We start from the raw sequence: 57,671 nt of genomic DNA on the forward strand, positions 1-57,671 counted from the left end.
TGTTCCACTTTAGATATTTGTTTAAGATGAGATGTAACTCATTGAAATGTGTCATCATATTCGTCGTCAGAAAACAAGTATTATGCCATTATTTCAATGAGTTATCTTTTTTTGTCGTGTACAAAGAAATTTGTAGAAATTTTTTCAGGCGCTTTAAGCCAGATCAAAGAGAGCGATCAATCTCTACATGTCGTGGATTTTGGTTCAGGTAAAGGCTATCTGACTTTTGCATTATATGATTATTTAGCAAAACACCAGCAAGTGCCTAAAGTGACAGGGGTTGAGCTAAATCCGAAAATGGTGGAATTTTGCCAAAGCGTTGCGCAGCAGTCGAATTTCAGCCAACTGGATTTTTTCCAAGGCGATGTTCGTACATATGCGCCTGAGCGCTTAGATGTCATGATTGCACTGCACGCCTGTGATGTGGCAACGGACTTTGCGATTCATACCGGTATTCGATTAAATGCGCAAATGATCATGTGTGCGCCGTGTTGTCATAAAGAACTGCGTCCGCAATTGAAAGCGCCGCAAGTACTTGCACCGATGTTGCAATTTGGTATTCATGCAGGCCAGCAAGCAGAGATGCTTACTGACACGATTCGTGCACTTTTATTAAAAGCATATGGTTATGAAACCAAAGTCTTTGAATTTGTGGCACTTGAACATACCAGTAAAAATAAAATGATCTTGGCAACCAAACGTGCAGACTATGTCGAACCTGATCAAGCGGTATTGGCACAGATTCAAGCTTTAAAAGACATGTATGGCATTCAAAAGCATTCGTTAGAATTATTGTTGAATGATCAATGGGACCAGCAAGATATTGGCTGTAAATGCTAAAGGATGAAGGGATGCAGCAGTTAAATATTCAATTCGGACCGTGGGAGCAACTGGCATCTGCAGCTCGACCGATACGTGAACAGGTCTTTATTTTAGAACAGCAGATATCGCCCGCGGATGAGTGGGATGCAGAAGATGCGATTTCACTGCATTTTATTGTTCATGATGGGATAAAAGCTGTTGCAACTGCTCGTTTGTTGAAAAATAACAGTATCGGCCGTGTTGCTGTTTTAAAGGCTCATCGCGGTCAGGGGATTGGTAAAATCTTGATGCAAGCCATCATTCAACAAGCGACATTAGAGCAACGTGAATATTTAAAACTATCTTCACAAGTGCATGCTATCCCTTTTTAGGCAGCGTTGGGTTTTGTTGTTGAAGGTGATGAATATTTAGATTGTGGTATTCCGCATCAAGATATGTATATGGCTTTGGCTTAAATACTTAAAATTGGACAGCTATAAATAAAAAACGCTTAATATTTTAAGCGTTTTTTATTTGCATAGATTGGGTCAAAGCTTAGTGACCATGATCATTCGATGCAGTAGGTTCAGGGCTCATGTCATCCATATGTGCATGTTGTTCTTCGGTCATATGCATGTCTGCTGCAGTCGGTGCAGATGCTTCACGAGCTGCTTGATCAGCTTGCGCCTTTTTCAACGCTTCTTCTGACATCACAGGGGCATTTTTAAATGCATGCTGTTGAGTATTGTCTTTTTTCTGTTGGCTCGGCATATAGTCTGGTTCATTGGTCACAGCAAGCCAGAAAATACCCATGAATAGCGCACCTAAAATACAGAAGATAATCAGTGCTTTCCAGCCCCATGGTGATTTTTCAGGAGAAGTATGATCTGTCATAACAAGCTACTCAATCGGATAAAAAGAAATCAAAAAACTTGTTACTTTATAACATAAAACTGATGAGAGTTCGCGTAAATTCTAGGCTTGTTTGCAAACACGCGACTGAGAAGGAAAATAAAAAGGAGCCGAAGCTCCTTTTGATGTGATTGAACAGCAAAATTTGCATGCTCAAAATGAATAATTAAATCTGCTCAGCTTTCGCCACTTTGTCTTTCAGCAATTGCGGTGCTTTGAAGCGTTCGCCATATTTTGCTTCTAGTGTATTGGCACGAAGTAACGCTTTTTCCAAACCATATTGATTTAAAAATTGAAGTGCACCACCTGTCCAAGGGGCAAAACCAATCCCGAAGATTGAACCGACATTACCATCTACTGTTGATTCAAGTACGCCTTCTTCTAGGCAGCGCAGCGTATCGAGCGACTGTACAAATAGGAAGCGGTCAATCATTTCCTGTTCAGAAATAGCATTATCTTTCTGCCATTTACTCAAGCCTTCCCAGAGGTGCTTTTTACCGCCTTCAGGATATTCATAAAAACCTGCACCCGCAGCTTTACCTTTACGGCCAAACTCATGAATCATCGTTTGAATAACGTCATCCGCACCTGAACGTGGTAGGTCTTTGCCTTCGGCTTGCAAGGCTTTACGTGTCTCGGCCGCAACATGCTCAGACAGCGTTAAAGACACTTCATCTTGAATCGCCAATGGGCCTACAGGCATGCCGGCTTTTAGTGCAGCCATTTCAATGCGGGCAGGGTGTACGCCTTCAGACAGCAGACGTAAACCTTCTTGCACAAAGGTGCCAAAGACACGGCTGGTAAAGAAGCCACGGTTGTCATTCACTACAATTGGCGTTTTGCCAATTTGCTGCACAAAGTCAAAGGCTTTAGCCAAAGTTTCAGCCGAAGTGTTTTTACCTTTAATAATTTCCACTAATTGCATTTTGTCGACAGGACTAAAGAAATGTAGACCGATAAATTTAGCTTGATCTTGAGATGCATTGGCCAAGCCTGAAATCGGCAAGGTTGAGGTGTTGGATGCAAAAATACCGCCATCTGCCAAATAGGCTTCTGCTTCTTGTGTCACTTTGGCTTTGAGTTCGACATTTTCAAATACCGCTTCAATGATCAAGTCGCAGCCTTGTAAGTCGGCAGCATCTGCAGTGGCATGAATCAGTCCTAAAACTTGATCACGTTTTTCTGCACTTAAACGGCCTTGAGATACTTTTTTATCTAGCAGTTTTTGGCTATAGGCTTTGCCTTTTTCAGCAGCTTCAACAGAAACATCTTTGAGTACAACTGCAATGCCTTTTGATGCTGTGGCATAAGCGATGCCTGCACCCATCATGCCTGCACCTAAAATACCAACTTTGGTGGCTTGCCATTTCGCGACGTCTTTTGGACGGCTTGCACCAGACTTAATAGCGTTGAGACCATGCCAGAAGGTGCCGATCATATTTTTAGAAATTTGACCGGTTGCAAGGTAAGTAAAGTAACGTGATTCAATCGTGAGCGCCGTATCAACATCGACCTGAGCGCCTTCAACAGCAGCCGACATAATGGCTTCAGGCGCAGGGTAACAGCCCTTGGTTTTGTCACGCAGCATAGCGGGGGCAATGGCGAGCATTTGCGCCACAGCAGGAGTCGATGGCGTACCGCCCGGAATTTTATAGCCTTTTACATCAAAGGGCTGCTGTGATTTTGGATTGGCTTTGACCCACGCAATGGCTTTGTCCATCAATTCTTCAAGGCTATCTGCAGTGTCTTGAATCAGCCCTAATGATTTGGCTTTTTCGACACCAATTTGTTTGCCTTCCATTAAGAGTGGAAATGCATTTTGCAGACCCAATAAACGTACCATACGGACGATACCGCCACCGCCCGGCAGTAAGCCTAAGGTCACTTCAGGCAAGCCAAATTTAGCCTTAGCATCATTAAGCGCAATACGATAATGACAGCCGAGTGCTAACTCCCAGCCACCGCCAAGCGCTGTGCCATTTAAAGCTGCCACAACTGGAATGCCACGGGTTTCGATATAACGCAGTTTAGCTTTCATCTCTTCAATCATATTGAAGAATTCAGTCGCATGTTCAGGTGTGGCTTGAATCAGTTCGTCTAAATCACCGCCTGCAAAGAAGGTTTTTTTGTTCGAGCGGAAAATAATCCCTGCAATATTTTCATCTGCTTGCAGTTTGTCTACCGTTTCAGCCAGTGCAGCACGGAAGTCTGCATTCATGGTGTTGGCAGATTGGTTTGGAGAATCTAAAGTTAAAATGACGATATTGTCGGCATTTTTTTCAAATTGAATTGCGCTCATTTTAGTCTCCTTATACCAACTCAATAATCGTTGCGATGCCCATACCGCCACCGACACACAAGGTTGCTAAACCGCGTTTTTTACCTTGGCGTTCTAGTTCATCCATCAGGGTGCCTAAAATCATGGCGCCTGTTGCACCCAGCGGATGTCCTAATGCAATTGCACCGCCATTCACATTGACTTTGGTAGGATCAACCTTGAGTTCGGTAATAAAACGCATCACGACTGCTGCAAAAGCTTCGTTCACTTCAAATAGGTCAATATCATCAATGGTTAAGCCAGCTTTGGCTAAGGCTTTACGTGCAGCAGGTGCAGGACCTGTCAGCATAATGGTCGGGTCTGCGCCCACTAATGCAGTTGCGAGCACTTTGGCACGTGGCTTTAGGCCTTGTTCTTTTACGGCTTTTTCAGAGGCAAGCAACACCACTGCAGCGCCATCGACAATGCCCGATGAATTGCCTGCATGGTGTACATGGTTAACAGCACCCACTTCAGGATATTTTTGTAAGGCGATGGCATCAAAGCCCATTTGCCCCATCATGGCAAAACTTGGATTGAGCTTGCCTAAGCCTTCTGCTGTGGTCGTTGGTTTAATAAATTCATCTTTGGCTAAAATAGTCACGCCTGCTTTGTCTTTAACAGGAACGACAGATTGGTCAAAATAACCATTGGCTTGAGCTGCGGCTGCTTTTTGCTGAGAGTTGGCTGCAAAGGCATCCACATCTGCTCGGCTATAACCGTCAATGGTGGCAATTAAATCTGCCCCAATGCCTTGTGGTATAAAATCACAGGCCATATTGGTTTCAGGGTCGAGCGCCCAAGGGCCGCCATCTGAGCCCATTGGCACACGAGACATCGACTCAACACCGCCAGCCACCACAAGGTCTTCCCAGCCAGAGCGGACCTTTTGCGCAGCCATATTGACTGCTTCTAAACCTGAGGCGCAAAAACGGTTGATCTGAACACCTGCCACATCATTGTCCCAACCTGCTGCAATGGCTGCGGTTTTGGCAATGTCCGCACCTTGGTCACCAATGGGGGTCACGCAGCCCAGTACAATGTCGTCTACTGCAGCGGTGTCAAATTGATGGCGGTTTTGCAATTCGTTCAATAAACCGGTCAGTAGGCTGATGGGTTTAACGGCATGCAGTGAACCATCTTTTTTACCTTTTCCGCGCGGTGTGCGAATGGCATCAATGATGTAAGCCTCGCTCATAATCCTGTCCCTATGATCTATAAATTTTTATTGGTTTTTTGAGTGTACGGATTAATCAAGCCAGTGCAATGATGAGAACGGGCGAGTCGTTTGATATTTTTGGTCAACGCTTACAGCTGAATAAGGTCAAAATCAACCTGCATATTGAAAGCGAGGATAGGCTAAGATCAGTTGCTATCGATTCAGTACAAATTGAAGATCTGCTTATGCATAAAAATGTGAAGCGAGTGTTGAAAAGTCTGGCTTGGCTTGTTTTTGCTGGCTGCTTAGGTTTTGTATGCATAATCGTTTTTTATATTTATATGATTTATGGCATTCATCCTTCAGATGAAGGGACGGGCGGTTTAGCCTGTGAGTATGATCGAAATGATCATGTGACCAAGGCAGAAATGTATCGGATACAGGATGGCAAACGAGTGATTACGCCTGTCGATCCATTGCTTTGTCAAAAACAACGCGCAGATTTTCCGAAATAAAAAACCTGATCGAGATCAGGTTTTAGAGAATGGTATTTTTGAATATTGCTTAATGATAACCATGTAATTGGCGATATAGGCCTGGTGTTACACCGGTCCACTTTTTAAATGCACGGTGGAAAGTACTGGTTTCACTAAAACCGACTTGCTGTGCAACATCTTCAAGCGTTAAGTCTGGGTTAAGCAATAAGTGAATTGCAGCATCTCGACGTAAAGCATCTTTTACACCTTGGTAGCTCTTACCTTCAGCGGCTAAACGACGACGTAGTGTTTGCGGCGATAGATACAGCATTGAAGCAACATCGTTCAAGGTTGGCATTTCTTCGCCAATTTGACTCTTCAGCACATCACGGATACGAGATGTTAATGAATTGGTATTTTTAAATTTAACCAATAACTGTGCAGGAGCCGCTTTTAAGAATTCTTCAAGCGTTTCTTCGTTTTGACGAATGGGTAAATCTAAATAATCCGCTGCAAATGTAATTTCAGTTCGTGGTGTATCAAACTGCATGACAGGTGCAAAAAACAAGGCATCATATTCGTCAGCATGTTCAGGACGTTCATAACCGAAGTGAACACGCTCTAAAGGCAGACGACGTTCAATCAACCAAGAAGCGAGACCATGCCAAATCATCAGCATACTTTCTGTAATGAAATGGTCTGGGTCCATAGATTTTGGAATTTGAGGAACTAAACGTGCTTCGTGCTTATCACGTTCTAGTGTCACCGACCATTCATCACCAAACAGTTTGTAGAACTGCGAAGACAATTCGAGTGCATCACCGAGGGTTTTTGCATGAATAATCAATTGGCACATAATGGCAAAAGTACCCAAGCGGCGCGGTTGAATATCAAAACCGACATGTTCGTCTTGAGTCACCATCCACAACATTTTAATAAAACGTGTGTATTGTTCAGGTGAAATACGCGCTTTGGGTTGGCGTAGAAGTTCAGCCTCAATGCCAACATGAGACAATAAAGTTTCGACATCCATGCCGAGACGTCTCACACCAGTTAAGGCTGCGTTGACGAAATGGATACTGATCGTATCACGACTCATGTTTAATCCTTCAGTCTCTTTAATGTTCACAAATGTTTGACCTAAATGACGCTAAAAAAAGAAATCATGGCAATTTACAACAGCGGTTTTGCCATTTTTACATGGTAAATTGCCGAAACTATCAAGGTAAATGGCTGAACATGACATTGTTTTAATCATTTTATATTTCTACCATGGATAAAAAATCTACACAATTAGAGAAAAATATCCATGGAAGCTGCTTTAAAAGGATTGAAAGTACTCGACTTTTCGACATTACTCCCAGGGCCATTTGCGACCTTGTATTTGGCTGACATGGGTGCGGAAGTTGTGCATATTGAGTCACCGACGCGTCCCGATCTAGTTCGTTTGATGCCACCTTATGCCAATGGGCAAGCCACAGCGCATAGTTATTTAAATCGCAATAAACAATCCATCGCATTAGATTTAAAAGATCCGAAAAGCATTGAATTGATCAAAGCTAAAATTTCAGATTTTGATATCGTGGTAGAACAATTTCGTCCAGGTGTCATGCAACGCTTGGGTTTGGATTATGCAGTTTTGGCCGAAATTAATCCGCGACTTATTTATTGCTCGATTACGGGTTATGGTCAAACCGGACATTACAAAGACCGTGCAGGGCATGACATCAATTACTTGGCTTTATCGGGCATTTCAGGTCATAGCGGACGCCAAGACAGTGGCCCGCCACCGATGGGGATTCAAATCGCCGATGTAGCAGGCGGATCAATGCATGCAATTACTGGCATCTTAGCTGCGGTGATTGAGCGTTACCGTAGCGGTTTAGGACAATATATTGATATTTCCATGACCGATTGTGCCGTCGCATTGAACAATATGGCTGCAGCTGGCGTATTGGCTGCCAATGCGGTAACCGCCGCAGAAACTGCATATCTGAATGGCGGAAGTTTCTATGACTATTATCGAACCCAAGATGGTCGTTATCTGTCTATAGGTGGTTTGGAGCCACAGTTTTTACATGGATTGGCGCAAATTCTAGATTTACCCGCTTTAGCAACGCAAGGCATGTCATTTGATCCGCAAGACCAAACTGAAATTAAGCATGCAATTGCCCGAAAAATACTAACCAAAACATGGGCTGAGTGGAAAAAGATTTTTGCCTCTCAAGATGTCTGTGTGGAACCAGTTTTAAGTTTGGACGAAGCTCTAAATTCACAATTGGCCCAAGAGCGGCATTGGTGTGTTGAAGTTCCGCTACAAGAAGGCGACACAATGACACAAACTCAACTGGCATGTCCGATTAAATTTTCTAGATCAGCATTGATTTATACCCATGTGGGTAAAACTTTAGGTGCGGATAATTGGTTATGAATGGTATAAAAAAAGGTGATAAGTTAAACAATAAAACCTTTAAAATCTCTTAATTAGATAAACATCTATGTAAATATTGAGAGTTGTTAACAAAAAAATAAATAAATTATACAAATGTGAGAGTATTGTATGAACTATTAACACAATTGGTATATAGGTCTCCAAATGAAAATAGCTGTGAGTAAACTTGGATCTTTATATCTTAGCTTCGGAATAATGCTTGCGGGTTCAGCAACCCAAGCGGCAACTACTGCAGATGCTTTCAGTTCTGAAAGCCCATGGATGTTCGGTGATTGGAACGGTCAACGAACAGCGCTTCAACAGAAAGGTTACGATTTTAGTTTTAGTTATGGTGGCGAATTAGCCACTTTGTTAGATGCAAAGCATGCTTCTGGTCATGGCACTGAATATGCGGACCAATTCGCGATCGGGGCACATCTCGATTTAGAAAAAATTGCGGGTTGGAAAGATACCGAAGCGCAAATCAATATCACTGAACGTAATGGTCGTTCATTGTCTCAAACTTCAGATGCATTAAATGGTCATTTAAGTGCAACACAAGAAGTGTGGGGTCGTGGTCAAACTTGGCGTTTGACTGATTTTTGGATCAAGAAAAAATTCTTAGACCAAAAATTAGATATTAAAGTCGGTCGTTTTGGTGAAGGTGAAGATTTCAACAGCTTTGACTGTGACTTTCAAAACTTAGCACTTTGTGGCTCACAAGTGGGTAACTGGGTCGGTGACCAATGGTACAACTGGCCAGTCAGCCAATGGGCTGCTCGCGTGAAATATAACATTCAGCCTGAACTCTACGCACAAGTCGGAGTTTATGAATACAACCCTGAAAATCTAAAACGTGGTAAAGGTTGGAACTTGAGTACCGATGGTTCTAAAGGTGCCATCATTCCTGCCGAAGTGGTGTGGACTCCAAAAGTGGGGACACAAAAGCTTCCGGGGGAATACCGTGCAGGTTACTACTACAGTACCGCTGATGCCGATGTCATTGATAGCCCAATAAATGAAAAAGATCACCATCAAGGTGGTTGGATTGTGGCGAAACAACAACTGACAGCACACAAAGACGATGCTTCACGTGGCTTAAGCGGTTTTGTGAATGTCACCGTGCATGACTCAGACACCAATAATGTGAGTGATATGCAAAACATTGGCTTGGTCTACAAAGGTGCATTCGATGCACGTCCTCAGGATGAAATTGCGATTGGTTTAGGTCGTATCAGCATTAATGATGATGTGAATGATGCCAATATTGCCAATAACAGCGTTGATGCACGCGGTCTACAAAGTGAAGAGTATGACGCAGAGATTTACTACGGTATTCATGCAGCAAACTGGCTGACTATTCGTCCAAATATTCAATATATCCGTCACGTCGGTGCTTACAAAAATGGTGAGAATGCGTGGGTCGGCGGTATCAAATTTCAAACAGCATTTTAATTGATGTCAAATTAGAGTTCTTATAAAAGCAATTCGGTAATTCTGAGAAAAATTACGATATTTCCCCTTGAATTGTTTTTGTAACAACTTCTCTTTGCGACATAAAAACGGTGGTGTGTTGAATGTGTTTCACGCACCAAATACAACATTCGACAATAGAGGTGGTCAACATGAGCAACCCATCTACCGGAACTGGGATGCGAACATTTACCGTCGTTGTGATGGCAATTTTCGCCTTAGTTCTATTGATTGGTGGTATCTGGCTGGCAGTCCTTGGCGGTTCTTGGTACTACATTATCGCCGGCCTGTTAATGCTGGCTTCAGCAATATACTTAAGAAAAATTCAAAACAGTTCTTTATACATTTATGCAGCGTTGATGCTGGGTACAGTGATTTGGGGACTATGGGAGGCAGGTTCTGACTTTTGGGCACTTGCACCGCGTTTTGATATTTTAGGCTTATTGGGCCTTTGGTTACTGATTCCTGCCGTGACACGCGGTATGGAAAATGGCAAAACTGCGAAAATTACATTATCAGGCACACTGGTGATTGCGATTATCGTGATGATCTATTCAATTTTTAATGATCCGCAAGAAATTCACGGTGAAATTAAAAATGCACAACCTCAAACAGCCAAAGCGATTGAGGGTATTGCTCCTGAAGATTGGCCTGCCTATGGTCGTACACAAGGTGGTGTACGTTATTCTCCACTCACCCAAATCAATAGCGACAACGTTAAAGATTTAGAAGTAGCATGGACTTTCCGTACAGGTGAGTTACCAACAGAAAATGACTCAGGTGAAACCACAAACCAAGTCACTCCGATTAAAGTCGGCAATGACATGTTTATGTGTACAACTCACCAACGTTTAATTGCACTTGATCCTGCGACAGGTAAACAAAAATGGGCATTCGATCCTAAACTTAAAGCGGACAATACCTATCAACATTTAACATGTCGTGGTGTGTCTTATTTTGACGCTGCAAATACCACTCAGTTTGCAAAAAGCTTAGAGAACAAACGCTCGACTTCTACTGAATGTCCGCGCAAAGTGATCTTGCCTGTAAATGATGGTCGTTTGGTTGCAGTCAATGCTGACACAGGTAAAGCATGTAGTGATTTTGGTCATAACGGCGAAGTCGATCTACAAAAAGATATGCCTTATCCGTATCCGGGTGGTTATATCCCAACTTCACCTCCAGTGGTTACTGGCACAACCATTGTGATTGGCGGTTCAACAACTGATAACTTCTCGACTAAAGAGCCATCTGGTGTCATCCGTGGTTATGATGTCAATACCGGTGAATTATTGTGGATCTTTGATACAGGGGCGGAAGATCCAAATGCCATGCCAGGCGAAGGTCAAAAATACTCTGTAGCCTCACCGAATGCATGGGCACCTTTAGCATATGACGAAAAACTTGACATCGTTTATGTGCCAACAGGTGTAGGCACACCAGACATTTTTGGTGGTCACCGTACGCCATTAGATGAACGCTATGCAAACTCAATGTTGGCATTAAATGCATCAACAGGTAAATTAATTTGGAATTTCCAAACCACGCATCATGATTTGTGGGATATGGATGTACCATCACAACCTTCATTGGCAGATATCAAAGATAAATCAGGTAATACTGTTCCTGCGATCTATGTCTTAACCAAAACAGGTAATGCATTCGTCCTTGACCGTCGTACCGGTAAAGCGATTGTGCCAATCACCGAAAAAGCAGTTCCACAAACTGTAAAACGTGGTCCACAAACTAAAGGTGAGCATTATTCTGCAACTCAACCGTTCTCTGATTTTGATTTAGCACCAAAAGATAAATTGACTGATAAACAAATGTGGGGTGCCACTATGTTTGACCAGTTGATGTGTCGTGTGTATTTCAAATCATTAAACTACGACGGTATTTATACACCACCTTCTGAAAATGGCACATTGGTATTCCCAGGTAACCTTGGGGTATTTGAATGGGGTGGTATGTCGGTGAACCAAGACCGTCAAGTCGCTGTGATGAACCCAATTGGCTTGCCATTTGTGACTAAGTTGATTCCTACAGATCCAAACCGTGAGCAAACTACGAAAGGTGCGGGTACTGAACAAGGTGTTCAACCAATGTATGGCGTGCCTTATGGTGTGGAAATCAAAGCTTTCTTGTCACCACTTGGCTTACCTTGTAAACAACCTTCATGGGGCTTTACTGCAGGTGTAGATTTAAATACACATGAAGTGGTCTGGAAAAAACGTATTGGTACAATTCGTGATAGTTTACCGAAATTGTTCCAATTACCTGCTGTGAAAATTGGTGTACCAGGTCTTGGTGGATCAATCTCGACTGCTGGTAATGTCATGTTTGTAGGCGCAACACAAGATAACTATATCCGTGCAATCAATGTAACGAATGGTGATACTTTGTGGGAAGGTCGTCTACCCGCAGGTGGTCAAGCGACTCCAATGACTTATGAAGCAAATGGTAAACAATATGTTGTGATCATGGCTGGTGGTCATGGTTCATTTGGTACAAAACTTGGTGATTACCTTGTTGCGTATGCATTACCAGATAAAAAATAAGTGATTTTACATCGCTAAATAAAAAGCCCGATTTATCGGGCTTTTTATTGGCTGAAATTCTTTATGTAAATTTATGCTAAGTAATAGAAAAATAATTCAATATAATAATAAATAAAAAGTAAAGGACCGAAATCCGCTATATCAGTGAAATTGCGACAGTCTTATCAATAAAATCGCTATTAAATATGTAAAAAACGCATTTTCTTGATAGATGAAATCTCGTTATGCTGTGCATTGTTATAATAGAAATTACTAGCTGTACGCCATGTATTTATATACTGATTTTGACCAGCAACTGGTTAATGAACGTGTTGCACAGTTCCGTGATCAAACGGAACGTTATTTAGCAGGTAAATTGACGGAAGATGAATACCGTCCACTGCGTCTTCAAAACGGCCTTTATGTACAACGTTATGCACCGATGCTACGTATTGCAGTACCTTATGGCCTGATGAATTCTAAACAATTACGTAAAATTGCGTCATTGGCTCAGGACTATGACCGTGGTTATGCGCACGTATCTACTCGTCAAAACATTCAGTTTAACTGGCCTGCACTAGAAAATGTGCCTGATATGTTACAAGAGCTCGCATCTGTTCAAATGCATGCGATTCAAACTTCGGGTAACTGTATTCGTAACACAACCACTGACCAATATGCAGGTGTGGTTGCAGGTGAAATTGCTGACCCACGCCCAACGTGTGAATTGATTCGTCAATGGTCAACTTTCCACCCAGAATTCGCTTTCTTGCCACGTAAGTTCAAGATTGCAGTTTCAGCACTGGAAGAAACTGATCGTGCGGCAACGTCTTTCCATGATATCGGTGTGTATATCGTGAAAAATGAAGCAGGCGAGATTGGCTATAAAATCAAAGTTGGTGGTGGTTTAGGCCGTACCCCAGTGATTGGTAGCTTTATTCGTGACTTCTTGCCACGTGAAGATTTGATTGCTTATTTAGAAGCGGTACTTCGTGTATACAACTTACACGGTCGTCGTGATAACAAATATAAAGCGCGTATCAAAATTTTGGTGAAAGCATTAACACCAGAAGTATTTGCAGAGAAAGTTGAAGCTGAATTTGCACATACCATCAAAACGTTAAAAATCGATGCTGATACCTTGGCGAAAATGGATGAGAACTTCACACCATTTGATTACCAAGATTATGCAGATGAAGATTTCGCAGAGCAATTTGCCGCAGAGCCGAAATTTAAACAATGGTTCAACATCAACACCAATGCACATAAAGTCAAAGGTTACCGCATCGTTACGATTTCTCTGAAACGTGCGGGTATTGCACCGGGCGATATGACTGTTGAAGAAATGAACCTGATTGCTGACTTGGCTGACAAATATACCTTTGGTGAGTTCCGTACCACACATGAGCAAAACATTGCGCTTGTTGATGTACCGCAAAAAGATTTGTTTGATCTATGGAAAATCCTTGATCAACACAATCTTGCACGTGCGCATATTGGATTCTTAACCGACATCATTTGCTGCCCAGGCGGTGATTTCTGTTCATTGGCAAATGCGAAATCGATTCCAATTTCTGAAGCGATCTCTCGTCGTTTTGATGACTTAGACACCATTTACAATTTGGGTAAATTGGATCTAAACATCTCTGGCTGTATGAATGCGTGTGGTCACCACCATGTGGGTAACATCGGTATTTTGGGGGTAGACAAAAAGGGTGCTGAGTTCTATCAAATCACTTTGGGTGGTAATGCAGACCATGATGCATCAATTGGTGACATCTTAGGCCCATCATTTGCAGCCGAAGTTGTACCAGACATCATTGAAGAAATCTTAAATACTTATCTAGACCTTCGTGCAGAAGGCGAAGAGTTTATTGATACTTACCGCCGTGTTGGCATCCAACCATTTAAGGAGCGTGCATATGCTTAATACAGCACTACAAGTCCTCTCTAAAGATGGCTCGATTGCAGACAATACTTACCAAGTCATTGGTGAAGATGGTGTGTTGCCACAAGGTGACGTGGTTTTAACAGTTGAACAGTTAGATCAACTTGCGAATGTAACTGGTAAAAAAGCACTTTTCGTAACGGTTGATGCTTCACCTGAAACCAATGAATTCCCGCTTGACCAGTTAGATGCCATTTTCATCGAATTTGCCGGTTTTAATGATGGTCGTGGCTATTCATTTGCTGCATTGTTACGTCGCCAAGGTTTCCAAGGCGAACTACGTGCGACAGGTGATGTATTCAAAGACGTGTTGAACTACATGAAGCGTTCAGGTTTTGATACATTTGTGGTGAAAGAAGGTAAAGATATTGCTGAAGCTGCTGCTGGCTTAGGTGATTTTACCAATCCATACCAAGCGTCAACTGCTGTGCCGCAAGCGCATTATCAAACAGGTGCTTAAGTACCTTGATTGATAAAAAAAGCCTCCGTTTGGAGGCTTTTTTTATTGATCGAAATACTTTTAATGAGTGATTATTCGTTTTTAAGCTGGCAAGACCATCCATTTAATACCGAACTGATCGGTAAATGCGCCATACAGCGCACCCCAAAAGGTCTTTTCGAGAGGCATTTCTATAGAGCCTCCTTTGGACAAGCCATCAAACAGTCGTTTGGCTTCAGCTTGTTCACTACTGTCTAAATTAATCGAAATATAGTGATTGCTGCCTACGGTAAAGGGTTGATTGGTTTGTGCACAAAATTGTTCGTTGACATCAGAGGCCATCAGCACGGTAAATTCATTGATTGGCAAGGAAATATGCAGAATCTTTTGCTGATCTGCATCGGACAAAGAAATGCCTTCCTCAGCAGGCATATCACCATAACGCATCACATTGAGGAATTCTCCACCAAATACAGAACGATAAAAATTAAAGGCTGCCTCGGTATTGCCTTGAAAATTCAAGTAGTGATTGAGCTGCATAAAAAGTCATCCATTTTTATTATGTCGACATTTATTTTAAGAGCCTTTACTGAGCTGTATGTGAACAATTTATGTCTAAAATGTAAGCATAAAAAAACCCTCTTACAGAGGGGTTTTCAGTATCCCTCCTGTATTAAAGGAGGGGTTAGGGGAGGATTAAAGAATATTCCTTCTAAATCACTCTTTACGAAGGGAATCTACAGTGCTTTAAAGCAATTCAATCGCCACAGCAGTCGCTTCACCACCACCAATACATAGCGCTGCAATACCACGTTTACCACCAGTACGTTTTAATGCATGGATCAGCGTTAGGATAATACGTGAACCGGTAGAACCAACTGGATGTCCAAGCGCACAAGCACCACCGTTGATATTTACTTTTTCAGCATCTAATTTAAATTCATCAATAGGGCACATCGTGACCATGGCAAAAGCTTCATTGATTTCCCATAAATCTACGTCGGCAACATTCCAACCCGATTTATCTAGAACTTTTTGAATTGCGCCTACAGGTGCAATGGTAAACTCGGATGGATGTTGTGAATTTGAAGCATAAGCCACAATTTTTGCGAGCGGATTTAAACCTTTTGCTGAAGCTTGATCTGCTGAAGTTAAAACTAAAGCAGACGCACCATCAGAAATAGAACTTGCATTGGCAGCGGTAATCGTTCCATCTTTAGCAAAAGCAGGGCGCAGCGTTGGAATTTTTTCGATATTGGCGTTAAAAGGCTGTTCGTCTTTATCGATAATCACATCGCCTTTACGACTCGAAACAGTGACAGGCACGATTTCGTCAGCAAAATACCCCCCAGTAATTGCAGTTTGTGCACGTTTAAGCGAGCGAATGGCGAAGTCATCCATTTGTTCACGTGTATAGCCTTTGGTATTTGCCATATCCTGCGCAAAAGAACCCATGAGTCGGCCCGTTTCTGCATCTTCTAGGCCATCTAAGAACATATGATCTTTAACGTCACCGTGGCCCATACGGTAGCCAGCTCGTGCTTTGGTCAATACATACGGCGCATTGGTCATTGACTCCATACCACCTGCAACCACGACTTGAGCCGAACCTGCCTTAATCATATCTGCCGCTTGCATCACGGCCTTCATACCTGAACCACACAGCTTGTTGATGGTTACGGCACCAGTTGAATCTGGAAGACCAGCCTGACGCATCGCTTGACGGGCAGGACCTTGTTTCAGACCAGCTGGAAGCACACAGCCCATAATGACTTCTTCAACATCTGTTGGTTGTAAACCCGCGCGTTCGATGGCTGCTTTAATTGTGACTGCGCCTAATTCTGGTGCAGTGACAGCGGCTAAACTCCCTTGAAAACCACCCATTGCAGTACGGGCACCATTCACGATGACGATATCAGTCATTACATGTCTCCATTTTCTTATACATTAATTTTTGAATACGTCAGCAGTATAAGTAAAATTGAACAGGAATAAAGCAAATTTAAAAGGCTGCTTTGGACTCACCGGTTCTCAAATTAGCAACTGGTTGGGTTTTCAAATCGGATATGTCCCATTCGACTTAAGACTGCTCGGATCGGTTGAAGCGTTGATTTCGAACAGTAGTAGAAACTACCATTTGAACCATTGGGTAAACCGGAGCTAGCTTGAAAGGTGAGACTTGGAATGTGTAGAGTCCCACGCCAAGACAGATCGCCATATTTTAAGTTGAGTTTGTCTTGCAGTAATATTTTTTCATTTGCATCAACTTGACGGTTTTTATTGCTGTCAATAAATATAATCAGACCACTGTTCCAGTTGTTAGGTTGGCAAAGTTTAAAGTCAAGACTAGGACAAATCACAATATTGGAATGATAAATAGTGGCATGAGCCCGTGCGAATGCATTGTGATTTTGAATAGTCGATTTGATGTTATTCGCTTCTCGCTGCGCCATTAAATTGTTGAAATGTGGTAAAGCTATCGTCACGATAATGACAATAATCGCAATTGAGACTAAAAGTTCAAATAAAGTAAAGCCGGTTTCTTTATTGTAAAGCATTGATTTAATCCAAAATTTAATATTATTTTTATATGTTTAGTGTTATATGTGTTTTTAATGGCGATATTAATTTTGAGTATAGAATTTTATTACTCAATTTTAGATAAAGCTGTTAAAATGAAAATAGCAAGTGACAATAGGCGATTCACTGCTCAAAATTGAGTAAAAATTTACCGAATTACAACGGAAATTGTAAGTAATTTTGTCAATAATTTACTTGATTAGATTAATCAAGCACTTGGAAAAAGAATAAAGTGTTTGTATGATTCAGCGTAAATAGCTTAAAAAAAAACTGGGGTATAAGAAAGCCTATCTCAGGATAGCCAATTTTTCGGCTTGAGCTTGAACAACAATTGTTATCTCTGGAGGATAAATCCATGAAAATGAGTCGTATTGCATTAGCAATGCTCGTAGCTGCTCCTTTAGCAGCTGCAAACGCAGGCGTAACTGTTACTCCATTAATGCTTGGTTACACTTTCCAAGATTCTCAACACAACAACAGCCGTGGCAACTTAACTGAAAGTCCTGAGCTACAAGACGACTTGTTTGTTGGTGCAGCACTTGGTGTTGAATTAACTCCATGGTTAGGTTTCGAAGCTGAATATAACCAAGTTAAAGGTGATGTTGATCCGCTTGACAGCGAATACAAACAAACTCAAATCAACGGTAACTTTTATGCTACTTCTGATTTGATTACTAAAAACTATGACAGCAAAGTTAAGCCATATGTATTGTTAGGTGCTGGTCACTATAAATACAAATTTGACGAAGCTGCTGCTCGTGGTGTATCTCCATCTGCACAAGCTCGTGGTACTACTGAAGAAGGTACTTTGGGTAATGCTGGTCTAGGTGCTTTCTGGCGCTTAAACGATGCTTTATCTCTACGTACAGAAGCTCGTGCTACTTACAACATCGATGAAGATTTCTGGAACTACACAGCTTTAGCTGGTCTTAACGTAGTTCTTGGCGGTCACTTGAAACCTGCTGCTCCTGTAGTTGAAGTTGCTCCTGTAACTCCTGTTGCTCCAGTTGCTCCAGCTCCTCAAGAGTTGACTGAAGATCTTAACATGGAACTTCGTGTGTTCTTTGATACAAACAAATCAAACATCAAAGATCAATACAAACCTGAAATTGCTAAAGTAGCTGAAAAATTAGGCGAATACCCTAATGCTACAGCGAACATCGAAGGTCACACAGATAACACTGGTCCACGTGCTCTAAACGAACGTTTATCACTAGCTCGTGCTAACTCTGTTAAATCTTCGCTTGTTAACGAATACAACGTTGACCCAGCTCGTTTATCTACTCAAGGTTTCGCGTGGGATCAACCAATCGCTGACAACAACACTAAAGAAGGCCGTGCTATGAACCGTCGCGTATTCGCTACGATTTCTGGTAGCCGTACTGTAGTGGCTCAACCTGGTCAAGCTCAATAATTTGAGTTTAACTTCGGTTAGAAAAAAGCGGCTCTTTTGAGTCGCTTTTTTTTTGTTAAAAATTTAAAAAAGGAGATTTAAATTTGGCTAAAAGGCACTAACGCAAAAGCGTTGTTTACTTTTAAATAATCGTTGGATGTAAATGGATATATCTATTCAAATTATTTGTATATTAATTAGCCATTTGTTTGCGTAAGAGCTTTAATTGAACATACAAAGTTTGTGTTTTTATTTTTTATAAAAATAACTAAAAACAAATATTTACATTTGTGTTGTCGATAATTTATAAAAAATGAATATTTATATTTTTCATTAAAAAAATATTATCATCGGGATTCATGATGCAGTTAAGAATTATTCTAAATATAATAATGATTCTTATTAAAATAAATTAAGCGTTCAACAATGATCAATTTTCCAAAAACTCATTTAGTCCGTGCGATTTCAATCGCGATCTTAGGGGTGGGCACATCTGCAGTAGTAAATGCAGCAGAGCGAACCGTGCTTGAAACAATTGAAGTTGAGGTACCTGCAGAAAAGCAACTTGCAAATGGTAAGTTGAAAGCGCAGACAGACCTTGGTGCTTTGGGAAATAAAAAAATTGTTGATACGCCATTTAGCGTGACGGCATATAGTGAAAACTGATTGGAGAACAGCAAGCGTCAACTGTAGCACAAGTTTTAAAAAATGATGCGAGTATTCGTATGACCACGAATCAGGGGCATTTATATGAAAATTTCCAAATTCGTGGATTTGGTGTGCATGGTGATGAAATTGCTTTAGGTGGTTTATACGGAATGGCACCGGTCAGTCGTGTACCCACAGAAACCTTAGAGGCTGTAATGGTCTTGAAGGGGCCAAATGCCTTGGTCGCTGGGATGGCACCTAATGGAGGGGTTGGTGGTGTGATTAATATTACGCCTAAACGTGCACATGAAGATTTAACTAGACTGACTTCTACTCTGGAAGATGAAGGTTATTACCAAAGTCATCTTGATGTTTCACGCCGTTTCGGTGAACAAAAAAAAAATTGGTGTTCGCACGAATTTAGTCTATGGCCAAGGTAAACGTAATATTGATGGAGAAGAAGATACTAAAGCACTGGGTTCAATTGCTGCAGACTATACTACAGATCAATTACAAGTAAATTTTGATGCCTATGCAATACATGAAGATCGTGAAAATGGTTCACCAGCCATGGTTTCGTTTGCAAAGATTAAAAAAGTGATTGCGGCACCGGAAGGTGGGTTAAATTATTTTAATGATTCAGATACTCAAATAGATAGTAAGTTTGTTGGTTTAAAAGCGAAATATGCATTAATACCGAATGAAAATATCTTTGCTGGTGCTGGTTATGCAGATAAAAAATATAAAGGCTTTGTATTTGGCACACGTATGGTTCTGAATAATGAACAAGGTGATGCGACTACACAGACTTATGGTCAATACGCGCACTTTAAAAATACATCCGCAAATATTGGCGGTGATTATAAATTTAATACGGGTATTGTTTCACACAAATTAGGTCTTCGAGCAGATTATCTTAATATTCAGACAGATCAGCATAACCCTGCTACATCCAGTGGATATTCAACTAACTTATATAACCCCGGTCAAAATGGATTCATGGCGGTCGCACCAAGTGTCATGCCATTAAATGACAATACGTTTGCAAGTTATACTTTGAGTGAGCAAATTTCATTACTTCAAGATAAACTTCAATTTATTCTCGGTTTACGTTACCAAGATATGGATTTGAAGAATTTTAGCTCACAACGTAAAAATAGTGCTGATTGGCGTTATGAAGAAAATGCTTGGTCACCTAGTTTAGGTCTTGTAGTTAAACCTTTTGGTGAAAATCTTTCTTTATATGCCAATTATGTAGAGGGTTTGAGTCAAGGTAAAACCGTTACAGATGAAAGTGATCTGAATTTTGGAAAAACTTTTGCACCTTTTAAAACCGAACAATATGAAGTGGGTGCTAAATACCAAAATGGATCATGGTTAAATACACTTGCTTTGTATGAGATTAAAAAGCCTGACACTATGGTAATTGATGGGGCGACTACTGATGGTGCAGAAACACGTGCTCGAGGCATTGAATGGAGTTTCTCAGGACAAGTTCGTGATGGTTTAACGATATTAGGTAACATGGCTTATCTTGATACGGAATATACCAAAGCATTAGGCAATAAAGGCAATGAGCTTCTAGGTATGCCAGATCTTACAGCGACAATTGGTTTGGATTATGCCTTACCTTTACTCGACGGTTTATCTGTGAATGGTCGAGTAAACTATGTAGGTGAACAATATGTTGATTCAGCAAATACCTTACAATTACCTGATTTCACGACAGTGGATTTAGGTGCACGTTATAAAACAAATTTAGGTGGTGTATCTACAACATTTATGGCAAATGTCGACAATGTGACCAATAAAAAATATTGGGAGGGCGTATTTAATGAAAACTTTGCCACGATTGGTGCAGACCGTACCTATAAAGTTGGTGTGACTTTTGATTTCTAAGTTAGATTAGTTTTTTAATATAAAAAGCCACCTATTCAAGGTGGCTTTTTATTGATGAGTGATTCACGGAATATATTGCTTCACAACACCGTCATCGAGAAGTTGTTGGAAATGCTCAACCACACTGTTTTGAATATCACGGTATTCGATCCCTAATTCTTTCTTGCTCTTAGCTGCATTAAAGTAAATTGGGTAGCCCATATTGAGTTCAACAAATTTACGAGGGAAGCCGGCAAGAGGGCCAAATGCCTTAAAAGCAAACTTCGGTAAGGTATTGCGCGGAAATGGAAATTTATTCCCAAAATGTGCGCGCAATAATTTGCCCATATCTAATAGGCTTAATGTGCCACCACTAATTATATAACGTCCGCTCGCTGCGGGATTGAGAGCTGCTTGTATGTGCGCATCGGCAACATCGCGAACATCGACGATACCATTCCACATTGGTGGAACACCCGCCAAAGTCATACCATTGGCAAACTGTTGTAGCACTTCAACGCTTCCTGACTGTGTTGACGCAGTTAAAGATGGCCCCATGACCAATGCTGGATTGACACAGACCAGATCCCAGCGGTTCTGTGCTTTTTGCATTTCCCACGCTTTGCGCTCAGCCATTACTTTTGAATATGGATAAGGCTGATGAGTTTCTGAACTGGAGGTATTCCAGTGAGACTCATCAAATTCATTATGCTCGGTCTGTAGAATATCAATGGCATCACCATAGGTTGATGCGATGCTTGAAGTCACGACAACACGTTTTACTGACTCAGTTTTATTGACACTGTTGAGCACATTTTCAGTGCCTAAAATGGCTGGCTCAATAATATCTTTAATCGCGTCTTTATAGTTGGTCACTACAAAAGGAGATGCCATATGGATCACAATGTCACAACCTTGCATGGCTGAATCAAATGCACCCTCATCTAATAAATTGGCTTGGAATAGTTTTAAAGTGCCAGTTGTACCAGCTGCAATTTTTTCGAGATGTGCAAATCCTGATGTTTTATTCAGATCACGAACTGTGGCATGCACTGTATGACCTAATTCAAGTAAGTTTTTAATTACCCAACTGGCAATATAGCCTGTCGCGCCTGTGACGAGTATCTGTTTTGTTGTCTTGCTATTCATATTCTTCAACTTTAATTGACGCATTTTTTTATCATATTGAGAATATTTAGTTTTGTCTTTGATTAATTTAAAAAATATATGTTGATGATTGGGTTTAATGAGCTCTGAATTCAGCAGAAAATGTATGTGAATGCTGTAAAAGTACTTTTTTTATTGATCTTAAAAAACGCGAATATGGGATGAATGTTGGATAGATGTATATTCTTATGATTATGGACGCAAAATCTCACAAATGAATGGATAAAGAGTCATATCTAACTTGTGCGCTTTAACTTAAAGCCTAGATCTTAGGTCTAGGCTTCTTCTGAATTTCGTATAATCGCCATTATGTTAAATAGGAACCTTAGAGCAATAGAAAATTATAATTTCATTGCCATAAGGAAGAATATACTTACAATCCTACGTTCGTTTGTAAAGCAATTTGCTGTGAAGCTAATTCAAGTGCTTTAGATTTCCCTAATGGTTTAATATCAGTGCCTTCAGCATATATAAAATCTACCTTATCAATACCAATTAATCCTAATACTGCTATTAAATATGCTGTAACAGCATCTGTTGGAAGATCTTGATGAAAACCACCACGTGAACTAAAGATAATTGATTTAACACCTTTAATTAATCCTACGGGTGCGGTTTCTGTATATTGAAAAGTTACTTGTGCTCGTGCAATTAAGTCGAACCAGTTTTTTAATTGGGTTGGTACATTTAAGTTATACATTGGTGCTGCAATCAATAATAGATCACAATCTTTCAGCTCTTGAATAAATTGATCAGAGAGAGCTACTGCTGCTTTTACCTCAGGTTTTTCATTCGCCTCTCCACGTAAGGCATTAAATATCTCTAAGTTTAATACTGGTAAGTTCATAGCTCCTAGATCATGTTCAATTATTTGGTCAACATAACCACTTTGCTTACGTCTATATAAATATTTATTAATGAGCTGATTACTTAGAGATTTTTCCTGCATAAAACTAGACTTGATAACTAAAATTCTGTTCATAGTAAGGTTCCTAATATGAATTTTAATTAGATTATCATTGATAAATTGGATACAAAAGTGATAATAAATCAACTCATTGATTCCCAATTGGAACTAATATGCGTGTTAATGATCTGAAAAGTTTGATGGCATTTATTAGTGTTGTTGAACAAGGAAGTTTTACTAAAGCATCAGAAAAATTACATCTGACTCGTTCCGCTGTCAGTAAGATGATTTCAAAGCTTGAGGTACAGCTCGGAGTAGTACTTTTTAACAGAGATACACGTCATTTAGCTCTCACAGAAGAAGGTAGTATTTTCTATGAACATAGCCAGCGGGCTGTACAAGAATTATTAATAGCTGAGACATTATTTGAAAGTAATAATCAAAATATTCAGGGAATGATACGTATCTCTATGCCTGTATTATTTGGACAAAAGTTCATAGTTCCGATATTAAGAGACTTAGCAGATGAACATCAAAATTTGAATATGGTTCTTTCTTTTAATGATCGTTATATTGATTTAATTGAAGATAATTATGACCTAGTGATAAGAATTGGTAATTTAGAAGATAATAGTCAATTAATGGTTAAAAAGATTTCTGAGCATGCAATGTGGCTCTGTGCCACACCTGAATATTTAAAAAGATACCAGGTTCCTGAGAGCATCAAAGATTTAGATAACCATCAGACTATTGGATATTTGAAAAATGGGCAGCTTGAAAAGTGGATATTTCAAAGTTCTCATCATAAAACTATGAAATATTTGCCAAAAAATAAAGTTCAAATGGATGACATAAAAAGCATATTAGATTATGTACTAATGCATGGAGGAATTGGTTGGTTACCTTCCTGGTTGATTCAAGAATATATACAAAGTGGTCAATTAATACACCTACTTACTAACTATTCAAGTACTAACTATCCTATTCAAATTGTATGGAAAAGATCAAATTTCTTACCAATACGTGTTCGTACTACCATTGATAAAATAGCTTCATCAATACAAAAAGATAGCGTCATTAAATAAGATTTATAAGAGAGGAATTCTAAATTGATAGTAATACAAAATCTTTCTAGTTTAATTTTTAAACACGGATTTATTAAGCTTTCCTAAAATTAACATAATACACGTTATACGAAATTCTTTTGTAAGTTTTTATTTCATATAAATCATTGTCTTATGTTGGTATAAAAAGCCCTATCATCACAGATTGGGCTTTTTTGTTGATTCTTCATCTTCCACGGTTTTTTTAATGAAATCTAATGCTATAGCAACCAAAAATGTACAGATTAAATAAGAATAGATGTCCACGTGGTTATTGATTTGCAGAAAGACAAATAACAGGTTGGGGGAGCAATTGGGGGGTAGATTCACGTACAATATCAACTAATTTGCAGGTAGATATCCTGCCTTATCAGATGATTCTGTTCTCCCGTTGAATATTGGCATACATATGGCGCAAGCAAAGAAATCTTTTCCGCAGCAAAAGTCGGAATTACATGCACGAAATCTGCACCGTAGTCGTTACGATTTTCCTCAGTTAATCAAGAGCTGTAAGGAACTTGCACCTTTTGTCAGCCCAAATAAATATAACGATTTATCGGTAGATTTTTCTGATCCGCACGCTGTGAAAATGTTGAATAAAGCATTGCTCAAGCATTTTTATGGCATTCAATATTGGGATATTCCTCAAGATTATCTTTGTCCGCCTATTCCGGGGCGAGCGGACTATATCCACTATTTGGCTGACTTGTTGAGTGCTAACAATAAAGGTCTGATTCCAGCTGGAAACACCGTTCAAGTCTTAGATGTTGGGGTTGGCGCGAACTGTATTTATCCGATCATTGGTCATCGAAGCTATGGCTGGAAATTTGTCGGCTCAGACATTCATTCTGCAGCGGTTAAAAGTGCCCAATTTATTGTGGAGGCAAATCCGAATCTGCGTAAAGGTATTCAGATTCGATTGCAGAAAAAAGCGAGCAATATTTTCAATGGTGTGATCAAACCTTCAGATCGTTTTGATTTGACCATGTGTAATCCGCCATTTCATGCCTCGCAAGATGAAGCCAACGCGACAGCAACGCAAAAATTAAGAAAACTGGGCAAGCTGGTTGATCGTACCAAGGTGGTGTTAAACTTTGGAGGTCAAAAAAACGAACTCTGGTGTGATGGCGGCGAAGAACGATTTGTCTGCCAAATGGTGCAAGAGAGCATTCAGTTTGCAGAGCAATGCCTTTGGTTTAGTACACTAGTTTCCAAGAAAACAACATTGCCAGTGCTTTTAAAGGCCTTAGCGAAGAGCGGCGCAGTGGATGTGAAAACGATTAAAATGACGCAGGGACAAAAAGAAAGCCGTTTTGTCGCTTGGACTTTTTTAGATTCAAAGCAGCAGCAAGCATGGAAGAATGCACGTTGGACTTCAGCTTAAGTCTGTCTTCTTTGGAGGTTTTCGCCTAGTCTTTGACAGCAATGCATAGAGCATCAATATAAAGTTTCCCATAGCGATAAGTACAGTGTGTTGAATCAATTAGGAGATATTTTTGCTAAACAAGACGCATTGTTGATTGTTACAAAAAACAGCATCCAGCGATTTTTGATTATTTCGTGTTCTAAATGCATTGAATATTCTGCAAGGGCTTCTTTTATATGTGAAAAATGCGCTGAATTGAACTGCAAATGCGTATGTTTATCATTTAAATTTTATATAAATCATAAACTTACAAAAATTATATTTTGCATTCATTTTGAAACTTGTCCATAATATTTGAAAAGGGTATGGAGTGAAGAAAATGCGTGGCAATCCAGAAGTCGTAGACTACTTAAATATGCTGATCGGTGGCGAACTGGCTGCTCGTGATCAATACTTAATTCATTCCCGTATGTATGAAGATTGGGGCCTGAGCAAAATCTTTGAACGTATCGATCATGAAAGCCAAGAAGAAGGCTCACATGCAGATGCATTGATTCGTCGCGTATTGTTCCTTGAAGGAACGCCGAATATGAATCGTGATGATATTGAAGTCGGTACAGACGTTGTGACCTGTTTAAAAGCGGATTTGGCGCTTGAATATCATGTTCGTGAGAAACTAGCACAAGGCGTAAAATTGTGTGAAGAAAAAGGTGACTATGTGACCCGTGACATGCTACGTCAGCAAATGTCAGATACTGAAGAAGATCATACTTACTGGCTTGAAAAGCAAATGCGTTTGATCGAACTGATTGGCTTACCAAACTATATTCAGTCTCAAATGTAAATTGCGAAAGAATCTAAAGACCCAGCACAAGCTGGGTTTTTTATTAAGTCATGAAAACTATTGTTGTAGTTTTTTGATATCTGCCAAAACTTGCGCCGCATGTGTCTGTGTATTCACACTACTGTAGTGATACACAATAATGCCTTTCGGATCAATCAGAAAGGTTTCACGTTTGGCAACTTTCAAAATCCCTAAGTTTCGTACAATACCTAACTGTGTCGCCAGCTTATGCTGGTGGTCGGCAAGAATTGGAAAGGGAAGTCCGAGTGCTTTAGAGAACTTTTGATGTGATGCAACATCATCTAAGCTTGCGCCCAAAACAACCGCATTAGTTTTTAAAAATTGTGGATACAGGGTTTTAAATTGATTGGCTTCTTCTGTACAACCGGGTGAGTTGTCTTTGGGATAAAAGTACAGAACGAGCCATTTCCCTTGATATTGCTTCAGTTCGTGCCATTTTCCATTTTGATCTTGCAATTTAAAGTTGGGTGCGGGTGTGCCAACCCATTGTTTTTGTTTGTTTTGACTGGTGCTGAGTATTGATGTTTCGGCAACTGTGATTTGGGTCGTTGCTATTAAAGCACATGTCATGAAACAGATTTTAAGCAATGAAGAAACTTTCATAGAGCATCAGTTTATATTGTTCTTTATTCGATCTTAACAAATTTTAAAGCGCTGTAGGCTGGCTGATTTTATATTTATTGAAGTCGATTGCGAATGTCTTTTGGCAAATCGGTTGATGTGCTGAAATGCCACTATCAAACTTGCTTTGAACTTTTATACTATGTGGAATCGTTTAATTTTAGAGTTTGTATTGAATCAACATATTTTACTTATTACTGGCTGGGGCGGCGGTCGTAAATTACTTGCTCCTTTACAGCAGGCATTGATCACACAAGGTTATCAGGTCGAATTATGGAATATTTTTGATGCCTTAAATCTAGAAGTGATCGAACAGAAAGTTGAATTGGCGCAGCAATTTGATGTGATTATTGGCTGGTCTCTTGGTGGTCAATTGGCGACGATTTTGGTAGATGAAATTCAAAAAAAATATCAACAACAGAAAGCGCTGATCACATTAGGTTCAAATCCAAGTTTTGTGGCTGATGAACAGTGGCCTGCTGCGATGGATCAAGTCAGTTTTCAAAGCTTCAAACAATCTTTCGAGCAGGATGCAATTTCGACCCTAAAAAAGTTTGGTTATATGGTTTGTCAGGGCACTGATAGCAGCAAGCAAGATTTCATCACCTTGCAAAGTTTGATTCAAGCGCAAAATTTAGATGTGCTTCGAGCAGGATTGAACTGTTTGGAGAAGCTTAATAATGTCAGTATCTTGAAAAATTACACTGGTCATCAATACCATTTGTTTGCTAAGCAAGATTTTTTAGTTAGTTACAAAGTTGAACGCTTACTGCGTAATTTAGCTGTAAAGTTTTTGGAGACTGAATTGGTTTCTGGCTCACATGGCTTTCCATTGTTTCAATCTGAAGTCATAAGTTGCAAAATCTGCCAATATTTAAAGAAAATAGAACAAATCTCTGACTAGCTGGGCTTTATGGCAATTTATTTTTCATTGCCGTGGGTTTAACATCTTGCCACATTGATGTTTTAGCCTGATACATGGAGTGAGGGATGGCCAATTTAACCGATCTACAATTTGATCAGCAGCATATTTGGCATCCCTATACATCGATGACTCAGCCCCTTCCAACGTTTAAAGTGAAACGTGCACAAGGGGTGATGATTGAGCTTGAAGATGGTCATCAATTGATTGATGGTATGTCTTCATGGTGGTGTGCGATTCATGGTTATAACCATCCCGAGCTAAATCAGGCAGTGACCGATCAACTGCAACAGATGTCACATATCATGTTCGGTGGATTGACGCATGATCCCGCGATTCAACTGGCTAAATTACTGTTAAAAATCACCCCGCCCAGTTTAGATAAAATTTTCTTTGCTGACTCAGGTTCGGTTGCTGTCGAAGTGGCCTTAAAAATGGCGGTGCAGTATTGGGCGTCTTTGCATCAACCGAATAAAACCAATTTTGTCACTCCACGTTCTGGCTATCATGGCGACACTTGGAATGCGATGTCTGTGTGTGATCCCGTGACAGGGATGCATCAGATATTTGGTTCCAGTTTGCCCAATCGTATATTCGTTCCAGCACCGCAAATTGGCTTTGACCAAGTGTGGAATCCTATGGATATTGCTGAACTAGAAAAGACACTTGCTGAACAGCATGAAAATATTGCGGGATTGATTCTAGAGCCGATTGTGCAAGGTGCAGGAGGCATGCGTTTCTACCATCCTGAATATTTGCGTCAAGCTAAATTACTCTGCGAAAAATATAATATCTTACTGATCTTTGATGAAATTGCCACAGGCTTTGGGCGAACAGGAAAGCTCTTTGCTTGGGAATGGGCCGCAGTTGAGCCAGATATTATGTGTATTGGTAAAGGACTGACAGGCGGTTATATGACCTTGTCTGCAACCCTGACTACGCAGAAAGTCGCGAATACTATTAGCCAAGGCGAAGCCGGCGTGTTTATGCATGGCCCAACCTTTATGGCGAATCCGCTGGCGTGTGCAGTTGCGCTGAAAAGTACCCAACTTTTAATGCAACAGGACTGGGCGAGTAATATTCAACGTATAGAACAACAGCTAAAGTTGGGCTTGAGTTCGTTAGCTAAACTCAATTATGTGCAAGATGTGCGAATACTTGGTGCTATTGGTGTGGTGGAATTGACCTTTAATGTCGATATGAAAACGCTACAACAGGAGTTCGTCCGTCGTGGCATTTGGATTCGTCCATTCGGTAAGCTGGTTTATGTCATGCCGCCATATATTATTTCTGAACATGAATTAAAAACATTGTTAGAACACATGGTTGAGGTGGTGAAAAACATGGAGCAGCCAGCATGAATCTGCTCAACCATTTTTCAGAGCAGCTTGATCAGCTGAAACAGCATGGCAACTTACGTCAGTTCACGTCAAATCATCAGCACGATCGTTACATTAGTATTCATGATCACAAAATGTTGAATTTGGCGTCAAATGACTATTTGGGCTTGGCGTCCAATGTTCAGCTTCGTGAACAGTTTTTTGATGAGACCCCGAATAATCAACGTTGGATGAGTTCATCATCCTCTCGATTGCTGACAGGAAATTTTCCTGAATATGAACAGCTTGAAGACAATTTAAGCCAAGCCTTTCACGGCCGTGCAGCTCTGTTATTCAACAGTGGTTATCACATGAATATCGGGATTTTACCTGCGCTTGCAGACAGTAAAACCTTGATATTGGCGGATAAGTTGATTCATGCCAGTATGATTGATGGCATCCGCTTATCAACTGCGAAATATGTGCGCTATCGCCATAATGATTTGGCACATTTATCTCAGCTTTTATGCAGATATCATGAAAATGAGGCTTTTGAGCGGATCATTGTAGTGACTGAATCGATTTTCAGCATGGATGGTGATGAAACCGATTTAGCTGAACTGGTACGGATCAAAAAGCAATTTTCCAAAGTAATGCTATATGTCGATGAAGCGCATGCCATTGGTGTGCGCGGTGAGCGAGGTTTAGGTTGTGCTGAACAATATCAAGTGATGGATGATATTGATCTTTTAGTCGGGACATTTGGTAAAGCACTGGCTTCAATAGGGGGGTATCTCATCTGTCATGCGATTATTCGTGACTATTTGATTAACTCGATGCGACCGTTGATTTTTAGTACCGCACAGCCCCCGATCTGTATGGCGTGGACAGATTTTATCTTCAAGAATGTTTTAAATTTAAAAGCAGAGCGTCAATATTTACAGCAAATCAGTCAAAGTTTGCAGCGAGCTGTGCAAGACAAAGGTTTTGATTGTCCATCTACATCACATATTGTGCCCGTCATTATTGGCGAGTCGAATAAAACTGTAGCAAAGGCTCAAGCTTTGCAAGCAGCAGGTTTTTATATCATGCCTGTACGTCCACCCACTGTGCCGCAGCATAGTTCGCGCTTACGCATTTCACTCACTGCTCAAATTACACAAACTGATTTGGATCAGTTGACTCAATTGTTGTGAGTGACTTGTGAATAATTTTGAGATTGATAAATGCCAAGTGGCGTTGCGCTTTGCTCAGGCAGGGCACAGCTATGCTGAACATGCCGTAGCACAAAAAGAGATTGCTCAACATTTATTTGAGTTGATGCAGCAGTATTGTCCAAAGTTGCAAAATCACCCCGTAGAAACCGTTTTTGAAATTGGATGTGGCTCGGGGAATTTAAGCCATTTAATGCTGGAAAATATGCAAATCAATCATTTGGTTTTAAATGATCTGTATGCAGAAATTCAACAGTATTTTCCCTCAAGTCCACAGATTCAGTACTGGCTAGGAGATATCGAACAACTAGAATTTCCACAGCATATCGACTTGATCGCATCCAGTTCGGCTTTGCAATGGGTAGGGAACTTTGCAGGCATTGTAGAAAAAGCCTTTCAAAGTTTAAATCCAGAGTCATATTTTTGTTTTTCGACCTTTGGACAGCAGAATTTACAGGAAATAAAAGCTTTGACTGGGCAGGGTTTGGATTACCTCGATATCGATATGCTTCAAGTCATATTAAGTCAAAATGGTTTTGAAATTCTGCATCTTTCAGAGCAGACAACGGCATTATATTTTGATCATCCAAAGCAGGTTTTGCAGCATTTAAAAGCGACAGGTGTGACTGCGACAGCCTCACATTTTCGTTGGACGAAACAATCACTCTTTGATTTTTATTCAGCATATCAACAGTTTTCTTTGCGTGATGAAACTAGGCAGATGCGTTATGCACTGACCTATCATCCGATTTTTTGTATTGCACGGAGAATGCCATGACAGGGCAAGTTTATTTCATTAGTGGGATCGATACAGGCATCGGTAAAACATATACCACGGGCTATTTGGCTAAAATATGGAATGAACAAGGGGCGCGAACGATCACGCAAAAGTTGATCCAAACAGGCAATGTCGATATTTCTGAGGATATAGAACAACATCGTCAAATTATGGGCACGGGGTTGTTGGTCGAAGATGAAACCAAACTCACGATGCCTGAAATATTTAGTTATCCTGCGTCGCCACATCTCGCCACCAAAATCGATGGACGTGACATTGATTTTGCTAAAATTGAATATGCGACAAAACGTTTAACTGAAAAATATGACAACGTTTTACTCGAAGGTGCGGGAGGGTTGATGGTGCCATTGACTACGAACCTTTTAACCATCGACTATGTTGTAGAGAAGCAATATCCCGTTATTTTGGTGACTTCGGGGCGTTTGGGCAGCATTAGCCATACGATTTTAAGTTTGGAAGCACTAAAAAGTCGTGGCTTGGCACTTTATGCACTGGCTTATAATTTAAATGATGAATCGCAAGATGCATTGATTTCTAAAGATACTGCTGAATATTTAAAAGCATATTTAGCGAAACACTTTCCAGAGGCGTTATGGATTGATGTTCCTGTATTGGCATAATGGGCTAACTCTTTATATTGACAATAGTTGGGCGTATTTATGACGGATCATGCGTTTATAGAACTTGCGATTCAACTTGCGAAAGAAAATATTGAGCAAGGTGGCCGACCATTTGGTGCTGTGATCGTTAAGCATGGCGTTGTGGTGAGTACAGGGGTGAATCAAATATTAATCTCGGGCGATCCGACATCTCATGCCGAGTTAAATGCATTAAGACAAGCCGCACAAAATTTAAATACGACGTCTTTGAAGGACTGTGTCGTTTATGCGAGCGGACAACCGTGTCCAATGTGTTTGGCAGCTCTGCGAATGGTTGGAGTTGAAAAAATTGTGTATGCCTATTCAAATGCTGATGCAGAAGCCTATGGCTTATCTACAGCAGAGATTGCCGAAAAATTAAGACATGAACCTCATGAACAGCAAGGGTTGAGTTTTAGTCAGTTAAAGCCAAACTGTGATCATGAGCTATATGAATTTTGGAAGCAGAAAAATACTTAATAAATAATAAGAGTTTCTTTCTGAGTCACTAACTGTATAGATTTCTGTGAAGAATTAAAAAAGCCAACTGAGGTGATCAGTTGGCTTTTTTTGTTGGAGAGCAATTATTGATTTGCTGAGACACCAATTTTTTTGACATTCAAACGTTGTGCTGCTGCCATCACCATAGCGACATCTTTATATTCTGTCATTTTGTCAGGTTGCACTTTGATCGTATCTTGATCTGCTTGTTGTGCAACACCAGCAAAAAGTGTTTCTAAAGCTTGCTTATTGGCAACGGGTTGACCATTCCAAAATAATTTACCCTGCGCATCAATGCGTAAGGTGACCGGCTCAGGCGGCTTTTCATTGGTTGGCGGTGGCGTACCGTTTGGTAAATCAATATTGATCGAGTTATTTGGAATTGGAATTGTGATAATAAACATAATGAGCAAAACCAACATCACATCGATCAATGGCGTCATGTTGACGTCCAACATAACATCATCGTCTTTATCGGAACCGACATTCATTCCCATACCTTGTCCCTCATCCGATTATGGTGCGGCAACAGGAGTCGTGACAAAAGCAATTTTGCCAATTCCTGCTGCTTGTGTTGCACTAATGACTTCATCAATCGCTTCATATTTTGTCACCTGATCGCCACGGATATGAACTTCAGGTTGCGGACGCTTTTTAGCTTCCGCTTGTAGTCGACTGATCAGCGTGTCTTTATCTGCAATGTATTTTTCATTCCAGAAGATATCGCCATTTTTATTGACAGCAATCTGAATATTGATCGGTTTAGTTTCATAAGGTGTGTTTTTTTCCTCAGGTAACTTCACCGGAACTGTATGGATTGCAACAGGTACTGTAATTAAGAAAATAATGAGCAGCACCAACATAATATCAACCAAAGGTGTTGTATTAATGGCTGAAATTACATCATCTTCGTCACCATCTGAATTGACCATCATTCCCATGGCTGATGCCTCTCTTATTTTGTGTCGTTATTATTGTTTTTGATCTCACCGCTTAAAAGTACGGTGTGTAGATCTGAACCAAAGGTACGAACATTATCTAGAACTGCTTTATTACGACGCGTTAACCAGTTATAGCCAAGAACCGCAGGTACTGCTACAGCCAAACCAATTGCCGTCATAATTAGGGCTTCACCGACTGGGCCTGCAACTTTATCAATAGATGCTTGACCTGAAATACCAATTGCCGTTAAAGCATGGTAAATACCCCAAACTGTACCGAACAAACCCACAAATGGTGCAGTCGAACCGACAGTTGCGAGAAAAGCTAATCCACCACTTAAATGGCTTTGAATTTTATCGATAGCACGCTGGATTGAAATAGTCACCCATGTGTTGAAGTCGATACGTTCCAGCAGATTACCGCCATATTTTTTGGTTGAATTAATGCCTTTTTCTGCAATAAAGCGGTATGCACTCGATTCGTCTAAGGTTTCTGCTGCGCTATCAATTGAAGCAGCATCCCAAAATTTAGCTTCGGCTTCTTTGCCTTGACGTTTAATTTTAGCTTGTTGAATAAATTTAGTGACCATGATGTACCAAGTTCCAATCGACATCAGGACCAAGATAAAGAGTGTCGATTTAGCAACGATGTCACCTTCACGCCATAGTGCTTCTAAGCCATACGGGTTATAGACTTCTTTGGTTGCTGTAGGCATTGGTGGCGGTGCAGGTGTATTTGTTGTATTCGTAGTTTCTACTTGTGTTGTTGCAGTATTTGCAGATTCTTCAGCAAATGCTGCTTGCAGTGGGAGTAATGTACTTGTTACTAAAACTGTAGCAGATGCAAAAATACGCGCAGATTTCATCATTTTATTCATTTATATTCTCCAAATTTTTGTAGATTCATTAATCAAGTTTAAATTCGTATTCAATATCAAACCAATCTTCAACTGGCTCACCATTTTTGAGTGCAGGCTTAAATGTACATAAGCTGAATGCTTTGCTAGCAGCCTTATCTAGAGATTTAGTACCACTCGATTTTTTGACCTTCACTTGTTTCGCACTGCCGTCAGGCCCAACCAATACAGAGATGCGGACAGTTCCTACTTCTTCTGCCATTGCAGCTTCACGAGGGTAATCTGGTTCTTTACATCCAACGCTACCCTCAGATGCACCACGTGTTTCCCCAGCTGGTTTTGGAGCAGGGGCAGGAGCGGGTGCTGCCGCAGCGATTGGTGCAGGTGCTGCAACAGGGCTAGGAGATGGAGAGGCTGTAGGCGTAGGTGTTGAAACGGCTTTCACTGTTTGTGTTGGTGCAGCTTTTTCAACAACCTTTTGTTCAGGTTGAGGGTCTGGTGTTTTGAGCACTTCCTTAACGAGTTTTGGTAATTCAGGTGGTTTTTCAATTGGTTTCGGTTTTTCTGGCTCAGGTTTTTTATCTTGAATAATGATTAATTCAACAGGTTCTTCTACAGTTTTCTCACCTTTTTTGGACAGGCCAGTAATTAATCCGTAGAGTACAATGAGATGCAGAAGAATGACTGCCCCAATTCCGATCAGGCGTTTGCCGGAATTATTTTCTAATTCGGAAAAGCTTTTGCCCATTACTACTCCTGAAATGTGAGACAAACAATCAATAGTGAAATTGGCACTTGAGATATAAGTGTTTTTTGCATTTTTTTATGTTTGACTAATTAATTAAATAAATAGTGCCAGTACAATTCCAGTTGGAATCGTACTGGCAAATTTAGCTTTTAGAACTTGTAAGTACCACGGACATAGAATGTACGACCAGTAGGATCGCTATAACGAGGGTCATAACCATATTGGAAGTTATCTAATACGTTCGATGCAGCAGGCTCTTCAGCAAATAGGTTTTTGATACCACCAGTGATTTCTAAGTTTTTGAAACCACTGTATGTTCCTGCAACGTTATACAGTGTGTAATCAGGCACACGGTGTTTATCAAATTTTTCTTCGCCGATTTGGTTTTGGTCATCGTAGCCACGGAAGAACTGTTGTTCGAAGATGATTTTCCAGTTTTCATAGCTCCAATTTAGGTTCGCTGTGTGCTTCCAACGTAAAACAGCAGGGTCGTCATACACACCTACTAAGCCTTCCCAATCACCGCCTTTTTCTTCTTGGTAGTCATTTTTGATGACATAGGTACCATTAATGCCAAAGCCAAAACGACCTGTCGCGGTTAATGGTGAAAGATAATCTAAGCTAATGTCGATACCTTGAGTTTTAATACCCCCTGTATTCATTAGAATGGTATTGATGTATTCAATACGACCATCGGCACCACGCACGAATAATGAAGCATATTTCTCAGGATCTTCAAAAATTGAAGTTTCACCTACTTGACCAACTAATTCTTCAATTTCAATGTTGTAATAATCAACAGCTAAAACTAAGTTTTTAATTGGTTCGTAAACAAAACCTGCGGTAAATGTTTTAGATTCTTCTGGCTGAAGATCTGGGTTACCACCTTGCATACGGTAGAACTGAGTATTACATTCGGTTTGATATTGAGGTGAAGTTGGATTACCGCCTGGACAAAGGACAGGGTCGTTATATTTTGCGCCAGTGTAGGTTTTACTTTGTTGCGCATTAATTTCCCAAAGGCTTGGAGCACGGAAACCAGTACTGTAGGTACTACGGAACATAAGTTGCTTCATTGGTTCCCAACGAATACCGACTTTTGGATTGAAAGTGTCGCCAAAATCGCTGTAGTCGTCATAACGTGCTGCAAGTTGAGCTTCAATTGTTTTGGTAATTGGAATTTGAAGCTCAGCAAAAGCGGCAGTAATATCTCGGTCACCTTTACTCAGAGGTTTGTCTGGGTCAATACCACTACCCGGTACAAGGCGTACTAACTCAGAGTTTACTTTTGCTTCCCAATCTTGCGTTGTAAAACTTCCACCAAATGCAAAACCAACATCACCAGCTGGTAAGGTGTAAATCGGGCGGCTCACGGTAAAGTCAAATGTTGTGGAATCAAGTGTTGCTTCGTTTGTTGTTCCACTCACATTTAATGAGTTCCAAACGTTAGCATCTGCAGATGGACCAAATGGGTTGATTGTGCCGTCATTTAATCCTTCTTGTAGTTTGTTACGATTTAAGTATCCACTTACAAAGCTATCTGATGCTTCGCCTTTTGCGTAAGTTACGCCACCGTTGATATCCCAACCGTATGCTTCACCTTCAAGTCCGGCAAAAATACGATGTGATTCATTGATAGATTGTGAAACACGGTTGCCCGCTTGAGAGCGTAAGTAAAGTTGTAATGGATCACCACTTAGACCATCTACACCAGGGGTAATACCCTCGCCTGGATAATATTGACTGCTTTTAGGAATCGTGACAGAGCGGCTGTAGACGTCTGGAGCAATAGAAGTCGTCACTTTGCTTTTTGCATAGACATATTCACCAATAGCGTTGAAGTTATCGCTAAGTTTGATGGTTGCACGACCAATTGCAGACAAGTCCTCAGTTTCTGGCTGAATACCAATTAAAGCTTGTGTATTGAGGAAGCAGAGTCCGCCATCTTCAGTGACATTGGTTAAATTATTACAATTCGCTGCACCACCATACGGGTTCGCTAATACACCTTCAGGATTTCCGTCTGCATCTAAAGGCCCGCCGTTTGGATCAAGAAAGTTAGCAGGGAAGCCATTTGCTGAACCAGCATCGATACCTAACTCAGGTAGAAGGCCACCATGACGGCTGACTTTACGGTCTTTTGCCATAATTTCTTTGGCTTTACGGTAGTCAATTGCGCCATAAACGTTAAAACCTTGTTCATCTAAGTCGCCATAGCCACCAAAAATCGAAACATCGTATTCTTCGCCGCCTTTATCTTCTGGTTTGAGTAAACCACCGCTAATACCTAAGCCAGTGTATTGTTTTTTGGTAATAAAGTTAATTACACCTGCGATTGCGTCAGCACCATAAATTGCAGATGCACCATCACGTAAAACCTCAATACGTTCAACCATTGCAAGCGGAATAGTGTTTAAGTTGGTTTCAGATGTACTAAATGGGCTATAAGCCAAACGACGTCCATTGAGTAAGACGAGGGTTTTATCCGGTCCAAGACCACGTAAGTTTGCTGTTGAGCCTGAAGTATTACTTGCACCAACGTTTTGCGCTGTACTGTAACCTGCTTGGTTCGCACTAATTTTAGTCAATGCTTCTTCAGTTGTTGTGACTCCTTGCTTGGTTAATTCTTCAACTTTAATCACGGTAATTGGTGAAGAGCTTTGTGCGGAAACCCCTTTTATTGAAGAGCCCGTTACAGTGACTTTGGCTACTTTCGTTGGCTTAACTGTTTCTTCTTCATTTGTTTCTGCTGCATGCGCTAAAGATAAACACAGCATACTTAAACTAAGAGTACTTAATTTAAGTATTGTTTTGCTAAATGGTGTGCCCCCCCACAGATTTAGCATTTTTTTTCTCTTTCATAGTAAAAGTATTCCTTTTTGTTGTAGTTAGCGATATTGCTTGATTCTTTTTAAGCAATTCAAGTGCCATATTTATATTTAAATTTTATTTTCAAATATAAAATACTGATAAATATCTACATTATTGATTTTAAATTGGAGAAATTTAAGATGAACGGTAAGTATATTTTTTAAAATTATCCTTTTGATTGGGTTTTATTGGGAATTTAACATTTGATCAAAAAAAATAATAAAAACATGATTGGATGCAAATAAATTCTAAAAAAGTGTGATTTAATTCGTATTTATGTATTTGATTTATAAAGCTAATAAGATAAATAAATAAAAAATAAAAACTATAAATTCAGTAGCTTACTTGAATGCCATCTGTCATTTCATCTGAACATGATCCATTATGAATCACGAATGTATTATATTTGTGCAGAATGTGCATGGATGAGTACACATCCAAGAGTTGAATTTTTGATAAAAACGAGCTTTACTCGGAAAGTCACTATTAGTATAAATTTATCTTAAAAAATGAATTTAAAAGGATATTTAATTCAGATAACTTTCAACCAAGGAGTGGTGGCATGAATTTCGCTTTATATTAATTGCTGTATTAAGTTCTACGTTTAAAACTCAATTTAAACTGGATTGTTTTATTTTAGTGAGGGTGGCTTTATTTAAAGTCTGCTTGCGGCTTTGTATTATTAAAAAATCATCAGAAAGGAAAAGGTTTGGAAACTAGAAAATTTAAAATAGCGCTCCTTGCATTATTAATTTCAACAGGGATGATGGCCGAGGTTCAAGCTTCTGCACAATCGAATAAAGTTTTAAATATTGCATTTGAAGCACCTGATGATGGTTTTGATATGGTCAAAACCTATAATTATTATAGTGGCAATATTGCGGAAGCGATTTTTGAACCCTTATTGAAATATGACTATCTAGCACGTCCTGTCGTTCTTGTCCCAAATACCATTGAAGCGATGCCAAAGATTGAACAAGAAGGAAAAGTCTATACCTTCAAAATCAAACGAGGCATCCATTTTTCAGATGATCCAGCCTTTAAGGGGAAAAAACGCGAGCTGGTTGCGCAAGATTACATTTACGCAATTCAGCGAATTTTAGATCCAGCTAACCGTTCTCCGACTTATTCATTTATTGATGGCAAGATCTTAGGGGGGGATGCGGTCGTTGCGGATGCAAAAAAGTCAGGAAAATTTAATTACAATGCAGCAATTGCCGGCCTAAAAGCGATAGATCCTTATACTTTGCAAATTACTTTGACGCGCCCTGACTATAATTTCCAATATATTTTGGCCTATGTTACGTTTGGAGCAGTTTCAAAAGAAGTTGTTGAATTTTATGGCAATAAAATTGCACAACATCCTGTAGGAACGGGGCCGTATCAGCTCAGTAAATATGTGCCACGTAGCAAGATCGAACTGGTTGCAAACCCGAATTATCGTGGTTTTGTTTGGAATTTTAAATCGACAGGCACAGCTTGGGACAATCAGTTAGTTAAAGAAATGAACGGGAAGAAAATGCCGCAAATCGGCAAAGTTTCCGTCAGTATTATTGAAGAAGAACAGTCACGGTGGTTAGCATTTAAAACAGGGCAGCTGAATTTTGATAAATTGACCTCAAATGCAGTACCGCAAGCCTTAGATTCGCAAAATAAACTTAAGCCTGATATGCAAAAGCTCGGCATTAAGCATTATCCAAATAAAGATGCTGAAATCACCTACAGCATGTTCAATATGCAAGACCCGCTTGTCGGTGGTCAAAGCCTTGAAAAGATTGCGTTACGCCGTGCTATCAGCATGTCATACAATCAAGCTGAAGCGATTAAACAGTTATATCAAGGGCAGGCCGTAAAGGCTGAAATGTTTTTGCCAGAAGGTGTGAGTGGCTTTAATCCAAAATATCGCAGCAGTTTGGGATATAACCCATTGCTGGCCAATAAATTACTGGATCGATTTGGGTATAAGAAAGGTGCTGATGGTTATCGAACCTTGCCCGATGGTAAAGCGTTGACCTTAAAAATAAATACTGAAAATAGCTCTAAATCAGTGATTCAATCTGAGTTGTGGAAAAAAAATCTCGATGCCATTGGGATACGGGTACAGTTTAAGGTCAGTAACTTTGCTGATAATTTAAAAGAAGCAATGCAATGTAAATATATGATGTGGTCAGGAGCGTGGATTGCAGATTATCCTGAAGGGGAGAACTTTGCTCAATTACTATATGGGCCAAATTCAGGACAAGGGAATTTAAGTTGTTATCAATCTAAAGCTTATGACGCACTATATAAACAAGCAATTGTGTTGAAACCTAAAGATCGTGAACCTTTTTATGAAAAAATGAACCGTCAAATTGAAGCGGATAACCCTTGGATTATCCATTCTACACGGATTCGTAATTGGTTAATTCACCCTGAAATTCAGGGGTATAAAACACATCCAATGATGAACACCAGTTGGCAATATCTCGATATTCAGCCTAGTAAAAAATAATTGAGTCAGGATTACAATGAAGCGAAATTCGAATTTTACGCTAACCAAATTTGCTACAGCGTGTTTGATGGGGGGAGTGCTATTCAGTGCGATGCCGACATTAGCAATGGCAAAGAATCCAGCAGATCCAAATAAAGTTTTACGTCATATTTTCCCTGTCGCAGAAACAGGTTTTGACCCAGTTGGCGTACATGATCTGTATTCTGCACATGTGAATACCTCAATCTTTGAAACCTTATATACCTATGACTATTTAGCATCACCAGCAAAGTTGGTTCCTAAAACGGCGGCTGCGATGCCAGAAATCAGTGCTGATGGTTTGACTTATACCATTCGCCTGCAAAAAGGCATTTATTTTGCTGATGATCCTGTGTTTAAGGGCAAGAAAAGAGAGTTAACCTCGGCTGATTATGCATATACCTTTAGACGTTTAGTCGATCCACAACTTCGCTCACCAAACAGTTGGCTACTCGATGGCCGCATTTTAGGCATGGAGAAGGTTTTAGATAAGGCGAAAAAAACAGGTAAGTTTGACTATGATGCACCAATTGAAGGCATACAAACTCCTGATCGTTATACCCTTGTCATTCGTTTAAATTCTCCAGATCAAAACTTTCCAATGTTATTGGCTCATCAACCTGCATCGGCTATGGCACGTGAAGTGGTCGAAAAATATCGAGACAAAGCGGGTTTTGTGATGGGTAAACCGGTGGGTACAGGGCCATATATTTTGACACGCTGGACACCTGGCTCACGAATTATTTTAAAGGCCAATCCCAACTATCGTGGTTTTGTCTGGGACTTCAAGGCATCAGATGCCAAAGATGAAAAGATCGTAAAAGCCATGCAAGGCAAAAAAATGCCGCAAATTGGCGTGATTGATATTCAGGTGATGGAAGAATCACAATCACGTTGGTTGACCTTTGCAAAAAATGAAGCGGATTTGTTGGTACTAGATGGAGATTTGTCGGTACAAGCCTTAAAAGATGGAGAGCTAAAGCCTGAGTTGGCTAAAAAAGGTATCCAAATGTCGCGGATTTCTGATCCCTCTATCGACTATCACTATTGGAATATGCAAAACCCTGTGGTTGGAGGTTTTAGTAAAGAAAAAATTGCATTACGTCGTGCAATGGCGATGGCTTATTCAGCAGATAATCAAATCAAAATTTTGATGAATGGTGATGCACAAAAATTACAAAGCCCAATTCCACTCGGTGTTGTCGGCTATGACCCGAATTATAAGTCGAGTATTCCATACTCAGTTAAAGCGGCAAATTTATTGCTCGATCGTTATAACTATAAAGTCGGCGCAGATGGCTGGCGTACTCAACCGAATGGTAAACCGCTTACGATTGAAATGACGATATCGGGCAATAGTAGCCGTAGTCAGCAGTTGGGCGAATTTTGGAAGAAAACTTTAGATAGCATTAAAATTAAAATGACAACAAAGTCGATGCCATTTGCAGAAGCTTTAAAAGCCGAAAAACAGTGTAAAACCATGTTTAAAGCATCTGCATGGATCGCAGACTATCCAGATGCAGACAATTTTATGCAATTGTTCTATGGCAAAAATATCAATGTCACCAACAACGGCTGTTCAAAAATTCCTGAATACGACCGTTTATATGAACAGACGCAGCGTATGAAACCGGGACCGGAGCGTGATGCAATCTATCGGAAAATGTCACGCATATTAGAAGTGTACATGCCTGTCCAAATTAATTATGCACGTTACCGTAGTGTGTTGTCGCAACCACGCGTGATTGGTTATAAAAAGCATCCAATTTTGGCAACAGAATGGATGTACATCGATATTGACCCGAAAAAATAAAATGGAACAAAACTGGAGAAATTATGAAAAATAAAGCTTTGAAACTCACCACCCTCAGTATGTTGATGATCGGCGCTAGCCAATTCGTTCAAGCCGAAGATTCAATACGGAGTACTTTGCCAAAGTTCCAAGCCAAAGAAATACCTGCGCTGTGTGATGCCAAAATTCAGCAAGTGAAAACAGATTTAGCGGCATTTGAGCAAAAAAAGATAAAAAATAATGCAAAAGCAGCACCTGTTTTGGCGGAGTGGGATCAAATTTTTGCCAAATTTGAAGATTTTTATGGACCAATCGGACTATATAGCAACGTCGATCCTGATGAGGTTTTACGTAAGGCTGCGGAAGATTGTGAAATTAAAATTATGGAGTTTCAAACTTCGGTTTATCAAAATCCAAAACTTTATGAGCAAATTAAAAAACTCAAAACCAATGACGAAATTGATAAAAAAATGCGTCAAGACATCTTGGATGGTTTTGAAAATACAGGGGTACAATTTACACCTGAAAAACGTGCTCGTTTGAAAGCTATCTTTGATGAATTAGCAAAAATTGAACAAGAATATGCGCGTAATGTACGAGATAATAAAGAAAAACTGGAGTTTACACCGGCGGAGTTGAAAGGCTTGCCAGACAGCTATATTTCGGGCTTAAAGAAAAATGAAAAGGGCAATTATTTGCTCGGTTTTGAATACCCAGAATACCGTCCATTTATGGAACTAGCAGAAAGCGATGATGCGCGTAAGCGTTACCAAACTGCATTCACGCGTCGTGGTACTGAGAAAAACTTAGTATTGTTAAAGCAAGCAATGGATTTACGTTATGAAATTGCACAGCTCTTTGGTAAAAAAAGCTATGCCGAATGGGTGTTGCAACACCGTATGGCAAAAGACCCTGAAACAGTGAATAAGTTCTTAGCCGATGTTCATCAAACGGTGGCACCTTTAGAGAAAAAAGAAGTTGAGACTTTACGTGAGTTCAAAGCGAAAAGCCTGAAAATTCCACTCGAAAAAGCTGAAATCAATCGCTGGAGTGAGAGTTACTGGAGTGAAAAACTTCGCAAAGAAAAGTACCAAATCGATCAAGAAAAATTGCGTGACTATTTCCCAACCCAAGCATCTCAAGAATGGATTTTTGCCATTTCATCTGACCTTTATGGCATTGAATTTAAGCCTGCGAAAGTTGATGTTTGGCAGTCAGAAGTTGAATATTATGATGTAAAAGATAAAAAGACCGGTGAGCTGCTTGGTGGTTTATATATCGATAAATACCCACGTGAAGGGAAGTACGGTCATGCAGCTGTTTGGGGCGTAAAAGGTGGTAGTACCTTGACTAAGCGTAAACCGATTTCTGCTTTAGTGACCAACTTTAACCGTAAAGGTTTAAATAGTGATGAACTTGAAACCTTTGTTCATGAGTTTGGTCATGCCTTACACGGTATTTTGTCGAATACACGCTATGCATCTCAATCGGGGACTTCAGTAGAGCGCGACTTTGTAGAAGCACCTTCACAAATGTATGAAGAATGGGCGCGTCGTAAAGAAACGTTATCTACACTCGCAAATTACTGTAATCCAACGTGTCCACCTGTAGATGATGCACTGATTAATAAATTAAAAGCAGTTCATAGCTATGGACGTGGTTTACATTATGCACGTCAAGCCTTGTATGCAAAATATGATATGGCACTTCACTCATCAGATGCTTTGAGTGTTAAACCTTTAGATGTTTGGAAGAAAATGGAAGGCGAGACAGCTTTAGGCTATGTCCCAAGTACTGAATTCCCAGGACAATTCAACCATATCATGGGCGGTTACCAAGTTGGCTATTATGGCTATATGTGGTCTGAAGTGATGGCACTCGATATGTTGTCTGCTTTCGGAGATAACCTAAATAACCCTGAAGTGGGACAACGCTACCGTAAAACGATCTTGTCGCAAGGTGGTCAATATGAAGCAGAAAAATTGGTACATGATTTCTTAGGTCGTAAACCTGATAACAAAGCTTTCTTTGATGAAATTACTGGACAACGAGTGAAGTAAGGACAACTTTATGCTGGCATATATCATACGGCGTATATGGCAGATGATCCCAACGATGTTGGGGGTTGTTCTGCTCATATTCTTCTTATTTAACTGGGTAGGTGGGGACCCTGCATATATTTTAGCAGGCAAAATGTCGAACCCAGAGCAAATTGAAAACATCCGTCAACAGTTGGGGGTTGATCAACCCTATTATGTACAATTGTGGATTTTCATTAAGCAGATTTTAACTTTTGATTATGGAATGAGTTGGAGTACAGGTGAGTCGGTGTCAGATATTATTTTGACCCGTCTAGGACCATCGCTGACGATTTTAATTCCTTTAACTATTTTGCAAACGATCATTTCAATTGGTTTGGCACTTGCTGTGGCTTCAGTTCGTGGCACATTAACCGATCGTATGATTATGATGCTTTGTACGATTGGTATGTCGATCAGTATTTTGGTTTACATTATTGTTTTCCAATACGTATTTGCATATCAGTTGAGTTGGTTTCCGGTTCAAGGCTGGAGTGATCACTTTAGCGAAAACTTATTTAAATACGGTTTACTGCCTATATTAATTATGTTGGTGGTGAGTATTGCGCCAACTTTGCGCTTATACCGCAGTTTTGTATTGGATGAAGTCAATCAAGACTATGTTCGAACTGCGCGCGCAAAAGGTGTGGGTGAAAGCCGTATTTTAGGTGTACATGTACTGCGTAACGCCTCAATTCCAATTATTACCGATGTCATGTCGAGTCTACCGGCACTGCTGATAGGCGCTTTCCTGATTGAACGATTCTTTGGTATTCCGGGTATTGGTCGTGAAGTCATTATTGCTGTTGAACGCAGTGACTTCCCTGTCATTAAGGCGATTACAGTCTACGTTGCAGCGGCTACAATGATTTTTAACTTAATCGCGGATTTGATTTATAAACTTGTCGATCCTCGCGTTCAGTTGAAGTAGGTGGCCTATGCTAGGAATATTCAATAAGACCAAAGCAACGGCATCAACACCTGCATCGACTGGCTTGTGGAAGTTGGCGATGCGACGCCTAAAGGCCGATAAATTAGCGATGGTGTCGTTGTTCGTTGTACTGTGCTATTTCGTGGTGTTGCTATTGTCGATGACAGGCGTGGTTGCATCCAATTGGAATAAAGAAGTGGCAGTTAGTTATGCACCTCCAAGTTTTATTGGGGCGGAACTCAATGAAACAGCCAAAACCAAAGCATCAGCAGAAGATATGGCATTGCCTGAAAATCCTGTTGATCCTTTAAAAGATGTAATTGCTGAACTGAATGCAGAGATTGCGACTGAGCAAGGTGGTGCCAATGCAATTGACTACTATGGAGTTGTCGATCCACTAGCAGAAGATATGAAAGCGATTGATCAGCAATTGGGTGGCCATTTGTTAGATCAACAAAGCGAGCTAAAACAAACTTTACCGTTTGGTGCGGATAAATGGGGGCAGGATGTCCTGCAAAAAACCATTAAAGGTGCTGAAACATCTATTATTGTTGGCGTGGTAGCTGCATTACTTGCTGTCGTGATTGGGACAATTTTAGGGGCAATTTCTGGCTATTTCGGTGGTTGGGTCGATGATATTTTAAACTGGTTCTATAACATTTTTACCTCGATTCCGTATTTGCTCTTGGTTCTTGCGATTGCTGCTGTACTACAACAAAAGGGGATCTTGTCAATTGTCCTCATTCTAGGACTTACTGGATGGACGGGGGTGTATCGTTTGATTCGCGCAGAGTATATGAAACATACTTCGCGTGAATATGTACTCGCTGCCAAAGCGATAGGGGTGAGTCATTTCCGACGCATCTTTGTGCATATCTTTCCGAACGTCAGTCATATTGCATTGGTGCAAATCTCGATTTTAGTGGTGGCCTTTATTAAGTCAGAAGTGATTTTGAGCTTCTTGGGATTTGGCGTTCCTGTTGGGGTTGTGTCATGGGGAAGTATGCTTAATGAAGCACAAAGTGAATTGATTTTAGGTAAATGGTGGCAACTTATCGCAGCATCTGTAGCGATGGCGGTATTGGTTACGGCATTTTCGATGTTTACTGATGCACTGCGTGATGCATTAGATCCAAAATTGAAATAACGAGGGGTAAAGGATGACGGAACAAAATCAAACTGTTAAACCAACGCTCCTCAGTGTTCAAAACCTGAAAGTGAGCTTTAAAGCCGAAGATAAAAGCTATATCGAAACGGTCAAAGGAATATCTTTTGACATTCCTGCCAATACAACTGTGGCACTTGTGGGAGAATCTGGTAGTGGCAAGTCGGTGACCTCGTTGGCAACCATGGGGCTGTTACCACGTGACCAAAGCCGTATAGATGCAAGTAGTAAAATTATTTTTGAAGGGCGGGATTTACTGAGTCTGTCACCAAGAGAAATGCGCAATATCTGCGGTAAAGATATTGCGATGATTTTTCAGGAACCGATGTCGTCACTCAATCCTGTCTTTACGGTGGGCGATCAAATTGCCGAAGTATTACGACTTCATCTAGGTATGAGGCGTAAGCAAGCCAGAGCACGGACTTTGGAGTTATTGAAGGAAGTGGGTATTCCTTCTCCTGAAACGAAAATTGATGCCTATCCTAGCCAAATGTCAGGTGGCCAACAGCAACGTGTCATGATTGCTATGGCAATTGCGTGTGAGCCGAAGTTATTGATTGCAGATGAGCCAACCACAGCACTTGATGTGACGATTCAAAAGCAAATTTTAGATTTACTCGAAGCCTTGCAAAAGAAACGTGAGATGTCGATGCTGTTCATTACACATGATTTAGCATTGGTAAGTGAAATTGCCGATCAGGTGATTGTCATGCGTCATGGAGAAATCCGTGAACAAGGCTTGGTCAATGAAGTGCTGGATCATCCTAAAGATATTTACACACGCGCTTTGCTCAAGTGCCGTCCTCAGATGTCTGAGCGTCCTTATAAATTGCCAATGATCAGTGATTTTATGCGTCAAAATGGTGATGAGCTGATTGAGGATGTGCATTTATCTGAGGAAACCCGTAGACAACGAACGCGTGGTCTTACGGGTAACGAACAGATTATTTTAGATGTCAAAGACCTGAAAAAATCTTTTTATAGCCGCAAGGGTTTATTTGGTAAGGATGAATATCAGGCGGTCAAAGGTGTCTCGTTTCAACTGGCGAAAGGTAAAACGCTCGGGTTGGTTGGAGAGTCTGGCTCAGGTAAAACCACAATCGGCCTTTTACTGATGCGTCTACAGGAAGCGACAGGTGGTCAGGCGCTGTTTGAAGGTCATGATATTTTGGCGATGAGCGAAAAAGAATTTACCCAATATCAGCGCAAAATACAGATCATTTTCCAAAACCCATATGCTTCACTTAATCCACGTTTTACTGTGGGTCAAATTCTGATGGAGCCGATGCAAGTGCATCAGATTGGGAAGGATGATGCAGAACGAGAGCAAATGGCGTTTGATTTACTTGAACGTGTCAGTTTGCCTGCACAAGCATTTTATCGCTATCCACATGAGTTTTCTGGTGGTCAGCGTCAACGTATTGCCATTGCACGATGCTTGACCTTAAAGCCAGAAATTTTGATCTGTGATGAGTCTGTCTCTGCATTAGATGTTTCGGTTCAAGCCCAAGTTCTGAATTTATTGCAAGACTTACAAGATGAGTTTGGTTTGAGCTATATCTTTATTTCACATGATTTATCTGTAGTGAAATATATTTCTGACCAAATCATGGTGATGAACCATGGTGATATCGTTGAAATTGCAAACTCGGATGAGTTGTATAGATCGCCGCAGCATGAATATACCAAGCGTTTGCTGAGTGCGATTCCACAAACCACTGAACAATTTGCTTAGTAATCATAAAAAAACCGCTCAAATGAGCGGTTTTTTTATACTTAAGAAATTAAAATTTCTTAAAGCCTTTGTTGTTTCCGCTAAATGCGCGACTTGGCACCGAGTCATTACGACGCTCACGATTGCCAAAATTGTCGTTACGACGTTCACGGTTACCGAAGTTTTCACTGTTGCGATCATTACGGTTATTGTTGAACCCTTCGTTGCGACGCTCTGAACGATTAAATCCATTGCCTTGGAAACCACCTTCAGTACGACCAGTACGACGTTCGCCACGATTGTCTTGATAACCATTGCTTTGTTGTGGCTGGTTTTCGTCACTGTCACGACGTTGTTGGCGTAAGTAACCACCGCGACGTGCTGCCATTGGTTTGTCTTGCATACGTTCAGTACGACGTTTCGCCATACCAAACAGGCCAGTACCTTGACGTGGTTTAAGTTCAACCGACTTGGTTAAGTTGTCAATATCTTGTTTATCTAGCTCGATCCAACGACCAGTACGCAGTTCGCGTGGCAGAATCACTGAACCATAACGTGTACGTAAAAGACGGCTCACTTTTAAGCCTTGAGATTCGAAAATACGACGAACTTCGCGGTTACGACCTTCTTTTACGACCACTTGATACCAACGGTTAATACCGTCACCACCAATTTCAGAGAATGACTCAAATTTTGCAGGGCCATCATCTAAAACAACGCCTTGTAACATGTTATTTTTTAACTGAGGAGTGACTTCACCCATGACACGAACGGCATATTCACGTTCGATTTCGCTAGAAGGGTGCATTAAACGGTTCGCCAGTTCACCGTCATTCGTGAACAGCAATAGACCTGTAGAGTTGATATCTAGACGACCTACCATTACCCAACGATCACCTGTAATTTGAGGTAATTGTTCAAATACCGTTGGACGGTTTTCAGGGTCATTGCGTGAGCAAATTTCGCCTTCTGGTTTGTAGTAAATCAACACACGGCGACGAATTTCGTCTTCAATTTGGAACTGAACTTTACGACCATCGATGCGAAGCTCATCACCCGGTTCAATACGTTCACCCACTTGGGCAACTTGCCCATTTACGCTCACACGACCAGCGGCAATGACTTCTTCCATATAACGGCGAGAACCCAAACCAACGCGTGCGAGCACCTTTTGCAATTTTTCACTCATGACAGCATAACCTTAGAAATTATCATCAACAGTTCACCTATTTATGACTTCGGTGCATTCGCATCGAGGGCCATAAAAGCTTCCTTGGCATCCTGCAGGGGAGGCAATTGGCCCAAAGAGGTTAGACCAAAAGCATTTAAAAATTGAGGCGTTGTAACTAACAACGCGGGTCGTCCAGGGAGTTCACGAAAACCAGATTCTTTAATCCAGTTCCAGTCAAATAACGTACGTAAAATTTGACTATTGTTGGTCACCCCACGGATTTGCTCAATATCTGCGCGGGTTACCGGTTGATGGTAAGCAATGACAGAAAGAGTTTCGAGCAAGGATGGCGATAAACGAGTTGGTCGTTCAGGCCAGGTCTGTGCAATAATATTACGATATTTTGCACGTACTTGAAAACGGAAACCTTGAGCGGTTTCAACAAGTTCAATTGATCTGCCGTGTTGCAGCATTGAAAGTTGCTGCAAATATTGGCGTAATTCGGTTTTACTGAAACGGTCTTGGAAAGCCTCTTTTAAACGGGCAATACTCACTGCCGCTTCACTGGCAAAAATAATGGCTTCAAGCTGCATCAAAATTTCATGCAGATTATCTTCTGAAGTCACCGCAGTCATTTGTTTAAGTTCAGTGTTCATGCACGTGCTCCCTGAATTGCAAGCGGTGCTTCTACACCTGATGCGACAATTTGAACTTTTTGTTGGCGTGTCAGTTCCAACACGGCCATAAATGTCACGACAACACCCATGCGGCCTTGGCTTGGTTTGAGTAAGTCCGCAAAGTCTAATACTTCACCTGACTCAAGCTTAGTTTCAATATAAGCAATACGTTCTTCGAGTAAGACAGGCTCTTGCAAAATTTGGTGGGTAACTGGTTCTGGTCGATTAAAAACACAGAGTATGGCATCACGAAGTAATTGAATGTCATAGCCATCATTGGTTTCGACAATAGTTCCTAAACTGACATTGGTATCGAAAGTATCCCGATCCAATACTGTCATTTGACCTAATCTTTCCGCAGCTTGTTTGATGCGTAAATACGTTTCTAAACGGTCAATCAATTCTTGTTTAGGATCTTGTTCATGTGCTGCGGTCGACTTAGGTTTTGGCAATAATAGACGCGATTTTAAATCGGCCAATAGGGCTGCCATCACCATATAATCTGCGGTTAATTCAATATCTAGAGATTTCATTGCATCCATATAGGACAAATATTGGGATGCAATCGGGGCAATATCGACTTGTAATAAGTCGAAGCCATTTTTTTGAATCAGGTAAATCAGAAAGTCGAGTGGTCCTTCGAAATGCTCTAATAGAATTTCAAATGCAGCGGGTGGAATGTACAAATCTTCTGGAATAGCTTCTTGCCACTCATCCAAAACGCGAATGTGTGGAGCATCTTCCATAGAATTATGGACAGTTTGGTTCATTGCAATTATAGGCCACGCGAATTTTCAAAGGCATGCAGACAGCTTTCGCTTCGATCTCACATCGAAAGTAAAAGCACAAAAGTTATAGGGAATAGTGTAATGGAAAAATGCGTTTAAAGAAATTACTGAACGGTTGAATTGGGTAAAAAACATAAAATTTATAGGGAATAGGCTTTATTTATACACATGTAAAATTTTAAAGCTGTGATATCGATCACAACTTGTGTTAATTATAAATAATACACTCATCAATCCATGAACTTATTTAAGCTGTGATGTCTGGATGGTGGGCGTCTATCATGAAATGATTTGAATGAATTGACTAAAAGAATATTTGCTATGCCACAACAATATAATCAATGGGGTCAGGCCGTAGGGATGACGTTGGCGCAGTTTGAACCTTGCCAGTTCAGATGTAAAACCGAAATGGGGCAATCTGTTCGGCTTATTCCAATGCTGCCAGATCAGCTTGATGATAGTCTTTTACAGCGGCTATGGCAGACAGTACAACAAGAACCCGATGAACGCTGTTGGACGTATTTGCCTTATTCTCAAATTCAAAGCATGCAGCAATTGCGTGATTATTTTCAGCAATCCTTTCATTTTGCCGGTTCGATGCACTATGTCATTGAGGTAGGTGATGCCATTGTAGGGTGGATTGGATTGCTCAATGTACGCCCAGCACATGCTGTCATCGAAATTGGCAATGTCTTTTTTTCAAGTTTAATGAAGCGATCAACCGCCGCAACAGAAACCATTTATCTATTGTTAAAAGCATGCTTTTCAGCGGGATATAGACGGGTGGAGTGGAAGTGTGATGACTTGAACACGCCTTCGAAAAACGCTGCTTTGCGTTTTGGCTTTCAATTTGAAGGGTTGTTTCGTCAACATGTGATTGTGAAAGGTCGTAACCGTGATACCGCTTGGTTTGCGATGTTAGATCAGGATTGGCCAATGTTGTCTCAAGCTTACGTAGCTTGGCTCGATACAAACAACTTTGATGAGCAGGGGCAACAAAAAATTCATTTAAAAGAATTTATGCAGCTTTATCGCGCTTGAGCAAAAGCCAACTATCAAGACTTTGAGCCTGTTAGTCATATCTTTTTTCAAGTGCAAATTCTATGATGTGCTGGCACTGCGCTTGCGAGCAGAGATTTTGACTTGATCGGTGTTTAAATAGTGATTTGACCGTTGATGCATGCAGAAAGTAAGAAAAAGCCTGCGGCTGTGTTGTCGCTGTTGGTAAAATTAAATTTTTATCTATTGCCCTTAGTTGAGCCGTGGATTCTAAAGTCCAAGGCTCAGTGGCATAAATGGCAAGATGATTAAGATTGTTTTGCTCGGAGACACTGAGGTCTATCGCATTTTGGAGCTTGAGTAAAATCTGAAATAAAGTCATCAGGTCGATTCCTTTATCGAAAGGTGCTTTAACCGCGTTTTGAGCAGATGACCTTTACATGCTGTGCCTCTGATCGGTAACAGCATGTATTTAACAGTACATGCTATTCAAAGGCACGGACATCACCGACACCACGGCGAATCACTTCAGGGTATTCACCTGCAAGGTTTACAACGCTAGTGGTATTTAAAGTACCTAAACCGCCATCAATCAATACATCTATGCGTTTGCCGATTTGCAGTTCAATTTCGTAAGGATCATCAATCGGTTCTTTTTGGCCTGGTAAAATTAAGGTCGATGTTAATAAAGGCTCACCGAGTTCTTTGAGTAATAATTGGCAAATCGGGTTGCTCGGAATGCGTAGTCCAATGGTTTTCTTTTTAGGATGCATTAAACGGCGAGGAACTTCACTGGTCGCAGGCAAAATAAAGGTAGTGACCGCAGGGGTGTTATTTTTCAATAAACGATACATGGCATTATCGACTTTGGCATAAGTGGCAATGTCAGATAAATCTGCACAAATAATCGCATATTGATGTTTAGCATCGAGCTGACGAATTTGGGCAATGCGTTCCATGGCATTTTTGTTCCCAATTTGGCAACCGATGGCATAGGCGGCATCTGTAGGATAAACCACCACATCGCCGGCACGAATCCGTTCAACGGCTTGCGTAATTAAACGGGGCTGAGGATTTTCCGGATGTATTCTTAAATGCAACATATCGTTTTCCTCTTATTATTAAAAGCTCTAGACATTATGTCGCGGTCTATTCGCTTTGTGCAATGTGAAATGCAGTCAAATTGTATAATTTAATCAAGCATTTCACGTTGAAATTCATTCGCCTGTAACATTTTGCCAGCACGTGTACAGTGGCAAATGCATTGGATAAAGCGCCAAGCATCGCGTGGAAGTTTGGCTTCGCCCTTAAAATAAGCCTGTAATTGTGCATAGACATTATCTTTAAAGCTGCTGCCATCACCACCTTCACCAGTGAGGTTATCAAGTGAGACACGAAACTTACGCCCAAATGCTTTGGCAAATAACCATTCGATCGCTTGGGGCTTAATTTCTACCTGTTCAAAGAGGGCTTGTTGCTCTTTACTACGACCATCAGGTGCATACCAATAGCCTAAATCGGGAAGTAAACGACGCTGATCGCCAGCAATGGTCCAATGGCTAATTTCATGCAAGGCGCTATTGAAATAACCATGAGCAAATTGAATACGAGCAGGGCCGTTTGAATCAGCAGGAAAGTACTCGGGCTCACAGTCACCTTTCACTAAGCACACATTCAGGTGGGAAAACCAATGATTAAAGTGTAAGATGAGCCATTCGACGTGTTCTGTTTCTGTGGAAAGTTTCTCCCAAGCCGAGAGTTGCACTTGGTCGGTTGAAATGTCAGAATCAAGCGTTGAAATTGTGCTCATAAGTGATGAAACATTCACTTCTGTTTGCGGCTGCAACAGATGCATAACTTAAGTTACCCAAATGGTCTGTCTAAATAAGTACAAAATTGTATCTTAATCTTTGACAGAGTACTGATGAATTTGTAGAATTGCCGCCTTAATTATGTCAGCAAATACCTTTCCGGCACAGATTGAGCCGTTTAAATGGGCTGAACAGGGCTTTAAATGGTCAGGAACACTGCCATTATCTCGCTTTGTTCGTATTGCTCGTGAAGCTGTTGGATCAATTGATGATCAATTGATTAACATAGACTGTAAGCTATCAATGGATGCTTATCATCGCATTGTATGGCTAGATGGTCATGTTGAAACAAATGTTCCAATGGAATGCCAGCGTTGTCTGGATACTGTTGAGATTCCACTTGTTTTAAGTTTTCATCTAGCTCTTGTAGATGACGAGTCACTGATAGAGCGCTTGGATGAGGATGCTGATTTCATCGTTTTAGGTGAAAGTGAAGCAACAACCAAAGGTTCATATGATGCACCTGCGACTGCTGATTTACTCTCACTGATAGAGGATGAATTGTTATTGTTGATGCCTTTGTCACCTAAGCACGACGCTTGTGAACATAAGCATCAACCTGCCGCTGAAGAGCTTGTTGAAGAAAAACGGGACAACCCGTTTGATGTTTTGGCAGGTTTGAAGGGTAAACTTAACTAATTTTTGTGTTATACTCTTGAGTATAAGACAATCGAATTTGTTCTGATCCATTTTTTCGATCTTTGTAAGGAGCCATCATGGCCGTTCAGCAAAACCGTAAAAGTCGCTCTCGCCGTGACATGCGCCGTTCACATGACGCTTTAACCGAGAATGCATTAACTGTAGACCAAGCTACTGGCGAGACTCACCGTCGTCACCACGTATCTAAAGATGGTATCTACCGTGGTCGTCAATTATTCGCTAAAGCATCTGCTGAATAATTGGTGATGTATTAAGCGTCAAGCTTAGTAGAAAAAATGGGAGCGTTAAGCTCCCTTTTTTTGTACCGATTTTTTGTTGCATTTGGCAATTACCAAGACAAAAATTAAGTGTTAAATTTCCGTCCCTGAAACAAGCTTACATGGGATTGTGTTGAATAAATGTCCAAATAGCATAAATTCACCAGTCTTGATAAAGGATTTTTTTATGTCTGCTAAACAACTCGAGCAAGCAGCTCAAGCTACTAAAACTGCATTCGTGTTCCCGGGTCAAGGGTCACAGAAAGTCGGCATGCTCGCTGAACTTGCAGAACAGTTTAGTAGTGTGCAAGCAACATTTGCAGAAGCATCAGAAGTAGTTGGCTTTGATCTTTGGCAAATTGCGCAAAGTGGTGAAGGGTTAAACCAAACAGAATTTACTCAACCTGTACTACTGACTGCCAGTATTGCTTTATGGCGTGTGTGGTTAGAGTTAGGTGGTGTTGCACCGAAATACCTTGCAGGTCACTCATTAGGTGAATACAGCGCCTTGGTTGCTGCGGGAGCGATGAGCCTAGGTGATGCCGTTAAACTGGTGAACCTACGTGGTCAGTTGATGCAAAGTGCTGTACCTGAAGGTCAAGGTGCAATGGCGGCAATTTTGGGTCTAGATGATGCCAAAGTCATTGAACTTTGTGCTCAAGCAGAAGGCCCAGGTTCAGTAGATGCTGCAAACTACAATGCACAAGGTCAAGTTGTCATTGCGGGTGATAAAGCCATGGTTGAAGCGGTTATGGCTGCTGCTAAGGAAAATGGCGGTAAGGCAATTGCACTTCCGGTTTCTGTGCCATCGCATTGTGCATTGATGAAACCTGCTGCTGAACAGTTTGCGACAGCATTGGAACAAACTGCCATTGAGCTGCCTACTATACCTGTAATACAAAATGTAGGCGCTGAAATCGCGACTGATGTAGCGCAATTACGTCAGGCGTTAACTGCACAGTTATACCAATCTGTACAGTGGACAAAGACCATGCAGTATTTGCAAGACCAAGGTATTCAGTACATTGCTGAATGTGGTCCGGGTAATGTCCTTGCGAATCTCGCAAAACGTTTGCCAAATATTGAAAAAGCATTCCCACTCGACACGAAAGGTCGTATGGAAGATGCACTGAATGCCATTTTAGTGGCAGAAGGGAAAATTGCATGACACAAGAACGCAAAGTTGCTTTAGTAACAGGTGCGAGCCGAGGGATTGGAGCAGCAATTGCTCAGCAATTGATTCAAGACGGTTATTTTGTTGTAGGTACTGCAACTTCAGAAGCGGGTGCGGAAAAATTATCTGCTGCTTTTGCTGAAAATGGTGCGGGTAAAGTTCTAGATGTACGTGATGCAACTGCAATCGATGCATTGGTATCAGACATTGAGCAAAACTTTGGTTCTGTATTGGTTTTAGTGAACAATGCGGGTATTACCAAAGATAATTTGTTACTTCGTATGTCAGAAGATGATTGGGATGACATTCTCAACATTCATTTGAAAGCCGTTTATCGACTTTCTAAACGTGTTTTAAAGGGCATGACCAAAGCACGTTTTGGACGAATTATTAATATTAGTTCTGTGGTTGCACATTTTGCTAACCCAGGACAAGCAAACTATTCTGCTGCAAAAGCAGGGATTGAGGCCTTTGGTCGCAGCCTTGCAAAAGAGATGGGAAGCCGCCAAATCACTGTGAATGCAGTGGCTCCGGGCTTTATTGCAACAGAAATGACAGAACAGTTAAGCGAAGAAATTCGTAAAAAGATGAGTGATCAAGTGGCTTTAAACCGTTTAGGTGAGCCGCAAGATATCGCAAATGCCGTAAGTTTTCTTGCTTCTGAAAAGGCAAGTTACATTACCGGAACTGTATTACATGTAAATGGTGGTTTATACATGAGCTAAGCGCTCAAGTATAAACTTTCAAAACGATTTAGATTCAATTAAACTAACGGCATTAAAAACGCCACAAGCAATGAGGAGAATTCCTGTGAGCGATATCGAACAACGCGTAAAACAAGCAGTAGCTGAACAACTTGGTCTTAAAGCAGACGAGATCAAAAACGAAGCTTCTTTCATGGATGACTTAGGTGCAGACTCTCTAGACCTAGTTGAATTAGTTATGTCTTTCGAAAACGATTTCGACATCACTATTCCTGATGAAGATTCAAACGAAATCACTACTGTACAATCTGCAATTGACTATGTTTCTAAGAAACTAGGTTAATTTTAGATTTCAGCGATGCTGATTTAAAAAGCCACCATTCGGTGGCTTTTTTTATGCTGAATATTTTGTTTTTACATTAGCTTACGTTTCTGTCACCAACAACAACTCAAAAGCGGTTATTTTTTAGCTATAAAAATAGAGTTTGAACAATAGTTAAATTATTTAAAACAGTAAAAACAACGGAGAAAAACATGGGTCTTTTTGATTTTGTAAAAGGAATTGGTAAAAAAAATACAGCGCCTGCAGAACCTCAGGCAGCGCCAGCAACACCTTCTGAACCATCTGCACAAGAAATTGCCAATAAGTTATTGGGTCATATCAAAGCACTGGGCTTACCTGTAACTGGCTTGTCTGTGAGTTATAACGGGACTTCAGATCTAGCAACAGTGAAAGGTCAGGTGCAAAGCCAAGCAGATCGTGAAAAGATTATCTTGGCGGTAGGGAATATTGATCATGTGGCGCAAGTGGATGATCAGTTGACTGTAGCAACGCCAGAACCAGAAAGTAAATTTTATACAGTTAAATCAGGCGATAATCTTTCTAAGATTTCTAAAGAATTTTATGGTGATGCAAATCAATACAATAAAATTTTTGAAGCAAACCGTCCTTTGCTAAAAAATGCCGATGACATTTTCCCAGGTCAGGTGCTTCGTATTCCTGCATAAATATTTGTGTTTAAAGTAAAAAAAGCCATCTTGTGATGGCTTTTTTTTGTATGCGTGAATGGTGAAGTTGAATATAATGCGGCTGAAATAATTCAAAATAAGAAATCAATGAAACAAAAAATCATCTTTATTTTCTTGCTGTTGCTTGCAGTTGTTGTGTGTTTTTGTCTTTGGCTGCGGTGGGATGAGCGTATTGATCCTCGGGTGCTCAAGTGGCAGCAGTCTGAAATTTCTTATCATTCAAATTACACACAAGAGCCGTATTTTAACTTGCTTGGGCTGAATGCCGCAGATCGGTTTTCGGCATTGAATGTTGGGCGCTATCGTTATCATCAAGATTGG

50 protein-coding genes and 4 pseudogenes (1 of these 54 running past the window's edge) are annotated in these 57,671 nt (G+C 40.6%); 33 read left to right on the forward strand and 21 right to left on the reverse strand.

Annotated elements, in window-relative coordinates; translation table 11 throughout:
- Window positions 1-126: 126 nt before the first annotated feature.
- Window positions 127-840: pseudogene (locus FTU05_RS11500) on the forward strand (SAM-dependent methyltransferase); the annotation flags it as partial.
- A pseudogene (locus tag FTU05_RS11505) lies at window positions 834-1,277 on the forward strand (GNAT family N-acetyltransferase). The pseudogenes FTU05_RS11500 and FTU05_RS11505, both read left to right, overlap by 7 nt.
- A gap of 79 nt (window positions 1,278-1,356) precedes the next feature.
- Here FTU05_RS11505 and FTU05_RS11510 read toward each other — a convergent pair.
- The 3 genes from FTU05_RS11510 to FTU05_RS11520 all read right to left on the reverse strand — a co-directional run bounded on the left by FTU05_RS11510 (window position 1,357) and on the right by FTU05_RS11520 (window position 5,228).
- Window positions 1,357-1,695, reverse strand: a complete 339-nt coding sequence (locus tag FTU05_RS11510; protein WP_078190097.1) for a hypothetical protein — start codon at window positions 1,693-1,695, stop codon at window positions 1,357-1,359.
- 184 nt (window positions 1,696-1,879) lie between these two features.
- Window positions 1,880-4,012, reverse strand: a complete 2,133-nt coding sequence (locus FTU05_RS11515) for a 3-hydroxyacyl-CoA dehydrogenase NAD-binding domain-containing protein (protein WP_180165388.1) — start codon at window positions 4,010-4,012, stop codon at window positions 1,880-1,882.
- Window positions 4,013-4,022: 10 nt separating this feature from the next.
- The gene (locus FTU05_RS11520) at window positions 4,023-5,228 is read right to left on the reverse strand and encodes an acetyl-CoA C-acetyltransferase (RefSeq protein ID WP_180165389.1); all 1,206 of its coding nucleotides are present in this window, start codon (window positions 5,226-5,228) and stop codon (window positions 4,023-4,025) included.
- Between the two features lie 38 nt (window positions 5,229-5,266).
- On the opposite strand from FTU05_RS11520, the gene FTU05_RS17950 reads away from it, so the two are divergent.
- Entirely contained in the window at window positions 5,267-5,704 is a 438-nt protein-coding gene (locus tag FTU05_RS17950; protein ID WP_257230118.1) for a hypothetical protein, read from the forward strand.
- A 49-nt stretch (window positions 5,705-5,753) separates the two neighbouring features.
- Here FTU05_RS17950 and FTU05_RS11530 read toward each other — a convergent pair whose 3' ends face one another.
- Window positions 5,754-6,764 (reverse strand): AraC family transcriptional regulator, encoded by a 1,011-nt coding sequence (locus FTU05_RS11530; protein WP_180005120.1) that lies wholly within the window; start codon window positions 6,762-6,764, stop codon window positions 5,754-5,756.
- Window positions 6,765-6,974: 210 nt separating this feature from the next.
- Here FTU05_RS11530 and FTU05_RS11535 point away from each other — a divergent pair, with 210 nt between their 5' ends.
- From FTU05_RS11535 to FTU05_RS11555, 5 genes and pseudogenes are all read left to right on the forward strand, one after another.
- Window positions 6,975-8,096 carry a CaiB/BaiF CoA-transferase family protein gene (locus FTU05_RS11535; RefSeq protein WP_180022846.1) on the forward strand — a complete coding sequence of 374 codons (1,122 nt, stop codon included), beginning with the start codon at window positions 6,975-6,977 and terminating at the stop codon, window positions 8,094-8,096.
- A 252-nt stretch (window positions 8,097-8,348) separates the two neighbouring features.
- Window positions 8,349-9,551, forward strand: a pseudogene (locus FTU05_RS11540) (carbohydrate porin); the annotation flags it as partial.
- Window positions 9,552-9,721: 170 nt separating this feature from the next.
- The gene (locus FTU05_RS11545; RefSeq protein WP_180165392.1) at window positions 9,722-12,127 is read left to right on the forward strand and encodes a glucose/quinate/shikimate family membrane-bound PQQ-dependent dehydrogenase; all 2,406 of its coding nucleotides are present in this window, start codon (window positions 9,722-9,724) and stop codon (window positions 12,125-12,127) included.
- Window positions 12,128-12,392: 265 nt separating this feature from the next.
- Complete coding sequence (locus FTU05_RS11550) at window positions 12,393-14,036, forward strand: nitrite/sulfite reductase (protein ID WP_078190090.1); 1,644 nt, start codon at window positions 12,393-12,395, stop codon at window positions 14,034-14,036.
- Window positions 14,029-14,514 (forward strand): DUF934 domain-containing protein, encoded by a 486-nt coding sequence (locus FTU05_RS11555; protein WP_180085417.1) that lies wholly within the window; start codon window positions 14,029-14,031, stop codon window positions 14,512-14,514. Before FTU05_RS11550 ends, FTU05_RS11555 begins: the two co-directional genes overlap by 8 nt.
- An 81-nt stretch (window positions 14,515-14,595) precedes the next feature.
- Here FTU05_RS11555 and FTU05_RS11560 read toward each other — a convergent pair whose 3' ends face one another.
- From FTU05_RS11560 to FTU05_RS11570, 3 genes are all read right to left on the reverse strand, one after another.
- Entirely contained in the window at window positions 14,596-15,033 is a 438-nt protein-coding gene (locus FTU05_RS11560; RefSeq protein ID WP_180165394.1) for a VOC family protein, read from the reverse strand.
- Window positions 15,034-15,240: 207 nt separating this feature from the next.
- Window positions 15,241-16,416 carry an acetyl-CoA C-acyltransferase gene (locus tag FTU05_RS11565; RefSeq protein WP_180041630.1) on the reverse strand — a complete coding sequence of 392 codons (1,176 nt, stop codon included), beginning with the start codon at window positions 16,414-16,416 and terminating at the stop codon, window positions 15,241-15,243.
- A 113-nt stretch (window positions 16,417-16,529) separates the two neighbouring features.
- On the reverse strand, window positions 16,530-17,051 hold the full coding sequence (locus tag FTU05_RS11570) for a GspH/FimT family protein (protein ID WP_180041631.1): 522 nt from the start codon (window positions 17,049-17,051) through the stop codon (window positions 16,530-16,532).
- Window positions 17,052-17,428: 377 nt separating this feature from the next.
- On the opposite strand from FTU05_RS11570, the gene omp38 reads away from it, so the two are divergent.
- Both omp38 and FTU05_RS11580 read left to right on the forward strand, forming a co-directional pair.
- The gene (gene omp38 / locus FTU05_RS11575) at window positions 17,429-18,487 is read left to right on the forward strand and encodes an outer membrane protein Omp38 (protein WP_180041632.1); all 1,059 of its coding nucleotides are present in this window, start codon (window positions 17,429-17,431) and stop codon (window positions 18,485-18,487) included.
- Window positions 18,488-18,892: 405 nt separating this feature from the next.
- Window positions 18,893-21,013, forward strand: a pseudogene (locus FTU05_RS11580) (TonB-dependent receptor).
- Between the two features lie 63 nt (window positions 21,014-21,076).
- Here FTU05_RS11580 and FTU05_RS11585 read toward each other — a convergent pair.
- Together FTU05_RS11585 and FTU05_RS11590 are read right to left on the reverse strand one after the other, a co-directional pair.
- Window positions 21,077-22,165 (reverse strand): aldehyde reductase, encoded by a 1,089-nt coding sequence (locus FTU05_RS11585; protein ID WP_180165396.1) that lies wholly within the window; start codon window positions 22,163-22,165, stop codon window positions 21,077-21,079.
- 367 nt (window positions 22,166-22,532) lie between these two features.
- Window positions 22,533-23,141, reverse strand: a complete 609-nt coding sequence (locus tag FTU05_RS11590; RefSeq protein WP_180165397.1) for an FMN-dependent NADH-azoreductase — start codon at window positions 23,139-23,141, stop codon at window positions 22,533-22,535.
- Between the two features lie 98 nt (window positions 23,142-23,239).
- On the opposite strand from FTU05_RS11590, the gene FTU05_RS11595 reads away from it, so the two are divergent.
- The 3 genes from FTU05_RS11595 (at window position 23,240) to bfr (ending at window position 26,379) form a co-directional block, all read left to right on the forward strand.
- Window positions 23,240-24,151, forward strand: coding sequence for a LysR family transcriptional regulator (locus tag FTU05_RS11595; protein WP_078194112.1), 912 nt, complete (start codon window positions 23,240-23,242; stop codon window positions 24,149-24,151).
- Window positions 24,152-24,578: 427 nt separating this feature from the next.
- Window positions 24,579-25,553 (forward strand): 23S rRNA (adenine(1618)-N(6))-methyltransferase RlmF, encoded by a 975-nt coding sequence (gene rlmF / locus FTU05_RS11600; RefSeq protein ID WP_180165398.1) that lies wholly within the window; start codon window positions 24,579-24,581, stop codon window positions 25,551-25,553.
- Window positions 25,554-25,914: 361 nt separating this feature from the next.
- On the forward strand, window positions 25,915-26,379 hold the full coding sequence (gene bfr / locus FTU05_RS11605) for a bacterioferritin (RefSeq protein WP_067762676.1): 465 nt from the start codon (window positions 25,915-25,917) through the stop codon (window positions 26,377-26,379).
- Window positions 26,380-26,436: 57 nt separating this feature from the next.
- Here bfr and FTU05_RS11610 read toward each other — a convergent pair whose 3' ends face one another.
- A complete protein-coding gene (locus FTU05_RS11610) occupies window positions 26,437-26,970 on the reverse strand; it encodes a peroxiredoxin (protein ID WP_373685300.1) in 534 nt (177 codons plus the stop codon).
- Between the two features lie 193 nt (window positions 26,971-27,163).
- Between FTU05_RS11610 and FTU05_RS11615 the strand changes: the two genes are divergently transcribed.
- The 6 genes from FTU05_RS11615 to FTU05_RS11640 all read left to right on the forward strand — a co-directional run bounded on the left by FTU05_RS11615 (window position 27,164) and on the right by FTU05_RS11640 (window position 32,393).
- Window positions 27,164-27,925, forward strand: a complete 762-nt coding sequence (locus FTU05_RS11615) for a hydrolase (protein WP_180163558.1) — start codon at window positions 27,164-27,166, stop codon at window positions 27,923-27,925.
- Window positions 27,926-28,011: 86 nt separating this feature from the next.
- Complete coding sequence (bioA, locus tag FTU05_RS11620; RefSeq protein ID WP_180165400.1) at window positions 28,012-29,304, forward strand: adenosylmethionine--8-amino-7-oxononanoate transaminase; 1,293 nt, start codon at window positions 28,012-28,014, stop codon at window positions 29,302-29,304.
- Window positions 29,301-30,458, forward strand: coding sequence for an 8-amino-7-oxononanoate synthase (locus FTU05_RS11625; protein ID WP_180165401.1), 1,158 nt, complete (start codon window positions 29,301-29,303; stop codon window positions 30,456-30,458). Before bioA ends, FTU05_RS11625 begins: the two co-directional genes overlap by 4 nt.
- Window positions 30,459-30,465: 7 nt before the next feature.
- Window positions 30,466-31,254: a malonyl-ACP O-methyltransferase BioC gene (gene bioC / locus FTU05_RS11630; RefSeq protein ID WP_180165402.1), complete on the forward strand. Its 789-nt coding sequence runs from the start codon at window positions 30,466-30,468 to the stop codon at window positions 31,252-31,254.
- Window positions 31,251-31,895 (forward strand): dethiobiotin synthase, encoded by a 645-nt coding sequence (bioD, locus tag FTU05_RS11635; RefSeq protein WP_180165404.1) that lies wholly within the window; start codon window positions 31,251-31,253, stop codon window positions 31,893-31,895. The genes bioC and bioD overlap by 4 nt, the downstream gene beginning before the upstream one ends.
- Before the next feature lie 39 nt (window positions 31,896-31,934).
- A complete protein-coding gene (locus tag FTU05_RS11640) occupies window positions 31,935-32,393 on the forward strand; it encodes a nucleoside deaminase (RefSeq protein WP_180129905.1) in 459 nt (152 codons plus the stop codon).
- Window positions 32,394-32,497: 104 nt separating this feature from the next.
- Here the strand turns inward: FTU05_RS11640 and FTU05_RS11645 are convergent, their stop codons facing one another.
- The 5 genes from FTU05_RS11645 to FTU05_RS11665 all read right to left on the reverse strand — a co-directional run bounded on the left by FTU05_RS11645 (window position 32,498) and on the right by FTU05_RS11665 (window position 37,806).
- Window positions 32,498-32,911: a biopolymer transporter ExbD gene (locus FTU05_RS11645; RefSeq protein WP_078190075.1), complete on the reverse strand. Its 414-nt coding sequence runs from the start codon at window positions 32,909-32,911 to the stop codon at window positions 32,498-32,500.
- A gap of 18 nt (window positions 32,912-32,929) precedes the next feature.
- Entirely contained in the window at window positions 32,930-33,355 is a 426-nt protein-coding gene (locus tag FTU05_RS11650; RefSeq protein WP_078190074.1) for a biopolymer transporter ExbD, read from the reverse strand.
- A gap of 14 nt (window positions 33,356-33,369) precedes the next feature.
- Window positions 33,370-34,233 (reverse strand): MotA/TolQ/ExbB proton channel family protein, encoded by an 864-nt coding sequence (locus FTU05_RS11655; protein ID WP_180165406.1) that lies wholly within the window; start codon window positions 34,231-34,233, stop codon window positions 33,370-33,372.
- 28 nt (window positions 34,234-34,261) lie between these two features.
- Window positions 34,262-34,960: an energy transducer TonB gene (locus FTU05_RS11660; protein ID WP_180026721.1), complete on the reverse strand. Its 699-nt coding sequence runs from the start codon at window positions 34,958-34,960 to the stop codon at window positions 34,262-34,264.
- A gap of 149 nt (window positions 34,961-35,109) precedes the next feature.
- A complete protein-coding gene (locus FTU05_RS11665) occupies window positions 35,110-37,806 on the reverse strand; it encodes a TonB-dependent receptor (protein ID WP_218953368.1) in 2,697 nt (898 codons plus the stop codon).
- Between the two features lie 788 nt (window positions 37,807-38,594).
- On the opposite strand from FTU05_RS11665, the gene FTU05_RS11670 reads away from it, so the two are divergent.
- From FTU05_RS11670 to FTU05_RS11695, 6 genes are all read left to right on the forward strand, one after another.
- Complete coding sequence (locus FTU05_RS11670) at window positions 38,595-40,322, forward strand: ABC transporter substrate-binding protein (RefSeq protein ID WP_180055390.1); 1,728 nt, start codon at window positions 38,595-38,597, stop codon at window positions 40,320-40,322.
- Between the two features lie 67 nt (window positions 40,323-40,389).
- Complete coding sequence (locus tag FTU05_RS11675) at window positions 40,390-42,153, forward strand: ABC transporter substrate-binding protein (protein ID WP_373685302.1); 1,764 nt, start codon at window positions 40,390-40,392, stop codon at window positions 42,151-42,153.
- Between the two features lie 23 nt (window positions 42,154-42,176).
- A complete protein-coding gene (locus FTU05_RS11680) occupies window positions 42,177-44,192 on the forward strand; it encodes a M3 family metallopeptidase (RefSeq protein ID WP_180165412.1) in 2,016 nt (671 codons plus the stop codon).
- A 10-nt stretch (window positions 44,193-44,202) separates the two neighbouring features.
- Complete coding sequence (locus FTU05_RS11685; RefSeq protein ID WP_078190067.1) at window positions 44,203-45,141, forward strand: ABC transporter permease; 939 nt, start codon at window positions 44,203-44,205, stop codon at window positions 45,139-45,141.
- 7 nt (window positions 45,142-45,148) lie between these two features.
- On the forward strand, window positions 45,149-46,288 hold the full coding sequence (locus FTU05_RS11690) for an ABC transporter permease (protein ID WP_078190066.1): 1,140 nt from the start codon (window positions 45,149-45,151) through the stop codon (window positions 46,286-46,288).
- A 13-nt stretch (window positions 46,289-46,301) separates the two neighbouring features.
- Window positions 46,302-48,041 carry an ABC transporter ATP-binding protein gene (locus tag FTU05_RS11695; protein WP_180165414.1) on the forward strand — a complete coding sequence of 580 codons (1,740 nt, stop codon included), beginning with the start codon at window positions 46,302-46,304 and terminating at the stop codon, window positions 48,039-48,041.
- Window positions 48,042-48,090: 49 nt separating this feature from the next.
- Here FTU05_RS11695 and rluB read toward each other — a convergent pair whose 3' ends face one another.
- Genes rluB through FTU05_RS11710 form a run of 3 tightly spaced genes read right to left on the reverse strand, consistent with a single transcriptional unit; the run spans window position 48,091 to window position 50,638 of the window.
- Window positions 48,091-49,209, reverse strand: coding sequence for a 23S rRNA pseudouridine(2605) synthase RluB (rluB, locus tag FTU05_RS11700; RefSeq protein ID WP_180011977.1), 1,119 nt, complete (start codon window positions 49,207-49,209; stop codon window positions 48,091-48,093).
- 41 nt (window positions 49,210-49,250) lie between these two features.
- The gene (scpB, locus tag FTU05_RS11705; RefSeq protein WP_168379583.1) at window positions 49,251-49,847 is read right to left on the reverse strand and encodes an SMC-Scp complex subunit ScpB; all 597 of its coding nucleotides are present in this window, start codon (window positions 49,845-49,847) and stop codon (window positions 49,251-49,253) included.
- Window positions 49,844-50,638 carry a ScpA family protein gene (locus FTU05_RS11710; protein ID WP_180005437.1) on the reverse strand — a complete coding sequence of 265 codons (795 nt, stop codon included), beginning with the start codon at window positions 50,636-50,638 and terminating at the stop codon, window positions 49,844-49,846. Before FTU05_RS11710 ends, scpB begins: the two co-directional genes overlap by 4 nt.
- Before the next feature lie 339 nt (window positions 50,639-50,977).
- Here FTU05_RS11710 and FTU05_RS11715 point away from each other — a divergent pair, with 339 nt between their 5' ends.
- On the forward strand, window positions 50,978-51,697 hold the full coding sequence (locus FTU05_RS11715; RefSeq protein WP_180165415.1) for a GNAT family N-acetyltransferase: 720 nt from the start codon (window positions 50,978-50,980) through the stop codon (window positions 51,695-51,697).
- A gap of 31 nt (window positions 51,698-51,728) precedes the next feature.
- Here the strand turns inward: FTU05_RS11715 and FTU05_RS11720 are convergent, their stop codons facing one another.
- From FTU05_RS11720 to FTU05_RS11730, 3 genes are all read right to left on the reverse strand, one after another.
- Window positions 51,729-52,037, reverse strand: a complete 309-nt coding sequence (locus FTU05_RS11720; RefSeq protein WP_180165416.1) for a hypothetical protein — start codon at window positions 52,035-52,037, stop codon at window positions 51,729-51,731.
- A gap of 103 nt (window positions 52,038-52,140) precedes the next feature.
- Complete coding sequence (locus tag FTU05_RS11725) at window positions 52,141-52,758, reverse strand: L-threonylcarbamoyladenylate synthase (RefSeq protein ID WP_180022664.1); 618 nt, start codon at window positions 52,756-52,758, stop codon at window positions 52,141-52,143.
- A gap of 89 nt (window positions 52,759-52,847) precedes the next feature.
- Window positions 52,848-53,510: an elongation factor P hydroxylase gene (locus tag FTU05_RS11730; RefSeq protein ID WP_180134764.1), complete on the reverse strand. Its 663-nt coding sequence runs from the start codon at window positions 53,508-53,510 to the stop codon at window positions 52,848-52,850.
- Between the two features lie 97 nt (window positions 53,511-53,607).
- Between FTU05_RS11730 and FTU05_RS11735 the strand changes: the two genes are divergently transcribed.
- From FTU05_RS11735 to FTU05_RS11765, 7 genes are all read left to right on the forward strand, one after another.
- Window positions 53,608-54,165, forward strand: a complete 558-nt coding sequence (locus FTU05_RS11735; RefSeq protein ID WP_078190057.1) for a DUF177 domain-containing protein — start codon at window positions 53,608-53,610, stop codon at window positions 54,163-54,165.
- Window positions 54,166-54,242: 77 nt separating this feature from the next.
- Window positions 54,243-54,425 carry a 50S ribosomal protein L32 gene (gene rpmF / locus FTU05_RS11740; protein WP_004279227.1) on the forward strand — a complete coding sequence of 61 codons (183 nt, stop codon included), beginning with the start codon at window positions 54,243-54,245 and terminating at the stop codon, window positions 54,423-54,425.
- A 205-nt stretch (window positions 54,426-54,630) separates the two neighbouring features.
- Entirely contained in the window at window positions 54,631-55,611 is a 981-nt protein-coding gene (fabD, locus tag FTU05_RS11745; RefSeq protein WP_180059475.1) for an ACP S-malonyltransferase, read from the forward strand.
- The gene (gene fabG / locus FTU05_RS11750; RefSeq protein WP_078190055.1) at window positions 55,608-56,342 is read left to right on the forward strand and encodes a 3-oxoacyl-ACP reductase FabG; all 735 of its coding nucleotides are present in this window, start codon (window positions 55,608-55,610) and stop codon (window positions 56,340-56,342) included. Before fabD ends, fabG begins: the two co-directional genes overlap by 4 nt.
- Window positions 56,343-56,427: 85 nt before the next feature.
- On the forward strand, window positions 56,428-56,664 hold the full coding sequence (gene acpP / locus FTU05_RS11755; protein WP_078190054.1) for an acyl carrier protein: 237 nt from the start codon (window positions 56,428-56,430) through the stop codon (window positions 56,662-56,664).
- Window positions 56,665-56,855: 191 nt separating this feature from the next.
- Window positions 56,856-57,329: a peptidoglycan-binding protein LysM gene (gene lysM / locus FTU05_RS11760; RefSeq protein ID WP_180008199.1), complete on the forward strand. Its 474-nt coding sequence runs from the start codon at window positions 56,856-56,858 to the stop codon at window positions 57,327-57,329.
- Window positions 57,330-57,437: 108 nt separating this feature from the next.
- A protein-coding gene (locus FTU05_RS11765) for a hypothetical protein (RefSeq protein ID WP_180165417.1) crosses the window boundary here: on the forward strand, window positions 57,438-57,671 show its 5' portion. The gene runs 483 nt beyond the window's last position; the window shows 234 of its 717 coding nt (coding positions 1-234); it begins with the start codon at window positions 57,438-57,440; the stop codon falls past the right edge of the window.

This window comes from Acinetobacter sp. YH12049 (genome assembly GCF_013419875.1).
Classification (GTDB): Bacteria; Pseudomonadota; Gammaproteobacteria; order Pseudomonadales; family Moraxellaceae; genus Acinetobacter; species Acinetobacter amyesii.

Coding starts and splice junctions, on each gene's coding strand:
- rpmF (WP_004279227.1), top strand. CDS start 54,243: ATGGCCGTTCAGCAAAACCGTAAAAGTCGCTCTCGCCGTGACATGCGC.
- FTU05_RS11570 (WP_180041631.1), bottom strand. CDS start 17,051: ATGCTTTACAATAAAGAAACCGGCTTTACTTTATTTGAACTTTTAGTC.
- FTU05_RS11565 (WP_180041630.1), bottom strand. CDS start 16,416: ATGACTGATATCGTCATCGTGAATGGTGCCCGTACTGCAATGGGTGGT.
- FTU05_RS11665 (WP_218953368.1), bottom strand. CDS start 37,806: ATGCTAAATCTGTGGGGGGGCACACCATTTAGCAAAACAATACTTAAA.
- FTU05_RS11545 (WP_180165392.1), top strand. CDS start 9,722: ATGAGCAACCCATCTACCGGAACTGGGATGCGAACATTTACCGTCGTT.
- FTU05_RS11640 (WP_180129905.1), top strand. CDS start 31,935: ATGACGGATCATGCGTTTATAGAACTTGCGATTCAACTTGCGAAAGAA.
- lysM (WP_180008199.1), top strand. CDS start 56,856: ATGGGTCTTTTTGATTTTGTAAAAGGAATTGGTAAAAAAAATACAGCG.
- rlmF (WP_180165398.1), top strand. CDS start 24,579: ATGGCGCAAGCAAAGAAATCTTTTCCGCAGCAAAAGTCGGAATTACAT.
- bioD (WP_180165404.1), top strand. CDS start 31,251: ATGACAGGGCAAGTTTATTTCATTAGTGGGATCGATACAGGCATCGGT.
- FTU05_RS11695 (WP_180165414.1), top strand. CDS start 46,302: ATGACGGAACAAAATCAAACTGTTAAACCAACGCTCCTCAGTGTTCAA.
- FTU05_RS11710 (WP_180005437.1), bottom strand. CDS start 50,638: ATGAACCAAACTGTCCATAATTCTATGGAAGATGCTCCACACATTCGC.
- FTU05_RS11595 (WP_078194112.1), top strand. CDS start 23,240: ATGCGTGTTAATGATCTGAAAAGTTTGATGGCATTTATTAGTGTTGTT.
- FTU05_RS11535 (WP_180022846.1), top strand. CDS start 6,975: ATGGAAGCTGCTTTAAAAGGATTGAAAGTACTCGACTTTTCGACATTA.
- FTU05_RS11530 (WP_180005120.1), bottom strand. CDS start 6,764: ATGAGTCGTGATACGATCAGTATCCATTTCGTCAACGCAGCCTTAACT.
- FTU05_RS11515 (WP_180165388.1), bottom strand. CDS start 4,012: ATGAGCGCAATTCAATTTGAAAAAAATGCCGACAATATCGTCATTTTA.
- FTU05_RS11735 (WP_078190057.1), top strand. CDS start 53,608: ATGTCAGCAAATACCTTTCCGGCACAGATTGAGCCGTTTAAATGGGCT.
- fabD (WP_180059475.1), top strand. CDS start 54,631: ATGTCTGCTAAACAACTCGAGCAAGCAGCTCAAGCTACTAAAACTGCA.
- FTU05_RS11590 (WP_180165397.1), bottom strand. CDS start 23,141: ATGAACAGAATTTTAGTTATCAAGTCTAGTTTTATGCAGGAAAAATCT.
- FTU05_RS11725 (WP_180022664.1), bottom strand. CDS start 52,758: ATGTTGCATTTAAGAATACATCCGGAAAATCCTCAGCCCCGTTTAATT.
- FTU05_RS11730 (WP_180134764.1), bottom strand. CDS start 53,510: ATGCATCTGTTGCAGCCGCAAACAGAAGTGAATGTTTCATCACTTATG.
- FTU05_RS11670 (WP_180055390.1), top strand. CDS start 38,595: ATGATGGCCGAGGTTCAAGCTTCTGCACAATCGAATAAAGTTTTAAAT.
- FTU05_RS11555 (WP_180085417.1), top strand. CDS start 14,029: ATGCTTAATACAGCACTACAAGTCCTCTCTAAAGATGGCTCGATTGCA.
- fabG (WP_078190055.1), top strand. CDS start 55,608: ATGACACAAGAACGCAAAGTTGCTTTAGTAACAGGTGCGAGCCGAGGG.
- FTU05_RS11610 (WP_373685300.1), bottom strand. CDS start 26,970: ATGACATGTGCTTTAATAGCAACGACCCAAATCACAGTTGCCGAAACA.
- FTU05_RS11675 (WP_373685302.1), top strand. CDS start 40,390: ATGGGGGGAGTGCTATTCAGTGCGATGCCGACATTAGCAATGGCAAAG.
- scpB (WP_168379583.1), bottom strand. CDS start 49,847: ATGAACACTGAACTTAAACAAATGACTGCGGTGACTTCAGAAGATAAT.
- FTU05_RS11645 (WP_078190075.1), bottom strand. CDS start 32,911: ATGGGAATGAATGTCGGTTCCGATAAAGACGATGATGTTATGTTGGAC.
- FTU05_RS11720 (WP_180165416.1), bottom strand. CDS start 52,037: ATGACTTTATTTCAGATTTTACTCAAGCTCCAAAATGCGATAGACCTC.
- FTU05_RS11510 (WP_078190097.1), bottom strand. CDS start 1,695: ATGACAGATCATACTTCTCCTGAAAAATCACCATGGGGCTGGAAAGCA.
- bfr (WP_067762676.1), top strand. CDS start 25,915: ATGCGTGGCAATCCAGAAGTCGTAGACTACTTAAATATGCTGATCGGT.
- FTU05_RS11715 (WP_180165415.1), top strand. CDS start 50,978: ATGCCACAACAATATAATCAATGGGGTCAGGCCGTAGGGATGACGTTG.
- FTU05_RS11685 (WP_078190067.1), top strand. CDS start 44,203: ATGCTGGCATATATCATACGGCGTATATGGCAGATGATCCCAACGATG.
- FTU05_RS11615 (WP_180163558.1), top strand. CDS start 27,164: ATGTGGAATCGTTTAATTTTAGAGTTTGTATTGAATCAACATATTTTA.
- FTU05_RS11585 (WP_180165396.1), bottom strand. CDS start 22,165: ATGCGTCAATTAAAGTTGAAGAATATGAATAGCAAGACAACAAAACAG.
- FTU05_RS11560 (WP_180165394.1), bottom strand. CDS start 15,033: ATGCAGCTCAATCACTACTTGAATTTTCAAGGCAATACCGAGGCAGCC.
- FTU05_RS11655 (WP_180165406.1), bottom strand. CDS start 34,233: ATGAATAAAATGATGAAATCTGCGCGTATTTTTGCATCTGCTACAGTT.
- FTU05_RS11680 (WP_180165412.1), top strand. CDS start 42,177: ATGAAAAATAAAGCTTTGAAACTCACCACCCTCAGTATGTTGATGATC.
- FTU05_RS11625 (WP_180165401.1), top strand. CDS start 29,301: ATGAATCTGCTCAACCATTTTTCAGAGCAGCTTGATCAGCTGAAACAG.
- FTU05_RS11550 (WP_078190090.1), top strand. CDS start 12,393: ATGTATTTATATACTGATTTTGACCAGCAACTGGTTAATGAACGTGTT.
- FTU05_RS11660 (WP_180026721.1), bottom strand. CDS start 34,960: ATGGGCAAAAGCTTTTCCGAATTAGAAAATAATTCCGGCAAACGCCTG.
- bioA (WP_180165400.1), top strand. CDS start 28,012: ATGGCCAATTTAACCGATCTACAATTTGATCAGCAGCATATTTGGCAT.
- omp38 (WP_180041632.1), top strand. CDS start 17,429: ATGAAAATGAGTCGTATTGCATTAGCAATGCTCGTAGCTGCTCCTTTA.
- FTU05_RS11520 (WP_180165389.1), bottom strand. CDS start 5,228: ATGAGCGAGGCTTACATCATTGATGCCATTCGCACACCGCGCGGAAAA.
- rluB (WP_180011977.1), bottom strand. CDS start 49,209: ATGAGTGAAAAATTGCAAAAGGTGCTCGCACGCGTTGGTTTGGGTTCT.
- FTU05_RS11690 (WP_078190066.1), top strand. CDS start 45,149: ATGCTAGGAATATTCAATAAGACCAAAGCAACGGCATCAACACCTGCA.
- FTU05_RS11650 (WP_078190074.1), bottom strand. CDS start 33,355: ATGGGAATGATGGTCAATTCAGATGGTGACGAAGATGATGTAATTTCA.